General features: G+C 67.3%; 56 protein-coding genes and 1 tRNA gene (1 of these 57 running past the window's edge). 33 read left to right on the top strand and 24 right to left on the bottom strand.

Features of this window, described 5'->3' with window-relative positions:
* Window positions 1-1608, bottom strand: the 5' portion of a protein-coding gene (locus tag FHS98_RS17120) for an ATP-binding protein (protein ID WP_167108083.1). The gene continues 363 nt to the left of window position 1, outside the view; 1608 of the gene's 1971 nt are visible here — the first part of the coding sequence; it begins with the start codon at window positions 1606-1608; its stop codon lies off the left edge, out of view.
* 3 nt (window positions 1609-1611) lie between these two features.
* Window positions 1612-2832, bottom strand: a complete 1221-nt coding sequence (locus FHS98_RS17115) for a Pvc16 family protein (protein WP_425057360.1) — start codon at window positions 2830-2832, stop codon at window positions 1612-1614.
* A gap of 579 nt (window positions 2833-3411) precedes the next feature.
* Between FHS98_RS17115 and FHS98_RS17110 the strand changes: the two genes are divergently transcribed.
* On the top strand, window positions 3412-3765 hold the full coding sequence (locus FHS98_RS17110; protein WP_167108077.1) for a hypothetical protein: 354 nt from the start codon (window positions 3412-3414) through the stop codon (window positions 3763-3765).
* Between the two features lie 24 nt (window positions 3766-3789).
* Entirely contained in the window at window positions 3790-4287 is a 498-nt protein-coding gene (locus FHS98_RS18700) for a hypothetical protein (RefSeq protein WP_208402345.1), read from the top strand.
* Window positions 4288-4381: 94 nt separating this feature from the next.
* On the opposite strand, the gene FHS98_RS17105 is transcribed toward FHS98_RS18700, so the two are convergent.
* The 3 genes from FHS98_RS17105 to FHS98_RS17095 form a co-directional block, all read right to left on the bottom strand.
* Entirely contained in the window at window positions 4382-4807 is a 426-nt protein-coding gene (locus tag FHS98_RS17105) for a hypothetical protein (RefSeq protein ID WP_167108074.1), read from the bottom strand.
* Between the two features lie 305 nt (window positions 4808-5112).
* Window positions 5113-5625, bottom strand: coding sequence for a phage tail protein (locus FHS98_RS17100; protein ID WP_167108072.1), 513 nt, complete (start codon window positions 5623-5625; stop codon window positions 5113-5115).
* A gap of 11 nt (window positions 5626-5636) precedes the next feature.
* Window positions 5637-7661, bottom strand: coding sequence for a phage tail sheath family protein (locus FHS98_RS17095; RefSeq protein WP_167108069.1), 2025 nt, complete (start codon window positions 7659-7661; stop codon window positions 5637-5639).
* Window positions 7662-7863: 202 nt separating this feature from the next.
* Between FHS98_RS17095 and FHS98_RS17090 the strand changes: the two genes are divergently transcribed.
* From FHS98_RS17090 to FHS98_RS17075, 4 genes are all read left to right on the top strand, one after another.
* Entirely contained in the window at window positions 7864-8418 is a 555-nt protein-coding gene (locus FHS98_RS17090; protein ID WP_167108066.1) for a hypothetical protein, read from the top strand.
* A 103-nt stretch (window positions 8419-8521) separates the two neighbouring features.
* On the top strand, window positions 8522-8881 hold the full coding sequence (locus FHS98_RS17085) for a hypothetical protein (protein ID WP_167108064.1): 360 nt from the start codon (window positions 8522-8524) through the stop codon (window positions 8879-8881).
* A gap of 33 nt (window positions 8882-8914) precedes the next feature.
* The gene (locus FHS98_RS17080; protein WP_167108061.1) at window positions 8915-9286 is read left to right on the top strand and encodes a hypothetical protein; all 372 of its coding nucleotides are present in this window, start codon (window positions 8915-8917) and stop codon (window positions 9284-9286) included.
* A 13-nt stretch (window positions 9287-9299) separates the two neighbouring features.
* Complete coding sequence (locus FHS98_RS17075; RefSeq protein WP_167108058.1) at window positions 9300-9692, top strand: DUF4280 domain-containing protein; 393 nt, start codon at window positions 9300-9302, stop codon at window positions 9690-9692.
* A 91-nt stretch (window positions 9693-9783) separates the two neighbouring features.
* Here FHS98_RS17075 and FHS98_RS17070 read toward each other — a convergent pair whose 3' ends face one another.
* Window positions 9784-10332, bottom strand: coding sequence for an ester cyclase (locus FHS98_RS17070; protein ID WP_167108055.1), 549 nt, complete (start codon window positions 10330-10332; stop codon window positions 9784-9786).
* Window positions 10333-10343: 11 nt separating this feature from the next.
* Window positions 10344-11042 carry an SDR family oxidoreductase gene (locus tag FHS98_RS17065; protein ID WP_167108052.1) on the bottom strand — a complete coding sequence of 233 codons (699 nt, stop codon included), beginning with the start codon at window positions 11040-11042 and terminating at the stop codon, window positions 10344-10346.
* Between the two features lie 171 nt (window positions 11043-11213).
* On the opposite strand from FHS98_RS17065, the gene FHS98_RS17060 reads away from it, so the two are divergent.
* Window positions 11214-12110 (top strand): LysR family transcriptional regulator, encoded by an 897-nt coding sequence (locus tag FHS98_RS17060; RefSeq protein ID WP_167108049.1) that lies wholly within the window; start codon window positions 11214-11216, stop codon window positions 12108-12110.
* A gap of 21 nt (window positions 12111-12131) precedes the next feature.
* On the opposite strand, the gene FHS98_RS17055 is transcribed toward FHS98_RS17060, so the two are convergent.
* A complete protein-coding gene (locus FHS98_RS17055; RefSeq protein WP_167108046.1) occupies window positions 12132-13244 on the bottom strand; it encodes a Gfo/Idh/MocA family protein in 1113 nt (370 codons plus the stop codon).
* Between the two features lie 116 nt (window positions 13245-13360).
* On the opposite strand from FHS98_RS17055, the gene FHS98_RS17050 reads away from it, so the two are divergent.
* Complete coding sequence (locus FHS98_RS17050) at window positions 13361-13732, top strand: winged helix-turn-helix transcriptional regulator (RefSeq protein ID WP_167108043.1); 372 nt, start codon at window positions 13361-13363, stop codon at window positions 13730-13732.
* A 137-nt stretch (window positions 13733-13869) separates the two neighbouring features.
* The gene (locus FHS98_RS17045; protein WP_167108040.1) at window positions 13870-15381 is read left to right on the top strand and encodes an acetyl-CoA hydrolase/transferase family protein; all 1512 of its coding nucleotides are present in this window, start codon (window positions 13870-13872) and stop codon (window positions 15379-15381) included.
* Here FHS98_RS17045 and FHS98_RS17040 read toward each other — a convergent pair.
* Window positions 15376-16599 (bottom strand): ROK family transcriptional regulator, encoded by a 1224-nt coding sequence (locus FHS98_RS17040; RefSeq protein ID WP_341786094.1) that lies wholly within the window; start codon window positions 16597-16599, stop codon window positions 15376-15378. The genes FHS98_RS17045 and FHS98_RS17040 overlap by 6 nt on opposite strands.
* A gap of 295 nt (window positions 16600-16894) precedes the next feature.
* Here FHS98_RS17040 and FHS98_RS17035 point away from each other — a divergent pair, with 295 nt between their 5' ends.
* Both FHS98_RS17035 and FHS98_RS17030 read left to right on the top strand, forming a co-directional pair.
* A complete protein-coding gene (locus FHS98_RS17035; RefSeq protein ID WP_167108034.1) occupies window positions 16895-17149 on the top strand; it encodes a hypothetical protein in 255 nt (84 codons plus the stop codon).
* 145 nt (window positions 17150-17294) lie between these two features.
* Window positions 17295-17438 (top strand): hypothetical protein, encoded by a 144-nt coding sequence (locus FHS98_RS17030; RefSeq protein ID WP_167108031.1) that lies wholly within the window; start codon window positions 17295-17297, stop codon window positions 17436-17438.
* An 11-nt stretch (window positions 17439-17449) separates the two neighbouring features.
* Here the strand turns inward: FHS98_RS17030 and FHS98_RS17025 are convergent, their stop codons facing one another.
* Window positions 17450-18538, bottom strand: a complete 1089-nt coding sequence (locus tag FHS98_RS17025) for a helix-turn-helix transcriptional regulator (RefSeq protein WP_167108028.1) — start codon at window positions 18536-18538, stop codon at window positions 17450-17452.
* 592 nt (window positions 18539-19130) lie between these two features.
* On the opposite strand from FHS98_RS17025, the gene FHS98_RS17020 reads away from it, so the two are divergent.
* The 7 genes from FHS98_RS17020 to FHS98_RS16990 all read left to right on the top strand — a co-directional run bounded on the left by FHS98_RS17020 (window position 19131) and on the right by FHS98_RS16990 (window position 24783).
* Window positions 19131-19970 carry a hypothetical protein gene (locus FHS98_RS17020; protein ID WP_167108025.1) on the top strand — a complete coding sequence of 280 codons (840 nt, stop codon included), beginning with the start codon at window positions 19131-19133 and terminating at the stop codon, window positions 19968-19970.
* Window positions 19971-20049: 79 nt separating this feature from the next.
* Window positions 20050-20403, top strand: coding sequence for a hypothetical protein (locus FHS98_RS17015; RefSeq protein WP_167108021.1), 354 nt, complete (start codon window positions 20050-20052; stop codon window positions 20401-20403).
* Window positions 20404-20418: 15 nt separating this feature from the next.
* Window positions 20419-21123: a C39 family peptidase gene (locus FHS98_RS17010; protein WP_167108017.1), complete on the top strand. Its 705-nt coding sequence runs from the start codon at window positions 20419-20421 to the stop codon at window positions 21121-21123.
* Between the two features lie 13 nt (window positions 21124-21136).
* Window positions 21137-21844, top strand: a complete 708-nt coding sequence (locus FHS98_RS17005) for a hypothetical protein (RefSeq protein WP_167108014.1) — start codon at window positions 21137-21139, stop codon at window positions 21842-21844.
* Between the two features lie 46 nt (window positions 21845-21890).
* The gene (locus FHS98_RS17000) at window positions 21891-23222 is read left to right on the top strand and encodes a transporter (protein WP_167108010.1); all 1332 of its coding nucleotides are present in this window, start codon (window positions 21891-21893) and stop codon (window positions 23220-23222) included.
* A gap of 305 nt (window positions 23223-23527) precedes the next feature.
* Window positions 23528-23983 carry a hypothetical protein gene (locus FHS98_RS16995; RefSeq protein ID WP_167108007.1) on the top strand — a complete coding sequence of 152 codons (456 nt, stop codon included), beginning with the start codon at window positions 23528-23530 and terminating at the stop codon, window positions 23981-23983.
* Window positions 23980-24783 (top strand): ferredoxin--NADP reductase, encoded by an 804-nt coding sequence (locus tag FHS98_RS16990; RefSeq protein ID WP_167108004.1) that lies wholly within the window; start codon window positions 23980-23982, stop codon window positions 24781-24783. Before FHS98_RS16995 ends, FHS98_RS16990 begins: the two co-directional genes overlap by 4 nt.
* Before the next feature lie 54 nt (window positions 24784-24837).
* Here FHS98_RS16990 and FHS98_RS16985 read toward each other — a convergent pair whose 3' ends face one another.
* The 3 genes from FHS98_RS16985 to modA are packed head-to-tail and all read right to left on the bottom strand — an operon-like array spanning window position 24838 to window position 26935.
* Window positions 24838-25464 (bottom strand): molybdenum ABC transporter ATP-binding protein, encoded by a 627-nt coding sequence (locus FHS98_RS16985; RefSeq protein WP_167108001.1) that lies wholly within the window; start codon window positions 25462-25464, stop codon window positions 24838-24840.
* Window positions 25454-26152, bottom strand: a complete 699-nt coding sequence (modB, locus tag FHS98_RS16980; protein ID WP_167107998.1) for a molybdate ABC transporter permease subunit — start codon at window positions 26150-26152, stop codon at window positions 25454-25456. The genes FHS98_RS16985 and modB overlap by 11 nt, the downstream gene beginning before the upstream one ends.
* A gap of 3 nt (window positions 26153-26155) precedes the next feature.
* Window positions 26156-26935 carry a molybdate ABC transporter substrate-binding protein gene (gene modA / locus FHS98_RS16975; protein ID WP_167107995.1) on the bottom strand — a complete coding sequence of 260 codons (780 nt, stop codon included), beginning with the start codon at window positions 26933-26935 and terminating at the stop codon, window positions 26156-26158.
* A gap of 149 nt (window positions 26936-27084) precedes the next feature.
* Here modA and FHS98_RS16970 point away from each other — a divergent pair.
* Window positions 27085-27158: transfer RNA gene (locus FHS98_RS16970), tRNA-Gly, on the top strand.
* Window positions 27159-27174: 16 nt separating this feature from the next.
* Here FHS98_RS16970 and FHS98_RS16965 read toward each other — a convergent pair.
* The 8 genes from FHS98_RS16965 to FHS98_RS16930 all read right to left on the bottom strand — a co-directional run bounded on the left by FHS98_RS16965 (window position 27175) and on the right by FHS98_RS16930 (window position 37196).
* Window positions 27175-27615 carry a hypothetical protein gene (locus FHS98_RS16965; protein ID WP_167107992.1) on the bottom strand — a complete coding sequence of 147 codons (441 nt, stop codon included), beginning with the start codon at window positions 27613-27615 and terminating at the stop codon, window positions 27175-27177.
* A gap of 44 nt (window positions 27616-27659) precedes the next feature.
* A complete protein-coding gene (locus FHS98_RS16960) occupies window positions 27660-28988 on the bottom strand; it encodes a lipopolysaccharide biosynthesis protein (protein ID WP_167107989.1) in 1329 nt (442 codons plus the stop codon).
* Window positions 28989-28998: 10 nt separating this feature from the next.
* Window positions 28999-29937: a thymidylate synthase gene (gene thyA, locus FHS98_RS16955; RefSeq protein ID WP_167107986.1), complete on the bottom strand. Its 939-nt coding sequence runs from the start codon at window positions 29935-29937 to the stop codon at window positions 28999-29001.
* 67 nt (window positions 29938-30004) lie between these two features.
* Window positions 30005-30742 carry a class I SAM-dependent methyltransferase gene (locus tag FHS98_RS16950; protein ID WP_167107983.1) on the bottom strand — a complete coding sequence of 246 codons (738 nt, stop codon included), beginning with the start codon at window positions 30740-30742 and terminating at the stop codon, window positions 30005-30007.
* A complete protein-coding gene (gene prfB / locus FHS98_RS16945) occupies window positions 30739-31866 on the bottom strand; it encodes a peptide chain release factor 2 (protein ID WP_167107980.1) in 1128 nt (375 codons plus the stop codon). Before prfB ends, FHS98_RS16950 begins: the two co-directional genes overlap by 4 nt.
* A 106-nt stretch (window positions 31867-31972) precedes the next feature.
* Window positions 31973-34456 carry a penicillin-binding protein 1A gene (locus FHS98_RS16940; RefSeq protein ID WP_167107977.1) on the bottom strand — a complete coding sequence of 828 codons (2484 nt, stop codon included), beginning with the start codon at window positions 34454-34456 and terminating at the stop codon, window positions 31973-31975.
* 85 nt (window positions 34457-34541) lie between these two features.
* Entirely contained in the window at window positions 34542-35807 is a 1266-nt protein-coding gene (locus tag FHS98_RS16935; protein ID WP_167107974.1) for an N-acetylmuramoyl-L-alanine amidase, read from the bottom strand.
* 141 nt (window positions 35808-35948) lie between these two features.
* Window positions 35949-37196 carry an NAD(P)/FAD-dependent oxidoreductase gene (locus tag FHS98_RS16930; protein ID WP_167107971.1) on the bottom strand — a complete coding sequence of 416 codons (1248 nt, stop codon included), beginning with the start codon at window positions 37194-37196 and terminating at the stop codon, window positions 35949-35951.
* 181 nt (window positions 37197-37377) lie between these two features.
* On the opposite strand from FHS98_RS16930, the gene FHS98_RS16925 reads away from it, so the two are divergent.
* Together FHS98_RS16925 and FHS98_RS16920 are read left to right on the top strand one after the other, a co-directional pair.
* On the top strand, window positions 37378-38307 hold the full coding sequence (locus FHS98_RS16925) for an ABC transporter ATP-binding protein (protein ID WP_167107968.1): 930 nt from the start codon (window positions 37378-37380) through the stop codon (window positions 38305-38307).
* Entirely contained in the window at window positions 38304-39503 is a 1200-nt protein-coding gene (locus FHS98_RS16920) for an ABC transporter permease (protein WP_167107965.1), read from the top strand. The genes FHS98_RS16925 and FHS98_RS16920 overlap by 4 nt, the downstream gene beginning before the upstream one ends.
* 3 nt (window positions 39504-39506) lie before the next feature.
* Here the strand turns inward: FHS98_RS16920 and FHS98_RS16915 are convergent, their stop codons facing one another.
* Window positions 39507-40274, bottom strand: coding sequence for an IclR family transcriptional regulator (locus FHS98_RS16915; protein ID WP_341786092.1), 768 nt, complete (start codon window positions 40272-40274; stop codon window positions 39507-39509).
* Between the two features lie 315 nt (window positions 40275-40589).
* On the opposite strand from FHS98_RS16915, the gene FHS98_RS16910 reads away from it, so the two are divergent.
* The 8 genes from FHS98_RS16910 to FHS98_RS16875 all read left to right on the top strand — a co-directional run bounded on the left by FHS98_RS16910 (window position 40590) and on the right by FHS98_RS16875 (window position 49184).
* The gene (locus tag FHS98_RS16910; protein ID WP_167107962.1) at window positions 40590-43433 is read left to right on the top strand and encodes a TonB-dependent receptor; all 2844 of its coding nucleotides are present in this window, start codon (window positions 40590-40592) and stop codon (window positions 43431-43433) included.
* A gap of 128 nt (window positions 43434-43561) precedes the next feature.
* The gene (gene fucP, locus FHS98_RS16905; protein WP_243848090.1) at window positions 43562-44794 is read left to right on the top strand and encodes an L-fucose:H+ symporter permease; all 1233 of its coding nucleotides are present in this window, start codon (window positions 43562-43564) and stop codon (window positions 44792-44794) included.
* Window positions 44791-45756 carry an aldo/keto reductase gene (locus FHS98_RS16900; protein WP_167107960.1) on the top strand — a complete coding sequence of 322 codons (966 nt, stop codon included), beginning with the start codon at window positions 44791-44793 and terminating at the stop codon, window positions 45754-45756. The genes fucP and FHS98_RS16900 overlap by 4 nt, the downstream gene beginning before the upstream one ends.
* Complete coding sequence (locus FHS98_RS16895) at window positions 45753-46049, top strand: UxaA family hydrolase (RefSeq protein ID WP_167107957.1); 297 nt, start codon at window positions 45753-45755, stop codon at window positions 46047-46049. The genes FHS98_RS16900 and FHS98_RS16895 overlap by 4 nt, the downstream gene beginning before the upstream one ends.
* Entirely contained in the window at window positions 46046-47257 is a 1212-nt protein-coding gene (locus FHS98_RS16890) for a UxaA family hydrolase (protein ID WP_167107953.1), read from the top strand. Before FHS98_RS16895 ends, FHS98_RS16890 begins: the two co-directional genes overlap by 4 nt.
* Window positions 47254-47985, top strand: coding sequence for an SDR family oxidoreductase (locus FHS98_RS16885; protein ID WP_167107950.1), 732 nt, complete (start codon window positions 47254-47256; stop codon window positions 47983-47985). The genes FHS98_RS16890 and FHS98_RS16885 overlap by 4 nt, the downstream gene beginning before the upstream one ends.
* 10 nt (window positions 47986-47995) lie before the next feature.
* On the top strand, window positions 47996-48841 hold the full coding sequence (locus FHS98_RS16880) for a fumarylacetoacetate hydrolase family protein (RefSeq protein WP_167107947.1): 846 nt from the start codon (window positions 47996-47998) through the stop codon (window positions 48839-48841).
* Window positions 48834-49184, top strand: a complete 351-nt coding sequence (locus FHS98_RS16875) for an L-rhamnose mutarotase (protein WP_167107945.1) — start codon at window positions 48834-48836, stop codon at window positions 49182-49184. Before FHS98_RS16880 ends, FHS98_RS16875 begins: the two co-directional genes overlap by 8 nt.
* Before the next feature lie 35 nt (window positions 49185-49219).
* Here the strand turns inward: FHS98_RS16875 and FHS98_RS16870 are convergent, their stop codons facing one another.
* On the bottom strand, window positions 49220-49609 hold the full coding sequence (locus tag FHS98_RS16870) for a hypothetical protein (RefSeq protein WP_167107942.1): 390 nt from the start codon (window positions 49607-49609) through the stop codon (window positions 49220-49222).
* 195 nt (window positions 49610-49804) lie between these two features.
* Here FHS98_RS16870 and FHS98_RS16865 point away from each other — a divergent pair, with 195 nt between their 5' ends.
* The 3 genes from FHS98_RS16865 (at window position 49805) to FHS98_RS16855 (ending at window position 53236) form a co-directional block, all read left to right on the top strand.
* Window positions 49805-50113, top strand: a complete 309-nt coding sequence (locus FHS98_RS16865) for a hypothetical protein (protein WP_167107939.1) — start codon at window positions 49805-49807, stop codon at window positions 50111-50113.
* 137 nt (window positions 50114-50250) lie between these two features.
* Window positions 50251-51537 (top strand): hypothetical protein, encoded by a 1287-nt coding sequence (locus FHS98_RS16860; protein WP_167107936.1) that lies wholly within the window; start codon window positions 50251-50253, stop codon window positions 51535-51537.
* 58 nt (window positions 51538-51595) lie between these two features.
* On the top strand, window positions 51596-53236 hold the full coding sequence (locus FHS98_RS16855) for a ShlB/FhaC/HecB family hemolysin secretion/activation protein (protein WP_167107933.1): 1641 nt from the start codon (window positions 51596-51598) through the stop codon (window positions 53234-53236).
* On the opposite strand, the gene FHS98_RS16850 is transcribed toward FHS98_RS16855, so the two are convergent.
* The gene (locus FHS98_RS16850; RefSeq protein WP_167107930.1) at window positions 53202-53960 is read right to left on the bottom strand and encodes a winged helix-turn-helix domain-containing protein; all 759 of its coding nucleotides are present in this window, start codon (window positions 53958-53960) and stop codon (window positions 53202-53204) included. The genes FHS98_RS16855 and FHS98_RS16850 overlap by 35 nt on opposite strands.
* Window positions 53961-54328: 368 nt before the next feature.
* Here FHS98_RS16850 and FHS98_RS16845 point away from each other — a divergent pair, with 368 nt between their 5' ends.
* Window positions 54329-54943 (top strand): flavin reductase family protein, encoded by a 615-nt coding sequence (locus FHS98_RS16845; protein ID WP_167107927.1) that lies wholly within the window; start codon window positions 54329-54331, stop codon window positions 54941-54943.
* Window positions 54944-55169: the final 226 nt, after the last annotated feature.

The raw sequence follows: 55169 nt of genomic DNA, 5'->3' as shown, positions 1-55169 counted from the left end.
CCGCTGGAGCAGATAGCCCACTTCGAGATTGGCATAATGGTCGTGGGAATCGCGCACCTCGGTGCGCCGGCCAAAGAGCACATCGGCCTCGTCGAACAGCAGGATCGCGTCGGTGGCATCCGCCGCGTCAAACAGCGCCGCGAGCCGTTTTTCGGTCTCGCCGATATATTTGTCGACGATCCGCGACAGGTCGACACGGAACAGGTCGAGCGAGAGCGCATGGGCAAGCGCTTCCGCCGCGAGCGTCTTTCCCGTGCCGCTTGGCCCCGCGAAGAGTACGCTCATCCCGCGGGCTCCGCCGCCTGCGCGCGCAAATCCCCATTCATCCATGACTCGACCGCGGTTGCGCTGGCGGGCGATGATCTGATCGAGGACGGCGCGCGCGCTCTGCGGAACCACGAGATCGTCCAGCGTCATTCGGACGGGAACCCGATCGGCAAGGCCACCCATCGCTTCGCGCACCTGATCGCGCAGCAACGGCAACATTTCGGCAAGCAGGGTCTCGGATGGCACCGAGGGGCCTGCTTCCCCCGTCTTCGCGCGGGCCACGGTCGCGCAGCTCTCCAGGGTCGGCAAGGGCAGCCGAAAGCGCGCCGCGATGTCGCGCAGTTCGGGCGTGGTCTCCTGGCCGAGCCGGGCGGCGAGATGCTCGGCGACCTCGCCCGGGTCCGTCCTCGGGAGCGACATGCGGATCACCGCTCCCGGCGCGCGTTCGGCGATCGACTGCCCGGCCGCTCCCACAAGGAAAAGCGGCCCACGTCCTTCGGCGAGTAGCCGTGAAATGGCATTGAGCTGAAATTCGCCCGGTGGTTCCTCGAAGGAGACGACCAGCGCGCCACCGAGCGCGAGCCGGTCCCGCTGCCAGAGACGAAACACGCCGTCGCGCTCGGCATCGATCGTGAGGCGAACGAGTGGCAGGTGAAAGGGCAGAAAGCCGAGCAGCTTCGCGGCCCCCGCTGCGACGCCGAGCGCACGCCGGCTTGGCTCTGTTGCCAGATGGAGAGCGGCATCGGCGCCGGACAGGCGCGCCGTCCGGGCGACATGACCCGCGAGAGTCTCGTCGGAGGGCAATTGCGGGACGGCCTCAAGGGGACGGATGATGTCCGCGAGCGCGTCGTCGATCACCGGTTGCCCCACGAGGAATGACAGAACGGCATCCGGGACGCCGAAGCGAAACTGAAGCCGGCTGCCCGGGCGCGTCGTTTCGACCGTGATGAGGTGCCAGAAGCGTAACGGAGCGCTAGGCGCGAAGACCGCTTGCGAGGCGCCGTCGAGATCCGCGAACACCGCGAGCGCCAGCAGGGTGGTGGGGGTGTTCGCGGTGGGATCGCCTTGGGCGAGAGCGCATAAACTGGCCATGTCGGGTGAGATTTCGAAGCCGGCGGCCAGTGCGATGACAGCCAGCTCGAACGGCGTCAGCGCGTACCAGCCCGCCAGTGCGTCCAGCGCCGATCCATCGATGGATGGGCCAAGATCGACGCCGCGTGCGGTGCCGGGCGGATGATGCCCACCGGGGCGTGATCGTGCCCGCGCATAATCCTCCATCATCCGCTCGACCGCGCTGACCGCAGCCTGCAAGCGCGCGACATGGATGCTGGGCTCGGCCATCGCTCAGGCTCCGGGGACCATGACGCGCGGTCCGGTGTAGGTGCCGTCGCTCCAGTCGAGCAGGCTCGCGACGCCGTCGATTTCGATGCTCACGAGATAGTTGCCCGCGATCACGCCCGTGAGCGGCGCGGCCAGCATCGTCGCGGCCGTCGTCCGCGGCAGGCACGGGATCCGATATGATGTCGATTTTGTGCCCGCGGCAAAAAGCAGCACGACGGGGGTCTTTTCCGCCGGCACCGGCAGCGCCATTGGGAGGTCCAACTGTTTGCCGTCGCCGCTCAGGGCCGGAGCGCCTGCGAACGCCGGGACGATGCTTGTGGTGAAAACGGGAGATTCCGCGACGATCGACTGCGCGTCCGGGCCGCGCTTCACGATCTTGACCGTGAGGGCGCCTGCCATCAGCGGAGCAGGCTGCCCGACCGTGAGATCCACCAGCAGGGCGGAATAGCCCTGCGCGTCGTAGCCGATCCGAACGCCCTCGGCCGGAATCCCGTTCATCAGCACCGAAAGCCCGGGCTGCCCTGGATCGGGAATACGCACCGCCATGGTGCCCCCGCCGCTGATCGGGAGTTCGGGATCGGACGCGTTGACAACATCCGTGATGGCGATCGACCGAGACGGTATGGCGCGCAATCCGATACGGCGGACAGGCAGCACGGGTTCGACCGGCAGCTTATATTCGATCGCGATCGGGGTGGCCGTGTAGAGCTGGGTGAGCTGATAGGGCACGTCGACGAACTCGGACCACAACCGCGCCATCGCATCGGGCAGCATGTTGAGCGGCGTGATGAGGATTTCATCGCTTGGCAGTTGCGGATCGCCGCCGCCGAGCCACGGCGTGGTCGCTATCGCCGAACGCAGCATATCGCGCGGGATATAGGGTTCTGCGTTGAGCCCACCTGCGACCATGCCGAGGAGGCGCTGGGGATCGAGGCGCGCGTCGTCGCCGAAGAAGGTTATCATGTAGTCGAGGTTGAGCTTGAGGACGGGAGACTGCTTCGCCGCCCCGAGAGGGCCGCGCGTCGGCAGGTCATCGTTCGAGACGAAGCCGTTCCGCGCGGTACGGAACAGATACAGATTGACGAAAGGGTCGCCCGTGCGAAGGGCGTCCGATCCCGGATTGAGGGTGGTCACCCGCGCCCCCGGTATCGCATCGCCGATGAACATGTGAAGCCGATCGGCGATGGCGACGGTGCAGGCCGCGATCGAGAAGCCGGAATTCATGCGTCAGGCCCCCCGCGCGTCCTGGTTTTCAGGGGCGGTGGCTGCGGGCGTCTGGCGGACGAGCGCGAACGCGGCATTTCGATATCGATCCGACCGATGTCTATGCGCAGCTCGCCTGCGGGCGCGGGAGGGCGCCGGGAAGCCTGCCGCGATCCGGGGGCCGCTCCTTCCGCGTCCAGGGCTTGCAATGCGGGCGGATAGGCGCGCACGCGTGGCTGCTCGGGGCCGGTCGCCGACGGTCGGTCAGGAGTCGGCGGTATCGGAGCGGGCACGGAAAGGCCGTTTCCGGGATTTTCACCGCGATGAGCAGGCATGGGCGCTGTGGCGCGTGCGGACGAGACGGACACAGCCTTATGGTCCGGGACAGGCGGATCGCCGCTTTCCTTGCCTGCCAAGGCTGCCCTCGTTTCGTGCGGCTCCCGGTGAGTGCGCGTCCGGGCCGCGATCGTCTGGCGCTGCGCCGGCATGTTCCCGTCTGGCGCTACCGGGTTCGCTGCCTGCCGGTGGCGCAAGGGCAGGGGAGCGGGCGCCCCATCGGGTCTTGCGACGGGATTTCGTTGGGAGTGCGAAGGAGCGGGCGTGTCGTCGAAGGATAAGGGAGAGCCGGCGCGGGCTTGCGCCGCACTTTCGGCAGGCGGCGTGGTAGACGCCATCGAGCCGGCATCATGGGTTTGCGGGCGCGGCACCGCATTGCCGCGCCGCTGGTCGATGGATGTGGACGGCGTCCCGGCCGGCGAATGGGGTGCCGTGGGCAAGACGCGCGCGCGCCTCGTCGGGGCCTCGGCCGAGGACAGGATGCCGGTCGGAGCGGCCGACGCTGTTGTGCTGTGGGCCTCGGCGATCGCGTGCCCCGGAGGCACGGCGTCCTGCTTCGCGGGATCAACCGGAGCTCGAATGTCCGTGGGTTCCAAGCGCGGCGCGTCGAGCTTTTGAGGAGATCGCAAGCCGGCATTCGGCATGTCGGCCGAGGGCGGGGAAGCGGGGCGCATCTCTCCCCGCGAGGTGGCGCGCCTATCCTGTGTGGAAGCCGCCGATCCCGCGACTGGCATGGCGGCCGCCTTGCGCTGCACGACAGGCGCGGTCGCCGGTCTGGACGATGGGATGGCCTGCGGTGCCGATGCTTGTCTTGCCGGGGCGGTCGCAACCTCGGTCCTTGGTGACGATCCCGTGTCCGGGCCAATATCGGGATCGGGATTCCTCGAGGCCGGCCGGAATAGCGCGTCGGTGCTCCCGGTTGCCGATGGCGGCGTTATTGCGTCGGCCGGGGGTGTCGCTCCACCCGGTCCCGCAAATTGCGTCCGGGACAGGCTGGTCGGCGAAGGCGGGTTCGCGACCGTCGGCAGCATCGCGGATGCGTCATGCGTGCTGGCAGGTGGTGTCGCCGTCGTGCGCGTGGCCCGATGCGCCGATATTTGCTCGGGCGACTGCGCCTCGGCATCCGGCCATGCTTCCTGATAGTCCGCGGCCGGCGCAAATCGATAGCCGATCCGGCGGTCCAGCACGACAGGACTGGCTTGCGCGCGCGCCGTCAGGCGAGAAAGCATGTCGCTCATTGCTGGAGCCGCGCGAGATAGGCGCGTCGCCGGTCCTGGCCGAGGGCAAGGATCGCGCCTTCGCTCCAATGATAGGCCTGAGCGAGCAGATGGATTTCGTCGAGAAGCGCCTCCGCGGCACCCTCGATCTCGCGTGCCAGAACATTGGCGATATCGATCGGGGCGTCCCATTCGCACGCGCATTCCGCGCAACGCAGCATGGCATAAGGGTCTCCAGCCGGATCGATCCGCGCGATCACGGCGCCGATCGCATCGACGTCCGCCGCTTCCAGCAGGATTGGGGGTTCTTCGCCTTCAGGGGGGACGAGGCAGCGTCGGGCGAGCTCGATGCGCGCCTCCTCCGCGTCGGGGATCTGGCCGATGGCGGCGAGGTCGATGCTGTTGATCGGTCGAACATCGAAGCGACGGCCATCGATCGTCACGTCGCATGAAGGAGAGTCCGTGGCCCGCTCGATCGCAAGCAGAGCCGTGGCCGTTGTCGCGACGTCGAGCCGGGCAGCGCATTGCGGGCATGTCGCCGAAAGCTCAATCCGATCGCCGAACATGGCCTGCCTCAGCGCGAGGATCGATGCGTCGCGTGTTCCGATCGGGAGCGCGGCGCACGCCTCGAACGACTGTTCCGTCATCCCGAGCGTAGCCAGATAGATGCCTTTATCGGGCACCCCGCTGCCGCGGCATATCGATGCGGCATCCAGCAGCTCGGTGGCGCTTAGCGGAAGCACGAACATCAGTAGCTGGGCGGGGGCGGAACCTTGACGCTGGCATCGCGCTCCCAGCCCTCATTCTGCAGCACGAGCGTCTGGATCGCCACGGCATTCGAACTCGAATCGAGCTCGGGCATGGCGGTATATTCGGAAGGCCAGCAATTGTAGATGTTGTATGCGTATACCAACTGGCCGGCCGCATTGTAGAATTCGAGGGTGATATTGCGGCGGAAATTGGCAAGCGAGCTCTCCATTCCCTGGCCGGCTCGATAGTTCCAGACCTGGCTCGCCCATGTTTCGAATTCGAGATCCTGCGTCATTCCACGTTCGAGTGTGATGGGCTCGAACTTGGTCTGACCAGGAAGCACGCGATTCGTGCTGGGGTCGCCGCCTTCACGGAAGGGTGTCGCCTCGGTGCTTCGGCGCAGCGCGCTGCACTTGCTGAGGCCGGCGACATATTTGCCCTGCCATTTGATGCGGAATTTGAAGTTCAGATACGGATCGGGCGACTGGCTGGTCGACGAGACGCTCGGCATGGGTTGCTATCCTAGCTCGAAGACTGTCCGGCCATCTGCTGCAAGCTGATGACGACGAATTCCGCGGGTTTGACCGGCGCGAACAGGATCAGGATGTTGACGATGCCGTTGTCCATATCCTCCGGCGTCGTGGTCGATTCATCGCAGACCACCTGATAAGCCTGTGAGGGGGTCGCACCGACGAACGCGCCCTGCAGGTAGAGCGGATGCAGGAACGCATTCACGCTCAGCCGGATCTGCGCCCACAGCGCTGCATCGTTGGGCTCGAATACGACCCATTGCAGGCCCTGGATCAGGCTCTGCTCGAGATAGAGGGTCAGCCGGCGGACCGAGATATATTTCCAGTCGTCATCGGCCACATTCGCCGCCGCCAGAGTGCGCGCACCCCATGCGATATTGTCATAGGTCGGGAAGGTGCGCAGCGCGTTGATCCCGAGCGGGTTGATCTGCCCGTTCTCCTGGTCGTTCATGACGTAGGCGAGCTGCTGGACACCCGCCAGCGGGGCGGTGATCCCCGCCGGCGCCTTCCAGACGCCGCGGTTGACGTCGGTCAGCGCGTAGATGCCCGCGAGCGTGCCGCTCCCGCCGAGGGCCAGGAGCTGCGTGGAAAACGGTGTCGGAATCTGGATCTGTGGCCAATAGGTCGCGCCACTGATGATGCCCGACCCAAAAGTTCCCGGCGTGCTCGTCGCCCAGGCGACAGCGCCAGAGGGCGTCGTGACCGTCTGCGGCATGTCGAGGATGGCGAAAGCCTTGCGCTGGATCGCATAGTTGAGCGTCGCCGTTGCCGATGTGAGATAGTCCGATGTGCCCATCGACGCCATGTCGGCGACCACCAGGATATTCACGACGCGCATCGCATCGAGCGAGTAGATGCCGGTGCGATTGGTCGAATTGCCGGCGATGTCGAACCCGGTGGGCGGCAGCCCGTCGGGATTGGCAGGCAAGGGAGCTGGCGGGTTCAGTTGCTGCGCCTGATAATTGATCGACTGGACGGTGAACAGCGAGGTCGGGTTGGATGTGATGCCCAGCAGATAGTTCGCGAAGCCCGGATCGGGAATCCATATCTGAACAAGCTGCGCCTGCGTTCCGTTCGACGACACGAACGGAGACAGGCAACTGCGCACCTGCGCTCCGGCCAGGCTGGGATAGCCGAGCGCGCCTGCGGCATTCGAGATCGCGCTCTGGATTGCGGCGATCAGATCGGCGACCGTGGTGATCGTGAAGGTCACGTTGAGCGTCGACTGGACCGAGGGCGGCGGCTTGGTCGGATCGGAACCCGGCGGTTGCACGGTCACGGTGAAGGTGGCCGTCACCGGATTTTTGGGCGGCGTGAAGTTGAGGATCGTGCCGCTCGCGAAAGGCACCAGCACCGATGGCGTGGACGTGAGGGCGGGCACGGCCAACAGGGCGCTATTCTGATAGCCCGACTGCATCACCTCGACGATCGAGTTGGTCTGGCTCACATCGAGCGTGACCGCCGGTACGCTCTGCGTCTGCACGACACTATAGCTGCTGCTCGACGAATTGCTGTTGCTCGTGATCGAATAGAGCGTCGCGGTCATGTTGAACGTGTTGGGCTTGTTGGTCATGTAATCGACCACGACGAACACGTTCTGACCCCATGTCCCTGGATTCTGGGAGTCGATTTCAACCAGATTGGTTCCAGTTGTGGGCGTCAGGCCCTTGCCGCCTCCACCCCCGCCGCCCGTACTCGAAGGCGGTGGCGCGCCCGTCAACTGGGTCTTGGGTTGTACCGGTGGTGCCGAACTCGCGCATACGCGGCTGACCCAGGCCTCGGTTCCCCCGTTCAGGAAAAATTGCGATACTTGGAAACTCGTGGTGCTGTTGGGGTCCAATCCACCGAAAACACGCTGGAAATCGCCGAAATTCAGGCATTGCACGGGCGTGTTCATCGGACCTCTGGTCAGATATCCCACAAACGCCGTGATCGAGGTCGCAACCCCCGAGATCGTGTGCGTGCCGCTCGGCAGCTCCTGCACATATACGCCCGGATACGTTAGCTGAAGCGCCATTTGACTCCCCAATACCCGGATGAGAATCGGTATTCCACCGCATTGCAATCTAAACGGTGCTAACTCCGGCTCCGTTGTGGTTGACGAGATGCGGGCTCGTCAATAGTCTAATTCATATCGACTCCATTTACGCTCCGCCTTTATTTCGGGTGGTGGCGATTGCACCTGGCCATTCAATATAGACGGCGAGAGGGCGTTGCATATGTCGGCCGATAGCACCGCATTATTGCATCATGCGCTCGACATCACATTTTATGATTTACCATCGAACGCTGTGATCCGGCTCGATTTTCCTGGCAGTGCCGGCGCCATGATCCCCATGACGCTCGCCACGCCGGCCGTGCGCCTCGGCGCGAGCTATGGGAGCGGGGGCATGGCTGTCAGCGGCTTCGCCCTGACGCCGCGCAGGCTGGAGTTCGAACTCGACAATGCGCCGGCTTCGCTGCCCCTGCTCGTCCATGTCCTTAGCAGAAGCAGCTTCGTCTACGGCTGGTTGCAAGTGCCCGGCGGCGTGCAGGTGTCGATCGCCACATCCGTTGAGAGAATCCGGTTCGTTGGTCCGGGATATTGGGCTTTGCCACTGGTCCAGTCCGATGGTCGCGAAAGCTCCGTCGTCAAGCCGACGCCGACGGCCAAGCTGGAGCCCGCGCCCTCCACGGCGATGCCCGCACCTGCGGAGGCATCCGGGGCGAAGCAAAAATCGACGCCGGCTTCGGTGTCCGACGCCAAATCCGCGGGATCCGCTGTTGCGAGCTGATCCTGTCCAATCGAGATCATGGATCAACAAATCCGCGCTAAGGCGATCGCGGGGTTATATGCAGTAAACATCGCCTCCGTTTGTGTAGAGAAAGGAATGTCTGATGGCTATGAGCGAAATCACGATCAGCTTTCAAAATGCCACGCTGACGTCTGACACGTCGCAGATCATCATTAAGGCTGGTAATTTTGCGCTTGATGCGACCAGCGCCTTGACAATGTCGGGGACGATCAGCTTTTCTTCGCTCTACGTCACGTCCGGCGCGATCAATTTCAACGTCCAGTCGGGCACCTCGTTCAACGCGAACGTTGTAACGCCGGTGAACGCCCCGGGTGGAGCGCCGGTGCTCGAGGTGACGAACTTCGCGGGCACCGTGACCGTGACCTGGCCGACCTCGTCGGGGCTCCAGACCCAGTCCGTCCGATCGGGCGATCCGATCACGCTGAACGACTTTGCGAACTAAGCCGTAGACGAACCCGCAATAAGGAATCTCCCGGTGAATCCATTGGTGACGATCGACTTCGCCGGGGGCGTTGCGGCGACCAGCCTGGTTCAGATTATTCTGGATCAGGCGGTCATCGCGCCTGGTGTCAACCAGGGGGTGACGACCGCCGTCGGTGCATTTACGAACCTGGCGGTCTGGCCCGATCAGGTGGCGTTTGCGACATCTGTCGGCGGGATGTTTGACGGTACGCTGTCGCTGGCTCTTAGCTTGGGGGCGGAGGATCCAACGGTCACGCTGAACAATCTGGTGCCGTCGGCGAAGGGCGAAGCCGCAACGATCACCTGGCCTACCGCATCCGGGCCGGAGATACAGATACTGACGCCCGGCAACCCGCTGACGCTCAGCGGGATCATAGCCAGCTAGGCAGGCGTCTCCGATGCCTCAGTTGGTCAGCCTCGGCTCGGTGCTTTCCTGCAGTTTCGGTGCCGCCCCGATGCCGATGATCGTTCCGCCTGAGGTTCCCGTGCTCGCGGACATGCTTCCCGCCGCGACCATTTTCGATTTTGTGCCGCTCGAGAATATTCCGTCATTCGGCATGTGCTCGAGTCTGGCCAACCCGGAAGTCGCCACGGCGACCGCGCTTGCCGAAGGCGTATTGACGCCGATGCCCTGCATTCCCGTGACAACCTCGCCCTGGTTCCCCGGCGCGCCCGGAGTTCTGCTCGAGGGTATGCCTGCATTATGTACCGGATCCATGTGTCTATGCGATTGGCTCGGCGAGATCACGATCGATGAACCGGGGCAGGAGAGCGCGGCGACCAATTTCTGAAGTTGTCGACAACGCAAAAAGCGATGAACCGCCATTTCGGTTTTGATCGTGAATCCCGCGAACGAATAATGCGGGAGAGAGAAAAAATCGGTCAGGATTTGGGCAGCACGCCGATCTGCTGGAGGAAGGTGAGATTATCCTCCAGGTGCCAGTTGTCGGTGATTTTGCCGCCCTGCACGCGCAGGATGTCGGTGGCGATGAAGTCGATCGGCTGGCCCTTGCCCCGCACGTCCTTGAAGAATCCGGTGAAATGCCCGGTGAAGCGCAGGTGCGAGACGATGCGATCACCGACGACGAGGCGCTGCACCACCTCCATCTTCAGGTCCGGCACCGCGGTGAGAAAGCCTCTGGACGCCGTTGCCGGGCCGCTTGGCCCCTGCGGCCGGCCGGCGGGAAGCGTGTGGTCGATGAACTTCGGCGACAGCGCCTCGCCGAGCAGCTTCGGGCTGCCGTTGATCCAGAAACCGTAGAAGGCGTCCACCGGCTTCAGCAGCGCGGCCCGACGCGCGGCGGAGATGTCGGGGGCGACGATCAGTTCGCGCGGCTTCGCCATGGCGAGCGCGGTCGCGTCGTTCACCTGCGCCGCGATGGCGGGCGTGGCGACGGCCAGGGCAAGGGCGGAGAAAAGAAGGATGCGCATGATCCGGCTCCTCAGGCGATGGTGCCGCCGCCGTCGACCGTGACGGTCGAACCGGTGGCGAAGCGATTGGTGGCGACGAACAGGATGGCGTCGGCGATATCCTCCGGCTGGCCGACGCGCCGCGCCGGGAGCTTCGCCGCGGTGCGCTCGAACATGCCCTCGCGATCGATGGCGACCATGCCGGACCAGAGCGGCGTATCGATCAGCCCGGGCGAGACCGTGTTGACGCGGACCGGCGCCTTCTCCAGCGCGAGGCCACGCGCCAGCGCATCCAGTGCCGCGTTGATGGCGCCCTGCAACACCGACATCGGGCTCGGGCGGTGGGAGAGGAAGCCCGAGACGAAGGTGAGCGAGCCGCCTTCGTTGATCTTCGCGGCGCGGGCGATGCGATAGGCGCCCCAGAACTTGCTCTCCATCGATGCCTTGGCGGCATCCAGGGCCAGTCCCCCGACCGGGCCGGATTTGGTCGCGGCGGCCGTCACGACGACATGATCGAAGGGGGCGGTGTCGGCGAAGAAGGCCTCCACCGCGTCATTGTCGAGGAAGTCGAGCGTGGCGATCTCGCTGCCCACGCCTTCCAGCTTCGTCGTATCGCGGCCGGTCGCCACCACATAGGCGCCGGCGGCCCTGAACGCCTCCGCCGTCGCCCGGCCGATGCCGCCGCCGGCGCCGACGATCAGAACACGCTGTCCGCTGAGATGGGTCTTCATGGTCATCACTCCTGAAATCAGGCTGCCGATCCGGGCAGGGCGGTGAGGCTGGGCGAGACGCGGTGATAGACCGGCGTCGTCCCACCCTGATGACCGGAATATCCTCTCTTGCTGAGGAAACGATAAGCCATCAAAGGATCGACATACTGTTGAACGGCAGTGGAGAGTGGGATGTTGGACGATCTCAACGAACTGAAGACGTTCCGTGAAATCCTCCACCGTGGCAGCCTGTCCGCCGCTGCGCGCAGCCTTGGCGTGGCGCTCACCGTCGTGAGCAAGCGGCTGGCGACCCTGGAGCGGCGGACGGGCACGCGACTCATCAACCGTACCACGCGCGCCCTCTCTCCGACCGAGGAGGGCGCGAGACTGCTGGTCGATATCGAGCGCGCGCTCGATGCGATCGCGGTCGGCGAGGAGCGGCTGGCCAGCGGGCGTGACGAGCCGGTCGGCAGGTTGCGCATCAGCGCGCCTGTCGCGTTCGGGCGCCGGCATGTCGCGCCAGCGCTGGCCACGCTGGTGACGCGCTATCCCCGGCTTTCGGCGTCGCTGCTGCTCGATGATCGGCTGGTCGATCTGGTGGGCGAGGGGATCGACGCGACGATCCGTATCGGCCTTCCGGCGGACAGCTCGGCGATGATGCGCAAGCTGGCCGACAATCGCCGCATTCTGGTCGCCTCGCCGGCGTATCTCGATCGCGCCGGGCGCCCTTCCACCCCCATGGAGATGCAGGGCCATGCTTTTCTGCGCTATGGCGACGCCACGCTGCCATGGCGGCTGACCGGCCTGGACGGCGAACAGGTGGACATCGAGGCGATGGCACGCCTCCACGCCGATAATGGCGACGTGGTCCATGACTGGGCCCTTGCCGGCATGGGGATCATGCTGAAATCCGAGCTCGATGTGGTGGGAGACATGCAGGCGGGGCTTCTCGAACGCCTGCTGCCCCAATGGGATGGAGGCCAAAGCCCGGTGGTGGCGCTCTACCCCTCCGCACGGCATCTTCCGTTGAAAACGCGGGTTTTCCTGGATGAAATGGCCACGAGACTGGCGGGATTGCCACGGGGGTGAACCGGGCGCCGCCCATCACGGTCAGCCCTCGTCGCCGAGCATTTGCGTGCCGCCGCTGACGGCGGCTCGGCCGATGCGATCGAGCGTTTTGTGGAGGCGCAACGCATGTGCGAAATCCGGCGCCGTCATGGCGGGCGCACCGCGCCGGATGTCTTGCGCGAAGGCCGCGTAAAGGCGGGCCACGTTCGCGGCCGGTCCGTCTATCGGCGTGGTGAATGGCGCATGGGCGGTCGGGATCGGAAGAGGCGTGACGTCGGTGTCCTCGCCGCGCCCGCCGAACAGGCTCGGTGCCAGAACCTGCATGTTCCCGATCGGCGAGGTCAGCAGCAGATCGCCCTCGCTGCCGTTGATCTCCCATCGGAAATTCTCGCCGCGCGACGTGCCGCCCCGATAGAAGATCGACGCCACGGCTCCGCTCTCCAGCCTTCCGGCGATGGCGAGATGATCCGGCGTGGTGGAGGCGATCTCTTCGCCGGTATCGACAAGCCGGATCGTGGGATTGCGAACCGCGCTCACCGCCCGGACATCGGCCAGATCGCCCAGCACGAATTGCAGCGCGTCGAGCGCGTGCATGACGGGGACGGACAGCAGGGACGCATTGCTCGCCGCGTCGAACATATAGGCGTGCGCGCTGTCGCTCTTGGCCGTCCATGCGATGCCGGAACCGACGATCGTCGTGCCCAGCACCTTGCCGACATAGCCTTGCCGGACGAGATCGCGGGCATGGCGGATCGAGGGCGCCATCCGCCCCTGCAGGCCGATCAGGTTGCCGAGGCCGGTCCGCGCGGCCTGCCCGGCCAGATCGGTCGCCTCCGCGATATCGACGCCGAGCGGCCATTCGGACATGACCATCTTGCCCGCCGCGAACGCCTCCGAGACGAGCGTGTGGTGGTGGGCGAGCTTCACCGTCACCACCACCAGATCGACGTCCGGCCTGGCGATCAGCGCGGATGCTTCGCTGGTTGCCGGCGCGCCATAGGCCTCTCCGGCGGCCTTCGCCGATGCCTCGCTGGAGGTCGCGACCGCGCGCAATTCATAATCCGGCAAATGGGCCAGCGCCGGAAGATGAGCCGCCACCGCCCAGCCCGGACGCAAGGGGCTCGCCCCGATGATGCCGACACCGATTTTCCGCATGGAACCACCTTCTGCTTGATCGGCAGCCCAAATATCCTTTCGTTACCCGGCGTAAAGAATGCACTTTGGCGTAACCAGGTATCCTGAAGGCAACCTCCCGAGAGTGGCATGGCGCGATGAAACCCGATGGCAGCGATTTCGATCGTCTCCTGCTCGATCAGATCGCCGATCGCTGGAGCATCCTCGTACTGGGGGCGATCTGCGCCGCCGGCGGCTCGCTCCGCTTCAACCAGCTCAGGCGCACGGTGTCGAACATCGCGCAGAAGACGCTGACCCAGTGCCTTCGGCGTCTGGAGCGTAACGGGATCGTCGAACGCCGGCTCATCGACAGCTCGCCGCCCGGCGTGGAATATGTGGTGACGCCCTTGGGGCGATCGCTGGATAAGCCGTTTGCGGCGCTCAATGCCTGGACGGCCGAGCACGCGCAGGATGTCCGCAGGGCGCAGGCGATATTCGATGAGCGATACGGCTTGGGGAGCGAGCCTTGAGCGGTTTGCGCCATGCCGGTCATTTGAACGATCCACGCACGACTATTGTCCTCATTTTCTTCATTATCCCACAAAGCCGCTCTGGCTAAGCAACGCGCAGACACCCGCGCAGCAGGGCGGGAGCAGGAGATTGCGAGATGACCGACCGGATCGCCCATCAGGGGCTGGCCGCCCGCCGCATGGATGCCGGGTCCGCCGCCGCGCTCATCGCACATGGCATGACCGTGGGGATGAGCGGTTTCACCGGCTCGGGCTATCCCAAGGCGGTTCCGACCGCGCTCGCCGAGCGGATCGAGGCCGAGCACGCAGCCGGCCGTCCGATGCGCGTGAAGGTGTGGACCGGCGCCTCCACCGGCCCCGAGCTGGACGGCGCGCTCGCCAGGGCAGACGGCATCGAGCTGCGCCTGCCCTACAACTCCGATCCCATCGCCCGCGAGCGGATCAACCGCGGCGAGATGGACTATCTCGACATGCATCTGAGCCAGGTCGCGCCGATGGCGTGGCAGGGCTTCCTCGGGCCGCTCGACGTGGCGGTGATCGAGGTGACGGCGATCCTGCCGGATGGCTCGCTGGTGCCGTCCTCATCGGTCGGCAACAACAAGACGTGGCTGGATCGCGCCAGGGCCGTGATCCTCGAGGTGAATAGCTGGCAGAATCCGGCGCTCGAAGGGATGCACGACATCTATTACGGCACCGCGCTGCCGCCGCATCGCGTGCCGATCCCGCTCATCCGGCCGGACGACCGCATCGGCCAGCCGACGCTGCGCTGCGATCCCGACAAGGTGATCGCCGTCGTCGAGACCGATGCGCCGGATCGCAACGCCCCCTTCACCCCGCCCGACGCGACGGCGAAGGCGATCGCGGGCCATCTGCTCGATTTCCTCGGCCATGAGGTGAAGATCGGGCGGCTACCGCCCACGCTGCTGCCGCTCCAGTCGGGTGTCGGCAACATCGCCAACGCGGTGCTGACGGGCCTCATCGACGGGCCGTTCCACGACCTCACCGCCTATACCGAGGTGATCCAGGACGGAATGCTGGACCTGCTCGACAGCGGCCGGCTGCGCATGGCGTCGGCGACGGCCTTCTCGCTCAGCCCGGATGCCGCGCACCGCATCAACGCCGACATGGCGCGCTATCGCGAGCGGATGATCCTGCGCCCGCAGGAGATCAGCAACCATCCCGAGATCGTCCGGCGGCTGGGCTGCATCGCGATGAACGGGCTGATCGAGGCCGACATCTACGGCAACGTCAACTCCACCTGCATCATGGGATCGCGTATCCAGAACGGCATCGGCGGATCGGGTGATTTCGCGCGCAACGCCTACGTCTCGGTGTTCATGACGCCGTCGACCGCCAAGGGCGGCGCCATCTCGGCGATCGTGCCGCAGGCCTCGCATGTCGATCACATCATGCAGGACGTGCAGGTGATCGTGACCGAGCAGGGCCTCGCCGACCTGCGCGGCCTGAGCCCCAAGCAGCGCGCCAGCCTCATCATCGAGCGCTGCGCCCACCCGGACTATCGCCCGATGCTGCGCGATTATCAGGCGCGGGCCGCGAAGGGCTCGTTCGGCCAGCACGCGCCGTCGCTGCCGTCCGAGGCGCTGTCCTGGCACCAGCGCTTCATGGACGCCGGCACGATGAAGCTATGAGCGGCCGGCCTGGATGAGGATGGCGTCCGACGGCAGGAGCTGATCGAGCACCGGGATGATCGCCGCCCCGATCGCCGGCGCGTCGCCCGCCATCGTCGCCGGGCGGACATTGGCATGGGTGGGAATAAGCAGGCCCGCGAGCGCCTCGTTGAGGCTCGCCGACAGCCGCTCGATCAGCGGCATCGGCAGCCGCCCGCCGATCAGCACCAGCCCCGGATCGATCAGGCAGTTCACCGCCACCAGCGGCGACACCAGCGAGCGGGTCGCGTCCGCGATCCATTGCGACACGATCGGCGCGGCCGGCCCCGCCTCGTCGGTCAGGTCGCTGTCGGGCGCGAGGCCCGCTGCCTCCAGCCGAGCGCCGAGCGCGGAGAGCGAGACGATGTCCTGCACGATCGCGCCGGGGAGGGCGGAGGTCGCATCCGGCATCAGCCCGATCTCGCCGCTGCGCCGGGTGGCGCCGCGATAATAGCTGCCCTCGATCACCGGCCCGCCGCCGAGGCCCGCGCTGATGAGCAGGTAGAAGAAGCTCGGATGGCCGAAGCCGGTGACGCACTGTGCCTCGCCCAGCGCCGCCGCCGCCGCGTCATTGTCGACATGCACCGTCCACGGCAGCACGTCGCGCAGCAACTCGGGAATATCGAGCTGGCTCCAGCGTTCATATCCCCTGGGCCGACGGGGCAGGGTGATGGCGCCGAGATCGTCGGGCAGCGCCACGCCGACGCCGAGGATGCGCTCGCGGTCCACGCCGCCCGCCGCGATCAGCCCGCCGATCTCGCGCGAAACATAGGCGATCACGTCCTCCGGCATGGCGAAGGGGATCTCGGTGCTCACGCGGCTGCGCACTTCGCCGGCGAGGTCGAGGGTCACCAGCGTGATATGGTCGCGGTCGATGTTGAGGCCGATGGTGAAGGCGCCGTCCGGGTTCACCGCCAGCCGCAGCGCCGGTTGCCCCCGCCCGCCATGCAGCCGCCCGACCTGCCGGACGAGGCCGAGTTCGGCGAGCCGTCCGGTGATGTTGGCGATGGTCGGGGCGGTGAGCCCCGTCTGGCGGGCCAGCTCCACCCGCGTCGTCTCGCCGCTCAGCCGGATCGCCTGGAGCACCGTGCGCTGATTATAGTCGCCGGCCCGCGCGAGGTTGGTGCCCGACAGCGAAACCGAGAGCCGCGTCCCGCGACTTTCCCCTGCGCTCTGGTCGTTCCTGCCCTTGTTCCGCACCCTTCGCCTTTCGCCCTGCATCCATCCGGGATTTCAGACTGACAATGCCTGCGCTCTCCGGCAAGCGGACTTGAACCATCGCCGGAACAAGTCCCCGAAAGGAGACATCCGGCGAAACTGTCCGAGCCTTGGCGATCCATGCCAATCCTCGGTGAAATCCGCCAGAGGCAAACAGGCCTCGTGGCGCCGAAACCGCGCAATCCGGGCCTTCCGGCAGACTGGCACACCCCGTGCAAAGGATGGGACGCGCGCCGATCCACGGCCCGCTCACACGGTTTCTCGAAGGGATGACGCCATGAAAGCTTCCGCTCGCCTTGCCGCCTGTGCCGCGTTCGAACTGCTGTTCGCCACCGCCGCCGCGGCGCCCGCCCTCGCGCACGCCTCCACGCAGCACCGCGTCGAACTCAGCGACGGCAGCACCATCACCTATAATGCCGAAACCGGCCAATATTGCTGGACGCATAGCCTGACCGGCTCGAACGTCCCGCGCCACGAATGCCACTCGCAGCAGGAATGGGCGAAGCTGGGGCTGAACATCAGCGGCAAGTGACGCTCCGTCCGGGAGCCTTGCCAGCGGGGCCGTCGGTTCGGTGCGGAATTGCTTCAAGGGAGGGGCGGGCCGTTCAAGACGGCCCGGCCCGGTCGCACCTATGACGGCCCCGAAGGCGGGGAAGCCTGTCGGTGAAGGACGGATCATGCGGTATCGGGACGATGTCGAAATGGACCTGTGGCGCAGCATCGAGGTCGAGCGCGTCGAGGTGGTGACGGTCGTCAGCCTCGCAGCCATCGCGGTGATGGTCGGGCTGATCCTGCTGACCGTGGCGATGATGATGAGCTGAGCCGCGCGGGCTCAGACGATCGCCTCGACCTTGGTGCGCCCGAAGAAGGGCAGCAGATTGCTCATCATCATCCGCACGAGATCCGCCTGCCGGTTGGTGCCGGTCTTCTGGAAGATCTGGCGGAGATAGGCACGGGCGGTCTGCTGCTTGATCCGCATCATCCGCGCCGTCTCGGCGAGCGTCTTGCCCATGGTGAGGCAGCAGGCGAGCCGGGTCTCCACCGGCGAGAGCCCGTTCAGCCGGCAGATCGGCGCCAGCGCGCCGGAAAGATCGCCCTCCGGCCGGATCGCGAACAGAATGGCGGAGGCCTCGCCATCGCCGTCCATGCCCGACGGGAGGACCGCCGCCATCAGCGGAGGCCGGCCCGGCTGGCGGGGCAGCGCGAGCATCAGCGCGTGATCGGCCCCGTCCGCGTCGTGCGTGGCGAGGATATGGTCGAGGCTCACCTGAAGGCGCACCGCGTCCCTGAGCGAGGTGGCGGTGACGGACTCGCCGCTCGCGCGCAGGCCGTCATGCTCGTCGATGATCTCGCGCAAGGCGAGGTTGGCGAACGCGACATGCTTGGACGGAGAGATGATGCCGATGCCGGCATTCACATGATCCAGCGCGTTGCGGAGCCCGTGGGCGAGCCGATGCTCGCGCGCCAGCGCATCGCGCATCGCGGCGAAGCGGGCGACGCAGGGAAGCAGCAGCTTCCCCAGCGCCAGCGTCCGCCGCATCGCCGATCCCTTGGGCGGCACCGGGAAGCCGAGGACGAGGCTGATCGCGCAATCCGGCTGCTGGGTGATGTGAAAGAGGCGGGCGATGTCGGGCACGCCGGGATCGAGCCAGCTTTCCTCGACGGATTGCGGGCGGGCGGAGGGAGTGGGCAGCCGGTCTGCGATGTCGTCGAGCAGCGCCGCCGCGCGCGCGACCGGCAGGCCATCGAGCGCGAGCAGCCGGTGCGTGTCATGGCCGGCCCCCCGTGCGAGGATCAGCGCGAAACCGGCGCCGCTGCCGGACCGGAGGGCCTGTATCGCCCAGTCGAAATCGTCGTCCATCCCCGTTTCGGCAGAGGGGGCTTCGGGCAGCCGGAACGGCCTGGCCGGGGGGATCGCCATCCGTCGCGCCGGGGCGCTGATGTTCGGCACCTGCATGTGGCCCCACCTCTCCTGTGTGCATGGTCGAACCCATGCATCTGAACGCCCGCGGTGACGTGGGCGCGACCGGCGCCGGAATTTCCACACCCGCCTTCACCGCATTGGCACGGAACGTGGCGATTCGGTGAGCCAGAGCGTGTAAGAAGCCGGATCATCGGATCGATATCGCGATGCCCGTGGGGAGTAGGGCTTTATCCGATCGGGCTACGAAGCGGGGCGGAGCGATATGCGTTCGGTTTGCCCACGGTCGCGCGGACTCCTCCCCTTCGGGCATGGGCACCCCGTGGCGAAGGGTGAGGGCGCTCCGATAAATCCCATCGTTCCCGTGTGTTGCGCGGTGCTTTCCCCCCAAATGGGGGGAGGCCGCCCTGATCGTCCGATCAGTGGCTATTCCGTCGTCTGAGGGCTCATCCTGCCCGGCTGGTCGGGGCGATAAGGCGTCTGGCGGCGGGATCTCCCTCGGGGCTTTCCACCGTCGCGCTTGGGCCGTCCTCGGCACATGTCCTGCAATCGGGGGCAGGTCGGAAAGAAAGCGAACAGGAGGATCGTTTCCATGAAGACCCATCTTCTGCTGACCGCATCATTCGCCGCCATCATGATTTCGGGCACCGCGCTTGCGGATCCGGGGCCGGGCGGCGGCGGGACACCGACGACGGCGACGACCACCACCAACTGGGCCGGCCTCGGCAGCGCCGCGGCGACCGGGGATGCCAGCACGACCAACACGTCCACCACCACGGTGAACAAGACGAGTACGCTCGGCGTCACGGACAGCGGCAACACCGCCGACAGCAACAACAGCACGTCGACCAGCACCGACAGTTCGGACAATTCGAAGAATTTCGCCTGGACGTCGAACAAGGCCTGGACGTCGAACGATACCGACACCCGGACGAACACCGCGACCGTCACGGACAGCGGCAACTCGACCAAGACCAACACGCTGACCAAGACGGACACGAAGACCAACACCTCGACCAACACGGCCGGCACGGTGGCGGCGAACAATGGCGGGTCGGCGACCGACAACTCGCAGCATGACAGCAACAACCGCACCAAGACCTGGACCGCGACGACCACCACCTCGATCGCCGACAGCGGCAATGACAATTCCGATCATTCCCGCACGACCACCGACAGCTATAACGACAGCTCGGTGAACACCTCGGTCGTCTCCTCGTCCGATCTGGCGAGCAACGTGACGGGCGCGTGGGTCTCCTACGCGGCCAATCGCGGCACGGACAACGGCCCGAACAACAGCCTGACCGTCGACAACGGCGCGTTCCAGAACTTCGCCGGCCTGCAAGCGCTCAACATGAACACCGGCGTGGGCGCCTCGCAGAACAGCTCGGTCAACGTCAGCGTCTCGGCCGGGACGATCAATCTGCAATAAGCCGAAGGGAGGCGCGGGGCAGACCGGTTCCGCGCCTTCCGTCTTTCAGGGCGCGCTTCCTTTCGCAGGGGACGGAACGATGAACAGGGCGTTCCTTATCGCCGGGGCCTTGGCCCTCGGGTCGATCGCCGCGCCGGGCATGGCGCAGACCGCCGCCGCCGCGCCCTCCTTGCCCTTTGGGCAGGCGGGTGCCGTGGGTGACGGGCAGTTGAGCACGATCACCGGCATGGCCAATGTCGATCAATATATCATGGCGCAAAATACCAACACAGTTTCCGGCAATCATGTCGATGGAAATTCGGTGACCGGTACGATAAACTTCGACCCGACATCCTTTCAGAACATGAACGGACTGTCCGTGCTGAGTGCCAATACGGGCAACAATGTTGCGATCAATTCGTCGTTGAACGTGAACGTCGCAATCCGGCCCTGAAACAGGGAGAGTGTCATGAGATCGGGGGCGATCATGGCATGGATGGGGGTGCTGCTCCCACTCGGCGCCTGCTCCGGCGCGCTGCTCCCGGAGGGCGACAACCGGGTCAATTATGGTGGAACGATGGAGTTCCGCCTCCCCGTCAACAGCATGATCGGCCGCCGTTTCGACACGGTGGTGCGCCAGCAATATGATTTTAGCTGCGGCTCGGCCGCGCTCGCGACGCTGCTGCGCTATCATTACGACGATCCCCAGACCGAGCAGAGCGTCTTCCTCGGCATGTGGCGCGACGGCGATCAGGCGCAGATCCGCAAGGTCGGCTTCTCGATGCTCGACATGAAGCGCTATCTCGCCGCGCGCGGCCTGTCGGCGGATGGCTATCGGGTGACGCTGGGGCAGATCATGAAGGCCCGCACGCCGGGCATCGCGCTCATCAATTTCAACGGATACCGGCATTTCGTGGTGGTGGTGGGCTTCGAGGGGCGGACGCTGATCCTCGGCGATCCCTCGCTCGGCCTGCGGCGCGAAGATCGCTCGGTGTTCCAGAAGCAGTGGAACAACGTCTATTTCGTCCTGAACGGGCGCACGTCGGTCGCCAACGCGCATTTCAACCAGGCGGCGGACCTCGCGCGTGCCCCGAGCTACCGCTTCTATCCCGGAGCCGAACCGCTCAGCCTGTCCGGGCTGGCGTTGACGAGGCCCGGCCTGAACTCCTTCTAGGGAGGGCGACGCCATGCTGCTGTCACTTCTGGCTCTCGCGCTTTCGGTGGTGCAGCCCATCGTCGTGAAGGCGCCCCCGCCCTCGCTGTTCGACAGCCCGCGCGTTCCCGATGCCGAACTGGGCGAGATGCGGGGCGGCTTCGATCTTCCGAACGGGCTCGACATCGCGATCGGGATCGACGTGCAGACGCGCATCGACGGCGCGCTGGCGCTTCACACCGTCTACAGCAGCGAAGGGCCTGATGCGGGCGTCCACGTCTATTCGGGCGACGGCGGCCCGGCGAGCGGCAGCGGCGGCACCAGCGTGGCGGGCGCCGCGGACGGCACCGGCGTCAGCGTTTCGCGGTCGGCGAACGGAGCCACCGTCGTCTCCACGCCAAGCACCCCGGCCGTGACCATCGTGTCGAACGCATCTCCGGCCTCGACCGGCGGCAACGCCCTCCCGCTCACCGCCAACGGCGCGCCGGTGCAGACCGCGTCGGGCAGCTACAGCCTCACCAGCACCGATCGCGGCGACGTCGTCACCTATGCCGGCCCCTCGATCGAGGTGCAGCACCTGATCGGGCAGGCGACCGGCGTGGTGATCGCCAACACCGCCAACAACCGTACCATCGACACCACCAGCACTATCAACATCGACATGCAGAACGTGCCGGTCGCCGCGATCAGCAGCGCCTTCCTCGCGGCGCGGGCGGCATTCGATTCGGCACGCGCGCATTAGGGGTTCGTAGGCCGCCGATGGGGATCGGCGAACATTGGGGGATGCCATGATCGCAGCAATGCTCGCCCTGTTGCTCGCCGGCACATCTTCGCCCGCGCCGGCGGAGGCTGCCGCCGCGCCCGCCGCCGTCAGCAGCGCGCCCGACGACATCGCCGCGCTCAGGCAGGAGATCGCGGCCGAGCGCGCCGCGCTGGAGGAGCAGCAGCGCTCGCTCGATGCCGAGCGCCGCCGGCTGGAATCGCTGGAGGCGCGCTTCTACGCCAAGGTGGGCGGCGCGCCGGCGGTGGCGAGCGCCGGCCAGCCCGGCGAGGTGCCGCTCCCCGTCTCGCCCCCGCCGGCCCCGCCGGAGCGCGCGCCGGGCAGCGGCGCGGGCGGCGTCCAGACCGTCGGCGAGGCGCCGACCGATCAGCGCCAGGTGCAGGTCGCGGTGCTCGACGCGCAGGGCGGCATCATCACCAAGAAGGGCCGGCTGACGCTGGAGAGCGATCTCGAATATGCCCGCGCCGACAACAACAGCGTGATCTTCCGCGGTGTCGAGGTGCCGGCGTCGGTGCTGATCGGCGTGTTCGACATCAACCAGAGCCGGGACGACTTCATAACGGCGGCGGGCGTGGCGCGTTTCGGCGTCACCAACCGGTTCGAGATCAACGCCCGCATCCCCTATGTCTATCGTTCCAGCAAATCGGTGCTGGCGCCGGTGGCGGACCCCAACAACCCCAATGCCGGGCAGATCGACAAGCCGGTGAACAACGGCCATCTCGGCGATATCGATTTCGGCGCCCGCTATCAGCTCACCGACGGGCATAACGGTTCGCCCTATCTGATCGCCGGCGTGCAGGCGATCGCGCCGACCGGCACCAATCCCTTCACCGTCCCCCGCGATTCGCTCGGCAACGCCCTGAAGGCGGCGACCGGTGCGGGCTTCTGGGGTGTGCAGCCCAATCTGACCGCGATCCTGCCGACCGATCCGGCCGTGCTGTTCGGGACGATCGGCTATACCTACAACTTCCCCAACTCGCCCAACACGGTGATCGGGCCGGCGCTGATCGAGCGGGTGTGGCCGGGCGGCGAGCCCAGCGCGAGCGCGGGCATCGCCATCTCGCTCAATCCGCGCACCTCGATCAGCCTCGGCTATGCCCATACCTGGGTGCTGGGGACGAAGAGCCGGCTGCGGACCTTCAACAGCCAGAGAGGGGCCTATAACGATCCCACCACGCAGAGGACGCGCGATCTGCAACTGGGCCGCTTCCTGTTCGGCGTCAGCTATCGCGTGAACCAGCGCACCACGATCAACTGGAGCATCGAGGCCGGGGTGACCGACGATGCGACCGATCTGCGCACGACGCTGCGTATTCCGCTCACCTTCGACCTGTTCTGACCGGTCGCCGTCCACCGCGCGAGGCCTCGTCCCGCGCGGTGGATTTGCCCCGGAGCGGGGCATGGCGAAGCCCGCGCTCGGGCCTCCCAAGAAAGCCTACATTGACTCCGGCGCCACATTGCTCTTGAGGGGGCCGCATGGGCCGACCAGCCCTTTTTGTTAGCGCGACGCGACCAGTCGCCCATCGTTCATCGGCTTCGGCCGCGATCGATCGGGAGAAAGGGAGAGCGGCCAGTCGACGCGCCCGGCATTGATATTGCGATCGGTTCGCAATATGTGCGCTCGACTGTTTGGAGACTTCGTTCATGTACCTTCTCATCGACCAGCCGGTTCACCGGCTCAACCAGGGCAGCCGATTCCTGCTCTGGGCGATGCGGAGCTGGGCCACGGCGGCGAGCGCGGGCACCGGCCCGTTCGCGGCGCTGGAGCCCGCCTTCGAGGGCATGGGCGTGGCCACCGCGCTGCCGGCGTTCAACACCGTGATGGCCATGCTCGACAGCGACGGGCTGGAGAAGCTCGGCCTCGCCCCGATCGGCAGCACGCGGATCGGCGAGGACGAGGCGATCCTGCTGACGCTGTGGAGCGCGAGCCTTGATCCCGCGAGCCATGGTCGTCGCGACGGCACGCTTGCTCTGCTGGTCGCCGAAGAGGCCGTTTCTCCGATCGCGTGCGCGCTGGACGAAGCGACCCCCATCCTCGCCGAGATCGGGCTCGCCCCGGCCGGCATCGCAACCCACGACAATCAGGAGGCCGGCCGTTGAGCGAGCTTCACACCCTTACGCCCACCACTGCGCTCAGCGTCGAGACGGTTACGCGCGTCCATCACTGGAACGAGCATCTCTTCAGCTTCTCGATCACGCGCCCGTCGAGCTTCCGCTTCCGCTCGGGCGAGTTCGTCATGCTCGGCCTGCCCGACGGGCAGCGCCCGCTGCTGCGCGCATACTCGATCGCCAGCCCGGCCTATGCGGAGGAGCTGGACTTCCTCTCGATCAAGGTGCCGGACGGCCCGCTGACCTCGCGTCTCCAGACGATCAAGGAGGGCGATCCCGTCTTCCTCGGCCGCAAGCCGACCGGCACGCTGGTGGCCGACGCGCTGCTGCCCGGCCGTCGCCTGTTCCTGCTCTCGACCGGCACCGGCCTCGCGCCCTTCCTGTCGATCATCCGCGATCCCGACATCTATGATCGCTTCTCGCAGATCATCCTGGTCCACTCGGTGCGCCGGGTGAGCGACCTCGCCTTCCGGGGCGAGCTGGAGGCGCAGCTCGCCGACGATCCGCTCGTCTCGGATCAGGCGCTGCTCCAGTTCCATTACATCCCGACCGTGACGCGCGAGCCGTTCCACACCAGCAAGCGCATCGGCGGGCTGGTCGAGGACGGCACGCTGTTCGGCCCGACCGTGCTCGGCGAGCGCGCCTTCGATCCCGAGCATGATCGCGTGATGATGTGCGGCAGCATGGCGATGATTAAGGATCTGGCCCACACCTTCGATGGCCTCGGTTTCTCCGAAGGCTCGAACGCGGCGCCGGGCCATTATGTGATCGAGCGCGCCTTCGTCGGATAAAGGTATCTAAGACGACTTTTGAAGGGGCGGTTCCGTTGCGGAGCCGCCCTTTTTCTATATGCCGAGCGTGATCCGCTGGGTGGCGAGGCGTTCGGCCTCGGCGCCATCATGGGTGACGTAGAGGATCGGCACGGCGAGCTCGTCGCGCACCCGCTCGATCAGCGTCATGATCTCGGCGCGGCGGGGCGGATCGAGCGAGGAGAGCGGCTCGTCCATCAACAGCGAGCGCGGGCCGGACAGCAGCGCCCGCCCGATCGCCACGCGCTGCGCCTCGCCGCCCGAGAGCGAGCGCGGCCAGCGATCGAGCAGAGGAGCGATGCCGAGAAACGAGACGACGTCCTCCAGCCCGATCCAGCGATCCTCGGGTGTGGCGAGCCTGTGGCCGTAAAGCAGGTTGGCGCGCACCCGGCGATGCGGGAAGAGCCGCGCGTCCTGAAAGACATATCCGATGCGGCGCCTGTTTGGCGGCAGATCGATGCCCTCCGCCTTGTCGAACAGCGTCACGCCGTCGACCCGGACATGGCCGCGATCGGGCTTGAGCAACCCCGCCACCATCGCCAGCAGCGAGGTCTTGCCCGCGCCCGACGGCCCGGTGAGCGCGGTCAGGCCCGGCCCGACCGAGAAGGCAGCGGCGATTTCGATGTCGCCGAGCCGCTTCGCGACGTCGATGTCAAAGGACATGGCCACCCCGCCCGAAGGCATGGCGGCGGTTGAGCCATTCGGATGCCACCAGCGCCCCCAGCGACAGCGCCACCGAGATCATCGCGAGCCGCGCCACGGTGGCGTCGTTGCCCGGCATCTGGAGCGCGGCGTAGATGGCGAGCGGCAGCGTGCGCGTCTCGCCGGGGATGTTGGAGACGAAGGTGATGGTCGCGCCGAACTCGCCGATCGATCGCGCGAAGCCCAGCACCAGCGCCGCCAGCACGCCGGGCCTCGACAGCGGCAGCGTGACGGTGCGGAAGGCGTGCCACGGGCTCGCGCCGAGCGTGCGGGCCGCGCCCTCCAGCCGCCGGTCGACGGCCTCGATCGACAGGCGGATGGCACGCACCATCAGCGGCAGCGCCATGATCGCGGCGGCGAACGCCGCGCCCGTCCAGCGGAAGATCAGCGTGATGCCGAACCAGTCGTGCAGCGGCCCGCCGATCGGCCCCCGCAGGCCGAAGCCGATCAGCAGCAGCCAGCCCGTCACCACCGGCGGCAGCACCAGCGGCAGGTGGACGAGTCCGTCCAGCACCGCCTTGCCCGGAAACCGCCCGCGCGCCAGCAGATAGGCGAGCGCGAACGATACCGGCAGCGCCAGCCCCACCGCCACGCCGCTCACCTTCAGCGACAGGCGGATGATCTCCCAGTCGTCGGCGCTGAGCGTCACGCCTCAGGGTCGGTGCGTCAGGAAGCCGTAGCGCTGGAAGATCGCCCGGCCCGCGCTTGAGAGCAGGAAGCGGCGAAAGCCCTCGGCTTCCGGGCTGGCCGATCCGGTCAGCCGCGCGATCGGATAGGTGACGGCCGGGTGCGTGTTCTCGGGGAAGATGCCGGCGATCCGCACCGCCCTGGACGCCTTGGCGTCGGTTTCATAGACGATGCCATAGGGCGCCTCGCCGCGCTCGACGAAGGCCAGCGCCGCCCGCACGCTGTCGCCGCGCGCCACCTTGGGCTCCACCTGCGGCCAGACGCCCAATGCGGTGAGCGCGGCCTTGCCATATTTGCCGGCGGGCACCGAATCCGGGTCCGCCATGGCGAGGCGTCCGTCCCCCAGTGCCTGCGCCAGCGGGAAGCCCTTGCGGATCGCGATCGACCCCTTGCTCGTGGCCGGCGCGATCAGCACCAGCCGGTTGGCGAGGAAGGAGACGCGCGTGCCCGGCGCGACATGGCCGTTCTTCTGCACATCGTCCATCCACGGCTCGTCGGCCGAGATGAAGATGTCGGCGGGCGCCCCCGCATCGATCTGACGGGCAAGGGCGGAGGAGGCGGCGAAGGAGATGGTGGGCCTGGCGTGGCCCTTCGCGGCCCAGGCGTCCGCGGCGGCGGTGAGCGACTCCTGAAGGCTGGCGGCGGCGAGCACCAGCGGCGCCCTGGCGTCCCGCGCCATGGCCGGCGTCAGCGCGGTCAGCGCCATGGCCAGCCCCATCAGCACGCGCGCCCAGATTCCCCGCATTCTTCGTCCCCCGATCCGTTCCGGCCGTCACGATACAGGAGCATGGCGGGCGGCGTCACCGCTTTTGCGGCATCCGCGAAGAAATGCGACGGCGCATCAGCTCCGCGTTGACCGCGCCCTCACCCTTGTGGCAAGCGGCAGGCGGCCGGGCGGGTGTAGCTCAATGGTAGAGCAGAAGCCTTCCAAGCTTACGACGAGGGTTCGATTCCCTTCACCCGCTCCAGCCCCTCAAGCGCCCCTTAGCGGCGCAGATCTTCGGTCAGCGACATTTCGGAGATCGGCTCGAACCGGCCGAGCTTGCAACTGATCTCACGCGTGGGGCCGCCCGCGCCGATCGCGCCGAGCAGTGAGCCGTCATGATGGACGATCTGCACCGCGTCGCCCTCGCACAGCTCGACATCGCCCACCGCGCTGAGCTTCAGCTTGTCGACATTGTTGATGCGCAGCAGATCCTCGCACGGCTCGGGCAGGCGGTTGCGGAAGGCGGCGCCGCCGCTGACGTGGAAGATCAGCCGCGAATCGGATTCCGCCGTCTCGTCGCGGATCGAGTGGAGCGGGATGCATTGGCGCGTGCTGGCGATGCGCTCGCGCCGCGCGCCGGCCGGGCTGGTCGACGACAGCGCCAGGATTAACGCCAGCGGCACGAGGGTCAGGGGAGCGAAGTGGTGGGCTCGCATCATGTCATCCTTTCGTAATGGCGCCGCCTGTCCCTCGCGGAGGAGTGTTACGGTTTGGCGTCAGCCGCAGGCGCATAGCGGTGCCGGCCATGATAGCTCGCCATCACCGGGATCAGCATGAACAGCGCGAGGGCGGCATTGCCGAGCACATAGGCGCTGCCCGATCCGGTCAGCCCGAACAGGTGCGACAGCATGGCGAGCGCGGCGAGATACACCACCGTCGCCGCCGCCTGCGCCACCAGCGCCGCGCGCTGCCGCCCGACCATGTAGAGCAGCGATTGCAGCGGCGCGCTCGCCATCGACACCATCAGCGCGAACATCATCAGGCTGAGCAAACCATAGGCCGGCAGATATTTATGCCCGAACAGCCCGATCAGCGGCTTGCCGCCGAGGAAGATCAGCCCGACCACGACGATGCCGAGCCCGCCCGCCAGCGCGCCGGTGCGCAGCGCCAGTTTCCACGGATGCTTGCTGGACGGATCGAGCCGCATGATCTCGGGATAGAAGCCCTTGGTCAAAAGATCGGCGGGCTTGCTGGCGGAATCGAGCAGCGTGGCGGCGATGCCGTAGAGGCCGGCCGCCGCCGGGCCGAGCACGCCGCCGACGATCAGGTTGCTGACAGGCCCCCAGGCGGAGCTGAGCGAGGTGGCGATGTTGGTCGACCACACGAAGCTCCACGCATCCGGCAAGCGCCGCGCCGCGCCGCGCAGGCCGGGGCGCAGCGCATCGAGCATGTCGTGCCGCCTCAACTCGCGGACGGCGAGGCCCCACAGGATCAGGTCGCCGGCGATGTCCGCGATGTACCAGGCGACGACGAAGCCCGGAAAGCCGAGGTGGAAGACATAGGAGATCGCGGCCCCCGCCGCGCGCAGCACCGGCGTAGCCAGCCCCTGCTTGGCGATCAGGTCGAACCGGTCGAGCAGGCGCATCACGCCGGTGGGCGTGGCCGCCGCCATGGTCGGCACCAGCGTGCAGTAGAAGAGGGTGAGGCCGAAATGGCCGGCGTCGATATGGAGCGCCGGCGCGAGCCAGAACAGCGCCGTCATCGCCGCCGCCATGCCGAGCAGCCCGCTCACGATGTCGAGGCCGAACGCCAGGCGGATGGCATCCCGCGCGGGCTTCCGGTCGCCCTGTTTCAGCGCCGGGGCGCCATAGCGGATGATGACCTGCCAGCTCTGGAACTTGGCGATGCCGTTGGCGCCCACCGCATAGGCGTGGACGATCATCAGCATCCCGAACACGGCCGGATCGAGCGCATGGCTGGCGCAGGCGAGCGAGACGAGGCCGAACAGCGCGCCGATGAGCTTGGTCGAACCCAGATAGCCGGCGTTGCGCAGCACCGCGCGGAACACGCCGTCCTTGAACCAATGCTTCATGCGAAAAGGCTCACACCGCGACCGGGGCGGCGATGTGCGGGTGGGGATCATAATCCACCACCTCGAAATCCTCGATTGTGTAGTCGAAGATCGACTCCGGCTTACGCAGGATGCGGAGCTTGGGCGTGCCGCGGGGCTCGCGGGAAAGCTGCTCGGTCACCAGATGCTCGTGGTTCAGATAGACATGCGCGTCGCCGCCGCTCCACACCAACTCGCCGGGCTCCAGATCGCATTGCTGCGCGAGCATCCGAATGAGCAGCGCCGCCGAGAAGGCATTGAACGCGAAGCCCAGCCCGAGATCGCAGGAGCGCTGCCACAGCATCCCCGACAGACGATCGCCCGAGACATGATATTGATAGGTCATGTGGCAGGGCGGCAGCGCCATCTCCTCCAACTCGGCGACATTCCATCCGGTGAAGATGTGCCGGCGCGAGGCCGGGTTGTGGCGCAGGCCGTGGACCAGCATGGCGATCTGGTTGATGCCGGTCGAGGCACGGCGGAACAGCTCGGGATGCACGGCGTCGGGCTCGAAGCGCGGCCAGTCGACCCATTGCTTGCCATAGACCGGGCCGAGATCGCCCCATTCCGCCGCGAAGGCGTCGTCGTCGAGGATGCGCTGCTCGAACGTGTCGCGGTCGATCGCCTCGCCCGAATGCGCGCGGTAGCGGGCGAGCGGCCAGTCGGTCCAGATATGCACCTTCTGCTCGACCAGCGGGCGGATGTTGGTGGAGCCGCTCAGGAACCACAGCATCTCGCGTGCCGCCACCTTCCAGGCAACGCGCTTGGTCGTGAGCAGCGGAATCGCGTCGTCGGCCAGCGGGAAGCGCAGCGTCGCCCCGAACAGCGAGCGCGTGCCGACGCCCGTGCGATCGCGGCGCTCGTCGCCTTGCGTCCACACCTGCCGCAGCAGATCGAGATATTGATGCTCGGGATGGCGGGGAGAGGGCATTCAGGCGCTCCGGGACGGGAAGAGCCGCACCATAGCGGCTTTGGCGGGGCCGGCCAGTGGCCGGGGATCAGAGCGCGCGGCCGCTGGCGTCGCAGGGGCGGATCGCGCTCGGCTCGGGGCGAGGCCCCCGCGCCACGAACAGCGAGAGATAGCCGCCGATCGAGGGCATGGGCACCTGCTTCACGCGTTCGAAGCCCACTGCCTTCAGCTCGCACAGCAGCAGGCCGGCCGGCGTGCCGTGGGCCGAGGTCGGCCGGTCGGCATCGACCACCACGAGCTGCCCGTCGGGCTTGAGCGCGGGCCGCACGTTCCACAGGAACTCATAGGGCTGCTCGATCTCGTGATACATGTGGACCATCATCACACGATCGAAGCTGCCCGTCGGCAGGCGCGGATTGGCCGGATCGCCGAGCCGGACGCTGACATTGTCCAGCCGCTCGCGGGCGACGCGCTCGGCGAGCTCGTCATGCACCTCGGGTACGATGTCCTCGGCCAGCACGCGGCCCTTGTCGCCGACGCGGGCGGCGAGGCGGATGGTGTAATAGCCCTCGCCCGCGCCGATGTCCGCGACGGTCATCCCCGGCCGGATGCCCGCCTTGTTCATCACCGCGCGGGCCTCGTTGACCTTGTCGCGCGATTTCTCGGTGGTGATGCTGTCCTGCTCCAGCGCCGCCACGGGGCGGGCGGGGAGGGGGAAGCCGTCCTTGTTGCGCGCCGGCCGGCTTTGCTCATCCGAGCCCCGCGCGCAGCCGGCGAGCGGGGCCAGGAGGATCAGAAGGCCGATCAGAGCGCGGGCCGACGTCAATCGACGTCCTCCACCTCCACCGTCTCGCCGGTCACACGCTGCGAGAGGGCGGCCGCCATGAATGGATCGAGCGCGCCGTCCAGCACGTCCGACGGCGCCGTGGAGGTGACGCCGGTGCGCAGATCCTTCACGAGCTGATAGGGCTGGAGCACATAGGAGCGAATTTGATGCCCCCAGCCGATGTCGGTCTTGCTGGCGTTGGTGGCGTTGGCCACGGCCTCGCGCTCGGCCAGCTCGCGCTCGTAGAGACGGGCGCGGAGCTGGTTATAGGCTTCGGCCTTGTTCTTGTGCTGCGAACGCTGGTTCTGGCACTGCACCACGATGCCGGTGGGCAGGTGGGTGATGCGCACCGCCGAGTCCGTGGTGTTGATGTGCTGACCGCCCGCGCCGGACGCGCGATAGGTGTCGATGCGCAGCTCGCTCTCGTTGATGACGATATCGATATTGTCATCGACTTCCGGGTACACCCACACCGATGCGAAGCTGGTGTGGCGGCGCGCGGAGCTGTCATAGGGCGAGATGCGGACGAGGCGGTGGACGCCGCTCTCGGTCTTGGCCCAGCCATAGGCATTCTCGCCCTTGAGCATCATCGTCGCGGACTTGATGCCCGCCTGCTCGCCGGCGTGATAGTCGATCAGCTCGACCTTCATGCCGTGCCGCTCTGCCCAGCGCTGGTACATGCGCTGGAGCATCGAGGCCCAGTCCTGGCTCTCGGTGCCGCCGGCGCCGGCGTTGACCTCGATATAGGTGTTGTTGGCATCGGCCTCGCCGGCGAGCAGTGCCTTCACCTTGTCGGTCTCGGCCCGCTCGGCGAGCGCCGCGAGCGAGGCGTTGGCCTCGGCTTCCATGTCGGTGTCGCCCTCGGCCTCGGCCATCTCGATCAGCTCGACGGTGTCGTCGCGGTCCGTCTCGATCGCCTTCACCGCCGCGATCGATTCATCGAGGCGGCGGCGTTCCTGCATGATCGCCTGCGCCTGCTTGGGATCGTTCCACAACGCCGGGTCTTCGACGCGCGCGTTCAGCTCGTCGAGACGGCGCAGCGCGCGGTCCCACTCGATGAAGCGGCGGACGAGCGCCATCGCGGCATTGATCTTCTCGACATGAGCTTGCGCTTCGGCGCGCATCGTCTGTTTTCCTTCGTCTCAACAACCCACCCGGAACATCCGGCGTGCCGAGACACGGTGCGGCGGGCGAAATGGCCCCGACGGGGGCACGCTATGAACGCGGGATTTAGTAAATCCCACCCTCTCTCTGCAAGAAGTCGCTGTCGCGGGGCGCCGCCTGCGCCTTGGGCGCTTCCTTGACCGCGGTTTCGCGCTTGATGGTGCGGCGCGGTTCGGTCTCGGGCTTGAAGGCTTCCCAGATGATCGGCGAGAGCGGATCGGGCGACGGCCAGCCACCATAGACGCGGCGGCCCGAATGACGATCGATCCTGACCATGCGGATGCCCGGCGCGTGGCGGAAGGGCACGACCGGATCCTTCGCCATCGTCGCCAGCGCGAACTGCTTGAAGATCGGCGCCGCGATCGTGCCGCCCTGCGCATAGCCGCCGAGCGGGCGCGGCTGGTCGTAGCCGAGATAGACGCCGCCGACGAGATCGGCCGATCCGCCGACGAACCAGACGTTGGTGGGGCCGGAGGTCGTGCCCGTCTTGCCGAACATCGGCCGGCCGAGATCGCGCAGGAGCGTGGCGGTGCCGCGCTGGACGACGCCTTCCATCATGTGGACGATCTGCGTCGCGGTGAGCGGATCGATCACCTGCCGGCCACGGACCGGCGGGCGCGGCATGGCCTTGCCGTCCCAGTCGGGCGCGTTGCAGCCGTCGCAGGGGCGGGTGTCGGCGCGCCAGATCACCTTGCCGTGGCGATCCTGCACATAATCGATCAGCGTCGGCGGCATCTGGCGGCCGAGATTGTCGAGCGCCGAATAGGCGTTGACCATCTTGAGTACGGTGGTGTCGCCGGCGCCCAGCGCGAAGGCGAGCTGGTTCGGATAATCGCCGACGCCGAGCTTCCTCGCCTGCGCCGTCACCTTGTCCATGCCGATCTGGCTGGCGATCCGCACCGTCATCAGGTTGCGGGACTGTTCGAGGCCCCAGCGCATCGTCTGCGGCCCGGCATAGTCCCGCCCGAAATTGCGGAAGCATTTGGTGCCGAGCCGCGCCGTCTGGAACACGCAGAAGGGGCCGTCGACCACGATCGAGGCCGGGGTCATGCCATTGTCGAGCGCGGCCGAATAGACGATCGGCTTGAAGGTCGAGCCGGGCTGGCGCTTCGCCTGGGTGGCGCGGTTGAAGCTCGCGCCCTTGAAGTCCCATCCGCCCTGCATGGCGAGCACCTGGCCGGTGTGCGGGTTCTCGATCACCATGCCGCCCGAGATCGCCGGGATCGAGCGGAGCGACCAGGTGCCGCCCTCATTCTTCACCACGATCACGTCGCCGGCGCGCAGGAAGTCGAAGGCGCGCCCGCCGATGCCGCGCTTGGGCATGATCGCTGCGCCTGCCGGGAGGACACCGGTCGAGCCGTCCTCGAAGCCGATCTGGGCGCGGCCGTCGCTCTTGGAGAGGACGACGGCCGCCTTCCAGTCGGCATAGCCGGTGCCGACATTGAGCGCGAGCAGGCGCCCCTGCCAGCCCTCGCCCACCTCGATATGACGGATCGGGCCGCTCCAGCCCTTGCCGGTGTCGTAGCGGACGAGGCCGTCGCGCAGCGCCTTCTCGGCCGCCACCTGCTTCTGCGGATCGAAGGAGGTGCGGACCCACAGGCCGCCGGCATAGACGGAATAGCCGCCGTCCTGTTCATTCTCGCCATATTTGTCGATCAGCTCGCGGCGGACCTCCTCGACGAAATAGCCCGGAGGCATGTCCTGCCTGACGGAGGCGCGGCGGATCGTGCCGAGCGGGGCGGCGTCGGCGGCCTCGCGCTGGGCCTCGGTGATATAGCCGTTCTTCTGAAGCTCGCGCAGCACATAAGCGCGGCGGGCGAGAGCGCGGTCTGCATCATGTTCGGGCGTATAGTTGCTCGGCGCCTTGGGCAGGATGGCGAGATAGGCCATCTCGGGCAGCGTCAGATCCTTCACGTCCTTGCCGAAATAGGCCTGCGCCGCCGCCTCGACGCCATAGGCGTTCCGGCCGAGGAAGATCTGGTTGAGATACAGCTCCATGATCTGCTGCTTCGAGAGCGTGTTCTCGATGCGGACCGCGAGGATCGCCTCGCGCACCTTGCGCTTCACGGAATATTCGTTGCCGGTCAGCAGGTTCTTGGCGACCTGCTGGGTGATGGTTGAGCCGCCGCGGGCACGTTCGCCCGAGCCATATTTGCGCGCATAATCGAACACCGCGCTGGCGAGGCCGCCGACATCGATGCCGTGGTGCGAGAAGAAGGTCTTGTCTTCGGCCGAGACGAAGGAATCGACCAGCAGCGGCGGAAATTCCGCATAGGAGAGCTGGATTCGCCGCTCGCGCGCGAAGGTGTAGATCGGCTGGCCGTCGATCCCGCGCAGATTGGTGGGCAGCGGCGGCTCGTAGCTGAGCAGCTTGTCGGTGGACGGCAGATCGCGCGCGAAGATCAGCCAGATCGCCAGCCACGCGACGAGGATCAGGGCGACGAACGCCCCGCCGATTTTCGCCCATCGCGACGTCAGCAAGCGGCGCCACCGCTCGCCGTCGCTGCGCTTGATTCTGATGGGGCCGCTGCTGTCCGCCTGATCGTCCATGTCGGTCTGCGGTCTAGCAGCTTGTGTGCGCTTTGGAAGCCGGCGCGGGGCGAAGGGCGGCGCGATCGCCGCCCCTCAGGCACGCTCAGTCCTTCATCGCGATGTCGGTGCGGCCCAGCCGGCGGGCGAAATGCGCCTCGACCGCGTGGGTGACGCCGACGGCGAGGCGGTGCTGATAATCCTTCGAGAAGAGGAGGCGGAGATCCTCCGGGCTCGACATATAGCCGGTTTCGAGCAGCACGGCCGGCACGTCGGGCGCCTTCAGCACGGCGAGGCCGGCGAAGCGGTGATAGGTCGTCTTGAAGTCCACCCGCTGGTCGGTCAGCTCGCGCTGGAGCAGATCGGCGAAGCGCGACGAGGTGTTCATCGTCTCGCGCTGGGTGAGGTCGATCAGGATCGACGACACGTCGTTCGACTGCTTGTCGAGATTCACGCCGTTCAGGATATCGGCCTTGTTCTCCTTGGCGGCGAGCTTGGCGGCCACCCGGTCGGACGACACCTCGGACAATGTGTAGACCGTCGCGCCGCTGGCATTGGAGCCGGGCGCGCTGTCGCAATGGATCGAGATGAACAGGTCGGCGTGCAGCCGCCGCGCGATCTCGCGCCGCTCGGAGAGGACGAGGAAGCGATCGTCGGATCGTGTCATCGCCACGCGCACGCGGCCGCTCGCGAGCAGCGCGTTGCGCACCGCCTTGGCGATGGCGAGCGAGGCATCCTTCTCGCGATATTTCCCGTCGATCGAGAGCGAGCCCGGATCATGGCCGCCATGGCCGGCGTCGATCACCACCAGCGGCTTGTCGGCGCGGCCAGCGACGGGCGGGATGGCAAGCTGATAGGGCTTCGGCTCGTCGAGCGGCACGGTGAGCCCGGTGCGCACCAGCGTGGCCCCGCCGGCCGAGGAGGAGCCGCCGCCATAGACGGTGCGTCCGGCGCGGGTGGCCGCCGCAAAGGCGCGCGGGCTCGCATCGGCGAGGCGCAGCACGAGCGATTTGCGATCGTCGGAAAGGCTGGCGGACCGGACCACCGTCGGCCCGGACAGATCGAACACGACCCGGCCGATCCCCGGCTTCACCTGGCCCACGCGCGTCTGGATGATCGGCCCGCCCGAGGCGCTGGCCGCGCCCGGCACGAGGCCGGCCACGTCCACCGCCAGACGGCGCGGCGCATCGAGCAGGAAGCCGGACGCGCCATCCACCGCCGTATCGAAGGCGAGCGTGATCGCGTTCCCGTCCACCGACACGGAACCGAGCGCCGCGGCGGCGGCGGGATTCAGCGGCGCGAAGATCGCACCAAGAAGAAGCAGCAACACGCTGCCCGCCTTGCGGCGGGCGTGTGACCGCGTCGAGTCCATTCGCATGAGCCCGTTGGTCCCCAACAGCGCTCCCCCGGCTCCCTGACTAGGGTGAGCACCTGTCGGCACGGTGAATGGCTGCGGTTAGTTTGTCATTAACCAATGGGGAAGTAATACGGGAGTGGAACGATGGGCTGTGTTTCAGTCGGGGGAAGTCGTTTCCGCGACCAGCGATTTCAACGGAACGGCGGCATCGGCAAGGCGCCGCGAATCGGCGACGATCCGGCCGTTCACCAGGGCGCGACCCTGGACATAGTCCTTGACGCTATTCACGCAGTCGAGCGCGATCACGCGATTCTGCTTGAGGTAAACGATGGAGAAGGCCCGCGAGGCGGGATCGCCGCGCAGGATTTCCTGATCGTGCCCCACCGACAGGCCCACGGTCTGGAGGCGCAGGTCATACTGGTTGGACCAGAACCACGGCACCGCATGATAGGGTTCCGGCTCGCCGGTGATCGCGCGAGCGACGACCGTGGCCATGTCATTGGCGTTCTGCACCGATTCCAGGCGGATCGGCATCCCTTCCGCGAACGGGTTGGCGTGGAGCGCGCAATCCCCCACCGCGAAGATGTCGGGCAGCGAGGTGCGGCCATGCTCGTCGACCGCGACGCCGTTGCCGCCCTCGGCGCCCGCCACGCGCAGCGGCTCCACCGCGGGCACGATGCCGATGCCGACGATCACCATCCCGGCCGGGACGATCTCGCCACCCGCCAGCCGCACGCCGGTGACGCGCCCATCCTCGCCCTCGATATGCTCCACGCGCGCGCCCAGCCGGACGTCGACGCCATGCGCGCGATGTTCCGCCTCGTAGAAGCGCGACAGCGCCTCGCCGGCGACGCGGGCCAGCACGCGGTCGAGCGCCTCCAGCACCGTCACCGTCTTGCCGAGCCTGGCCAGCACGGCCGCCGCCTCCAGCCCGATATAGCCACCGCCGATCACCGCGACGCGGGTGGTGGTCGCCAGTTCCTCCACCATCCGGTCGACGTCGGCGCGGGTGCGCACCGAATGGACGCCGCCAAGGTCGTGGCCCTCGCAGGCGATGCGCCGGGCGTGGCCGCCGGTCGCCCAGATCAACTGGCCATAGCCGATCGTCTCGCCATCCGCCGTGGTGACGCCATGGCCTTCGGGGTCGACCGAGACGACGCGGCGCCCGGTCAGCATCGCCACCTCGCGCTCGACCCAGAAGGATTCGGGGCGGATCAGGATTCGCTCGAACGGCTTTTCCTGTGCGAGATAATCCTTGCTGAGCGGCGGGCGCTCATAGGGAAGTTCCGGCTCCTCGCCGATGATCGCGATCGTGCCCGCGAACTTGCGCTGCCGGAGTGCGATCGCCGCCTGCGCGCCGCCATGGCCCGCGCCCACGATCAACACATCATATCGCGTCGCCATGTCCATGCCCTCCGTCCTTCTCCAGACCGCATTATGCGTGGCGGAGGGGTGGGAACAGCCTCTTTCCTTGGAGCAGGGCGGCTGGCATCGTGGCGAGAAGGGGCGGAAGAATGTCTGGAACCGTAACAGCTTGTTGGCTTTTGCCATCGATGGTGCCGCCGATCGGGAACGGGACACGGGCATGAGCGATATCGCGGTGGAGGCGCACGGTCTCGTCAAGCTGTTCGAGGGCGCGCGGGCCGTCGACGGGGTGAGCCTGTCGGTGCCGACCGGCAGCATCCACGGCGTGCTCGGCCCCAACGGCGCGGGCAAGACGACGACGCTGCGCATGTTGCTGGGCATCATCGACCCGGACGAGGGCTGGCGCGCGCTGTTCGGCGAGCGCGATCCGCTCCGCGCCGCCTCGCTGATCGGCTATCTGCCCGAGGAGCGCGGCCTCTACCCCAGCATGACGCCCCGTGACGCGATCGGCTTCCTTGGCGCGCTGCGCGGCCTGTCGCAGGCTGAGGGGCGCCGCCGCGCGATGGAACTGCTGGAAGGGGCGGGGCTCGGCGAGGTCGCGATGCGGCCGATCCGCACCCTCTCGAAGGGGCAGGCGCAGACGGTGCAGCTTCTCGGCACCATCGTCCACAAGCCGCGCCTTCTGGTGCTCGACGAGCCTTTCTCCGGCCTCGACGCGATCAACCAGCAGCGGCTGGAGGGGCTGATCCGCGCGGAGGTGGCGGAAGGGGCGACGGTGCTTTTCTCCACCCATGTCATCGCCCATGCCGAGCGGCTGTGCGAGCGGATCACCGTCATCGCCAGGGGCGGGGTCCGCTTCGACGGCAGCGTGGCGGAGGCGCGGGACCGGCTGCCCTCGCGCGTCCAGCTCCGTACCCGCCGTGACGACGGGCCATGGCGCGCGAGCCTTCCCGCCGACACCACGGGGCGCGATCGCGAATGGCGCTTCACGCTGCCCCTCACCGGCATCGAGCCGGTGCTGGAGGCGCTGATCGCGGGTGGGGCGGGGATCGAGGCGCTCCAGATCGAGCGGCCGAGCCTGCACGAGGCGTTCGTCGATCTCGTCGGCGAGCCGGTCGATCCGTCCGACGATGAGGAACTGGCGGCATGAGGCGGCTGATCGCCTCCGCCTGGGTGATCGCGCGGCGCGATTATACCGCGACGGTTTTCTCGCGCATCTTCCTGCTGTTCCTGCTGGGGCCGCTCTTCCCGATCCTGTTCGGCATCGTCTTCGGCGCCATCGGCAGCAATTCGGAGGGGCCGCCGCCACGCCCCGTCGTGGCCGTCGCCACCGATCCGGCATCGACGGGCGCGCTGCTGGCCGCGCGCGCGAAGCTCGCGAGCCGGCTCGGCGACGATGCCTTGCCCGATCTCGTGGCGGCATCGGGCGGGGATGCTCCGCGCCTCCTGCAAGGGCAGGTCTCCTATGCCGCGGTGCTCACCGGCTCGCTCGCGGACCCGCATATCACCCTGTCGGGCCGCGCGCCGGGGTCGACCGTCGACGATCTGTCGCTGCTGCTTGATACCGCGCGGGCCACGGCGGCGCTCGGCCGGTCTGCGCCGCCGCCGGTGGCCTTGCCCGAACGTCGCGTCGCCGCTTCGCCCGCCGACGAGACGCATGACCGGGTCGCGCTGGCGCGCGCCGGGCAGACGGCGCTGTTCTTCCTGATCGTGCTGCTGGCCGGCATGTCGCTCTCCACCTTCATCGAGGAGAAGTCGAACAAGGTGATCGAGGTGCTGGCGGCGGCGGTGCCGGTGGACGCCATCTTCCTCGGCAAGCTGGCGGGGATGCTCGCGATCTCGCTCACCGGCGTGGCGGTGTGGGGGGTGATGGGGGTGGGCGTGGTGCTGACGCTCTTCCCCACGCTGTTCGCCCACGCGGCCGTGCCGGCGGTCGGCTGGCCGGCGTTCGTGGCGCTGGCGCTGCTCTATTTCGTGGCGAGCTATCTGCTGCTCGGCGCCGTCTTCCTCGGGCTGGGTTCGCAGGCGGGCTCGCCGCGCGAGATCCAGGTGCTGGCGATGCCGGCGACGATGATCCAGCTCCTGCTCTTCGGCTTCGCCTCGGCCGGGGTCGCGCATCCCGAGGGCTGGGTGGCGAAGGCGGCGGCGATCTTCCCGTGGAGTTCTCCGCTGGCGATGCTGGCGCGCGCGGCGGAGCGGCCGGCGCTCTGGCCGCATCTGCTGGCGCTGGGCTGGCAGATCGTGTGGCTGGTGCTGGCGCTGCGCGCCGCGGCCGGGCTGTTCCGCCGCGCCGTGCTGAAATCCGGTGGCGGGCGGCGCTGGTGGAGGAGCGCCGCCCGCGCCTGACGATCAGGCGGTCCGATCGGCCGGGCCGCCCAGCTCGAGCGCCTGCGAGATCCGTTCCGCCGCCGCGATCAGCGCCGCCGTGGTGCCCGCCCGATCGACCTGCGCGCCCGCGCCGTCGACGAAGGGCACGGTCAGCGCCGCCTGCGCCGCGCCGTGCAGCAGCACCGGCGCCGACAGATCGGTGATGGCCGTGAGCATCGGGCTCGCCATGGCGACATGACCCGCCGCCTCGACCCTGGAGAGCCGGGCGGGCAGATCAGCCGATTCGATTCCAGCCGCCGCGATATCGCGCAGCATGGCGGCGCGGGCGGCCTCGGGCTGGAAGGCCAGCAGCACATGCCCCGAGGCCGACAGCGTCAGCGGGCGGCGATAGCCCATCCGCACCGCGAACCCGAGCAGACCCGGCGCCTCGACGTTCGCGACCACCACCATCTCCGCGCCGGAGACGATCGCGAGATGGCAGCTCTGCCCCGTCGCCGCGGCGAAATCATGCATTTCGGGTAGCGCGCACGTCAGCAGTTCCCGAACCGGCGGCTGCTGCATCCCGAGCGCGAAAAGGCGGTTGGTGAGCCGATAGCCCTCGCCGCTGCGCGCGATGTAGCCATGCTCTTCGAGCACTTGCAGCATACGGAAAATCTCGCTGACCGATCGCCCCAGTGCGGCCGAGATGTCCGACATCGGCATGGCGACCGTCGTGGCGGCCAGAAATTCAAGGATTTCAAGGCCTTTTTGCAATGCTGGCGCGCGATACTTCCCCTTTACCGTGGCCACTCCGCCTCCCTTTCTGTGTCCCGCACGGCCGGCGGATTTCCACGCAATTCTTGTAGGCGGCGGCGGCGCATCCCGCAATGAAATCACATCTGAAATACGATTTTATATTTCATATCGAGAAAACTGCTGCTACCGGGAGGCCAAGGCCCCGGCAGAACGACTGCGAGGAGAGGCCGTTGGGGAGGACATGCGACGGGCCAGGCCCGCACATCCCGCCTCCTAACTTTCACTGCGAGGGCTTCCTCGCGCATTCGATTGTTAGCGCTAACGGCCCGCGCCCAGAGCGTGGTGGCCCCGTAAGGAGGGGTTTGAATCATGAAGTTCCGTCCCATGCAGCATGAGTCCGCCCGCGCCGTGCGCGCCTTGCTGGCCGGCTCGTCCTTCGCCGTGCTGGCGGTTGCTGCACCGGGCGTTGCCTTTGCGCAGGATGCCGCCGCTCCGACGCAGGTCGCCGCCAACGCCGCCGCCACTGCCGCTCCGGCCGCCGCCGATCAGGGCCAGTCGTCCGTCGAGGGAGGTGCTCCGGGCGATGGCGCCATCGTCGTCACCGGCGTGCGCGCCAGCCTTCGTTCGGCCGAATCGATCAAGCGTAACTCGCCGCAGATCGTCGACTCGATCGTCGCCGAGGACATCGGCAAGCTGCCGGATCGCAACATCGCCGAAGCGCTCCAGCGCATCTCCGGTATCCAGATCCAGCGGACCTATGGCGAGGGCAGCGCGGTCCAGATCCGTGGCCTCACCCAGGTCCGCACCGAGCTCAACGGGCGCGACATCTTCACGGCCGGCGCGCCGGGCGACGATGCCAAGAGCCCTCCCGGAACCCTGAGCCTCCAGGACGTGCCCTCGGAACTGCTCGCCGGCATCGACGTGTACAAGAATCCGTCGTCGGATCTGATCGAGGATCAGCTCGGCGGCACGATCAACCTGCGCACCCGCAAACCGTTCGATTTCGACGGCTTCAAGATCGCGGCCGCGGCCAGCAACACCTATTATGATCTGGTCAAGGAAAGCCGTCCGTCGGGCTCGTTGCTGGTGAGCGATCGCTGGGATACGGGCATCGGCGAGATCGGCGTCCTCGTCAGCGCCTCCTATCAGAAGACCGCCTTCCGTCAGGACACGATCTCGACCGAGCCGTTCAACACGCTCGACACCAGCCTGAAGGCGGACGGCACGCCGACCAATCAGGCCGACTATGACGCGGCGAAGACGCTCGGCCGTCTTGACCAGACGACGACGCTGGCGCACGGCACCGGCATCGGCGAAGTCTACGGCAATCGTCGCCGCTTCGGCCTGGATACGTCGGTTCAGTGGCGGCCCAGCAGCACGCTGGAGTTCACCGGCGAGGTGTTCCGCAGCGATTACAAGTTCCGGTTCGACGACTACAGCTATTTCGCCGAGCCTTTCGGCGCCCAGATGTCGCCGACGCCGGGTGCGGCCTTCACCTTCGCGCCGAACGGCGATGTCCAGAGCGGCACCTACCAGAATATCGCGCTTGCCGCGAACACCAGCCTCGAGACCCGGCATTCCGTCACCACCGACTATTCGCTGAATGCGAAGTGGAAGCCCACGGATCGCCTGACGATCACGGCCGATGGCCAGTATGTCGATTCGACGACCCACGACACGCGTTCGATCATCGGCCTGAACGGTTCGGGCGACGGCACGCTGGTGCAGGACATCACGGGCTCGGTTCCGGCCTTCTCGATCACCACGCCGGAGGGCACGAACAATCGTTCGAGCTATAATGCCGCTTTCTATCTCGACGACCTGAATCACTCGCGGGCCAAGGACAAGTCCGGCCGGATCGACGCCGAGTACCGGGTCGGCGGCCTCCTGCAATCGGTCAAGCTGGGCTTCCGTTACTCCGATCGCACCAGCTCCACGAGCGATACGGGTTATCGCTATACCCAGCTCTCCACCGTGCCGACCGATCTCGAGGACGTCAGCCTCAGCGACTTCTTCCGTGGCGATGCGGACGTGCCGGGCAGCGCCCTGTTCTTCTCGCGCGGCACGACGCTCAATTATGCCGATACGCTTTCCACGCTCGGCATCTCGTCGCCGGCGACCTATCTGCCGAGCGGAACCAGCGCCCAGTCCCAGAAGACCTATGCCGGCTATATCTCGGCCTATTTCAAGGCGGACCAGCTCCCGATCCCGATCGACGGTAATATCGGCGTTCGCTTCGTGCGGACGCAGGAGTCCAGCATGGGCTATTACCAGCAGACCGATCTCGTCACTCAGCCGGACGGGCAGCAGAGCACCGGCAACACGACGTCGACCCTGGTCGATTTCTCGAAGAGCTACAGCAACTGGCTGCCGAGCCTGAACCTGCGCGCGCACCTGACCGACAATCTGCAGCTCCGCTTCGCGGCGTCGAAGAACGTCTCGCGTCCGACGCTCACGCAGCTCAACCCGGCGCTGACGATCACCGAGCCGGGCAGCGCGCAGATCAATCAGGAGCATGATACGACCGGCGGCAATCCGTTCCTGAAGCCGATGAAGTCGAACAACCTGGACGTTTCGGCGGAATGGTACTTCTCGCACACCGGCTCGCTGACCGCCGCGGCTTTCTACAAGGATATCAAGAACTACATCCAGACCGGCATCTCGAATCGCGACGTCACCTTCACCGACGGCGTAACCGCGACCTACAACGTGACGTCCTACGACAACGTCGCCGATGCCAAGGTGAAGGGCGTCGAGGTTGCCTATCAGCAGTTCTTCGATTTCCTGCCGGGCGCGCTGAAGGGCCTCGGGATGCAGGCCAACTTCACCTATGTCGACTCGAAGGCGCCGAGCCCGGCGACCGAAGGGCCGGTCCACAACGTGTCGGTGGAGGGCCTGTCCAAGTACAACTACAACTTGGTCGGCATCTACGAGCGCGGCAAGATTTCGGCGCGCGTCGCCTATAACTGGCGCAGCAAGTTCCTGCTGACCACGTCCGGCAACGGCTCGGGCAACCTGCCGGTGTTCGAGAAGGCCTTTGGTCAGCTCGATGCGTCGATCACCTATGACGTGACCCCGCATTTCTCGCTGACGTTGCAGGGCGTGAACCTCACCAGCACGAGAACCTCGACCTATTACGGCATCGAGACCCGTCCGCGTGACTCGATCATCAACGATCGCCAGCTCAGCGGCGTCGCCCGGATCACCTTCTGAGGACGGTGTGATCGGATTAACCTTCCCCCTCGACTGCGGCCGGAGCCTTCGGGTTCCGGCCGAATTTTTCTGTCGTGCGATGGAAGGCTGTGGCGGGCACAGTGCCGGCCGGAGCGGGGAGGGGATCGATGACTGAATATGGAGCGCGCGCCGGTGCGGGGCGAGCGGCGATGGTCCTGACCGTCGGGCTGTTCTTCCTGTGGGGCGTCGCCAACAATCTCAACGACGTGCTGATCGCGCATTTCCGCGCGCTGTTCACGCTGGGCGATCTGCAATCGGGTCTGGTCCAGTCGGCCTTCTATCTGGGCTATTTCTGCTTCGCGATTCCCGCGTCGCTGGTGATGCGGCGCTTCGGCTACAAGAATGCGGTGGTGCTGGGCCTGCTGCTGTTCGGGGCGGGCGCGCTGCTGTTCTGGCCGGCGTCGGCGACGCTGAGCTACGGCTTCTTCCTCTTCGCGCTGTTCGTGATCGCGAGCGGCCTCGCCTTCCTCGAGACGGCGGCCAACCCGATGGTGGCGGCGCTCGGCCCGGCCGAGAGCGCCGAGCGGCGGCTCAATCTGGCGCAGGCGTTCAATCCGCTGGGCTCGATCACCGGCGTGGCGCTGGGCGCGCATCTGATCCTGTCGGACAGCGTGCGCGATCAGGCGGCCGGTGCGGCGGCGGTGCGGCTGCCTTATCTCATCATCGCGGCCGTGGTGCTGGGCTGGGCGGCGCTGATCGTGGCGACACGCTTCCCGGCGGTCGCGACGCGCGGGCAGGAAGCGGACGAAAGCACCCCCGGCGCCTTCCGCGCGCTGTTCCGGCGGCCGCGCTATCTGTCCGGCGTCGTGGCGCAATTCTTCTATGTCGGCGCGCAGGTCGGCGTGTGGAGCTTCCTCATCCGCTACACCGCCGTCGCGCTGCCCTCGCTCGGCACGAAGGAGGCGGCCTGGCTGCTCACGGCCTCGCTGGGCCTGTTCATGGCGGGGCGCTTCGTTGGTTCGGCGCTGATGGCGCGGGTGTCGGGCGCGCGGCTGATGCTGGCGTTCGGGCTGATCGACGCGACGCTGTGCCTCGTCGCGGTGACGGTCGGCGGGTGGATCGGCGTCGTGGCGCTGGTCGCGTCGAGCGCCTTCATGTCGATCATGTATCCGACGATCTTCGTCCTCTCGCTGCGCGGCCTCGGGCCGCTCACCAAGCCGGGTGCCTCGCTGATCGTGATGGCCATCATCGGCGGCGCGGCGCTGACCGCGCTGATGGGGCTGCTGTCGGACCTGACCGGCACGATCCGCGCCGCGATGCTGGTGCCGGCCTTCTGCTTCGCGGTGGTGGCGCTGTTCGCCCGCCTGCATCTTTCCGATCGGACGGAGGCGACGGCATGACTTTCGACCTCCCCACGCTCGGCATGGGCACGGCCGCGATCGGCAACCTCTATCGGGCGATGCCCGATGCCGAGGCGCACGCCGCCGTGCAGGCCGCGCTCGATGCCGGCATCCGCTATTTCGACACCGCGCCGCATTATGGCTTCGGCCTCGCCGAGGAGCGGCTGGGCGCGGTGATCGAGGGGCGCGGGGACGTCATCGTCTCCACCAAGGTCGGCCGCCTGCTCGTGCCGACCGGGGCGACCGGCGAGCGCCACGGCTTCGTCGATGCACGCCCGTTCGAGCCGGTGTTCGACTATTCGCACGACGCCATCCTGCGCAGCCATGAGGAGAGCCTGCGCCGCCTCCGTCGCGACCGGGTGGAGATCCTCTTCGCCCACGACATCGGCCGGCTTACTCATGGCGATGCCCATGAGGCGATGCTCGCCCGGTTCCTCGACGGCGGATATCGCGCGATGCGCCGGCTGCGCGACGAGGGCGCGATCGATGCGATCGGCATCGGCGTCAACGAGGTGGCGATCTGCCTCGATCTGCTGGAGCGGGTCGAGCTGGATATGATCCTGCTCGCCGGCCGCCACACGCTGCTCGACCGCAGCGCCGCCGAGACGCTGCTTCCGCTCTGCGAGGCGAAGGGCGTGCGCGTGATCGTCGGCGGGCCGTATAACAGCGGCATCCTCGCCCGTCCGCTCGCCGAGGCGACGAACCTCCATTACGACTATGCCGCGCCGCCGCCCGCGATGGTGGCGAAGGCCCGCGCGATCGAGGCCGAGGCGCAGCGCTTCGGCGTCTCGCTGCCGGTCGCGGCGCTCCATTTCCCGCTCCGCCACCCGGCGGTCGCCAGCGTGATCCCCGGCATGGCGAACGCCGCCGAGGTGGCCGACACCGTCGCCCGCCTCGCGGTGCCCGTGCCCGAGGCGATGTGGGCGGCGATCGACGGCCTTTCCGTGGACCCTGCCCTATGACCCAGCTCATCCTGCTTCATGAGGACGACAATGTCCTCGTCGTCGTCGCGCCCGTCGAGGTGGGCGACATGCTCACCGTCGCCGGCGGCACCGTGCCCGCGCGCGAGGGGATCACCGTCGGCCACAAGGTGGCGCGCCACGCGCTCGCGGCCGGCGACAAGGTCATCAAATATGGCGCGCCGATCGGGTCCATGATCGCGCCCGCCGAGCCCGGGGAGTGGGTCCACATGCACAATATGAAGAGCGACTATATCGCCAGCCACACCCGCGCGGTGGTCGGGGGCGCGGCGTGATCGAGGGGTATCTGCGCAGCGATGGCCGCAAGGGCATCCGCAACGTCACGATCGTCGCCTATCTCGTCGAGTGCGCGCACCATGTCGCGCGCCGCATCGTCGACAAGGCGGACGATCCCGACGTGCATCTGGTCGGCTTCCCCGGCTGTTATCCGAACGCCTATGCCGCCAAGGTGATGGAGGCGATCGCCACCCATCCGAATGTCGGGGGCGTGGTGCTGGTGTCGCTGGGCTGCGAGAGCTTCAACCGCGAGCGCCTGCGCGCCGTGGTCGAGGCGAGCGGCCGTCCGGTCGAGCTGCTGGTGATCCAGGAGGTCGGCGGCACGGCGGCGACCACCAAGGCCGGCCTCGAAGCGGTCGAGCGCGTCCGTGCCGGAGCGGCGAAGACGCCGCGCGTGCCGATGGCCGTCGAGGAACTGGTCGTCGCCACGATCTGCGGCGGCTCGGACGGGACGAGCGGCATCACCGCTAACCCCGCCGTCGGCCGCGCCTTCGATCGCTTCGTGGCGGATGGCGCGACCTGCATCTTCGAGGAGACGGGCGAGCTGGTCGGCTGCGAGACGATCATGGCGACCCGCGCGATCACGCCCGAACTCGGCCGCGAGATCGAGGCCTGCGTGGAAAAGGCCGAGCGTTACTACACGACGATGGGCTTCGGCAGCTTCGCGCCGGGCAACGCCGAGGGCGGGCTCACGACGCAGGAAGAAAAGTCGATGGGGGCCTATTCCAAATCGGGCTCCTCGCCGATTAGCGGCATCATCAAGCCGGGCGATCTCGCGCCGACCGGCGGCCTCTATCTGCTCGACGTCGTGCCCGACGGCGAGCCGCGCTTCGGCTTCCCCAACATCTCGGACAATGCCGAGATCGTCGAGCTGATCGCGTGCGGCGCGCATGTCACCCTGTTCACCACGGGGCGCGGCTCGGTGGTGGGCTCGGCGATCTCGCCGGTCATCAAGATCTGCGCCAACCCCGAGACGGGCCGCCGCCTCGCCGCCGACATGGACGTCAATGCCGGCCGCATCCTCGAAGGGCAGGCGACGCTGGCGCAGGTGGGCGACGAAATCTACGACCGCGTGATCGCGGTGGCTTCAGGAGAACGCAGCGTGTCCGAAGAGCTTGGCCATCGGGAATTCATCCTCACCTACAAGGCGTTCGAGCCGGTCGGCCCGGCCTGCCTGCCGACCCGCGCCCAATCGGTGCTGGCATGAGCGGCCGTCTCGCCGGCAAGACTGCGCTGGTGACGGCGGCGGCGCAGGGCATCGGCCGCTCGACCGCCGAGCTGTTCGCGGCACAGGGTGCGCGCGTGATTGCGACCGACATCCGCGAGGATTTGCTCGAAGGGCTTATCGGCTGCGAAACGCGCCGCCTCGATGTGACCGACGCGGACGCCATCAAGGCGCTGGCCGCCGAGATCGGCACCATCGACGTGCTCGCCAACTGCGCGGGCTTCGTCCACGCCGGCTCGATCCTTGAGTGCGACGAGGATGCGTGGGACTTCTCGGTCGGCCTCAACATGACGGCCATGTATCGGATGATCCGGGCCTTCCTGCCGGGCATGGTGGAGAAGGGCGCGGGCTCGATCGTCAACATCGCGTCGATCGCGAGTTCGGTGAAGGGCATCCCCAACCGCTTCGCCTATGGCGCGACCAAGGCGGGCGTGATCGGCCTCACCAAGGCGGTCGCGGCCGATTTCGTGGCGAAGGGCGTGCGTTGCAACGCGGTCTGCCCCGGCACGGTGGACTCGCCCTCGCTCCAGCAGCGCCTGCGCGACACGGGCGACTATGAGGCGGCGCGCGCGCAGTTCGTCGCGCGTCAGCCGATGGGGCGTCTGGGCGAGCCGGGCGAGATCGCCAACCTGATGCTCTATCTCGCCAGCGATGAGTCCGCCTTCACCACCGGCGCTGTTCACGTCATCGACGGCGGCTGGATCAACTGAGGAATTTGCGATGAAGCTCGTTCGCTATGGCGCGCCCGGCGCCGAACGCCCCGGCCTGATCGACGCCGATGGCCATATCCGCGATCTGTCCGCCCATGTCGCCGACATCGCAGGCAACGTGCTGACCCCGGAAGGCCTCGCCAGGCTCGCCGCGATCGATCCCGCCAGCCTGCCGCTGGTCGAGGGCGATGCCCGCTTCGGCCCGTGTGTGGGTCAGGTCGGCAAGTTCCTCTGCATCGGCCTCAACTACTCGGACCATGCCGCCGAATCCGGCATGACCGTGCCGCCCGAGCCCGTGCTCTTCACCAAGGCGACCAGCGCCATCGTCGGCCCCAACGATGATGTCGCCATCCCGCGCGGCTCGGTGAAGACCGACTGGGAAGTCGAACTCGGCATCGTCATCGGCAAGGCCGCCAAGTACGTCACCGAGGAAGAGGCCGAGGCGCATATCGCCGGCTACTGCCTCATCAACGACGTCTCCGAGCGCGAATATCAGCTCGAACGCCACGGCACCTGGGACAAGGGCAAGGGTTGCGACACCTTCGGCCCGATCGGGCCCTGGCTCGCCACCCGCGACGAGATCGCCGACCCGGACAATCTCAAGATGTGGCTGGAGGTGAACGGCCATCGCTATCAGGACGGCAATACGGCCACGATGGTCTACAAGCCGGCCTTCATCGTCCACTATCTGAGCCAGTTCATGACGCTGCACCCCGGCGACGTGATCTCCACCGGCACGCCGCCGGGCGTCGGCATGGGCCAGAAGCCGCCGGTCTATCTGAAGGCGGGCGACGTGATCGAACTCGGCATCGAAGGGCTCGGCACGCAGCGCCAGAACGTCGTGGCCGATGCCTGAGCGGCACGTCCTGTTGCTCGACCTCGTCGATGATGCGGCCGCTATCGCCCGCTACGAGGCGTGGCACGCGGCAGGCGCACTGCCGCTCGCGATCGGGCGCAGCATCCGCGGGGCGGGGATCGAGGCGATGGATATCTATCGCGCCGGCACCCGCCTCGTGATGGTCATGGAGACGGGGCCGGATTTCGATCCCGTCACCAAGGCCGCAGCGGACGCGTCCGATCCCGACGTTCAGGTGTGGGAGACGCTGATGGCGAGCGTCCAGCGCCCGATCCCGGCGGCGGGCGAGGGCGAGAAGTGGGTCGCGGCGACGCGCATCTTCTCGCTCGCCGAGCAGCCCTGACGAGAGCGTGGCCGGGGCTGCCCCCGGCCATCGCCTCAATAGCCGAGCGTCAGGCCCAGCGCGTAATATTTGGGGCCGGCATTGCCCTTGATCGCGAGCTTGGGGAGCAGCGGCAGCGCCACCGTGCCATAGGGCCGGGTATGATCGCCGCTGATCCTGACGCCGGCGCCGATCTTCGCGACCGCCGGGATCTGATAGGCGGCCTCGATCCGGCCATAGGCCCGCGTATAGTCGTTGGCGACCAGCACGCCGACGCCCGGCGTCAGGCTGAAGCCCGCCATGCCGAAGCTGTAGCCCGCGCCCAGCTCGCCGCCCCAATGGCCGTCGGCCCGCGTGCCATTGGCCTCGGCGCCGATTCCGGCCGATGCGGCGGTGGCGCCGCCCAGCGCCAGCAGCGCCGCCAGCGCGATGCTCGATCCCTTCATCCTCATTCCCCTTGTGCCTCAGGCCCCTGTCGCCTCGCGGGCTAGGTATCGGGCGATTACACCCGGATGAACGGCGGGATGGACCGAGTCCTCCCTGCGGTGGGTTGCGCGAGGGGCCGCGCGGCCGGGTGCTTTTGCTGCAATGCGACAAAAGAGGCTTGGACATTGCGCCCCGCGGCCCCAATGTAAGGCGGTATGGAAACCAACAAGATCCTGTTCGAGGCGATCGCCCTGCATAAATGCGTCGTCGCAACCTATAACCGCATGGTCGTGACCCTCGCCCCGCATATCCTCTACACCCGGCACGATGAGCTGTTCATCGACGCCGTCACCCTCGAGCGCGACGGCCAGCCGCCACGCGAGCTGAAGCTCGGCACCTTCAAGCTGGCCGGACTCAAGGATCTGGCCCTGTCGCCGGACCGCCAGTTCACCCGCAGCGAGCTGTTCGAGGCGCAGGATCCAAAATATCAGGGCGTCACCCTATTCGCGGTCGAAGCGGCCTGAACCAACGCCCTGCCGCCGCTCCGGCACGTCCGGGCGTGGCAGTAACAATCGCTAATATTCATTGAACTTGGGAAATCCGCGCATATCGCGGTTCCCGCCCGCGTTGGCAGCTTCCTACGGTGAGGGAGGTTGTCATCATGAGCAATCGCACGAAAATCTTGAGCAGTTCGCTTCTAGTGGCGACGCTGGTTGTAGTGAGCGCATGTGAATCGTCCGGCGGCACGCATCTCGCGGGCATTGGTGCTGGCGACGGAGGAGGCGGCAGCAGCAGCAGTGGCGGTTCGAGCAGCTCGGGCGGCAGTTCGAGTGGCGGCAGCTCCTCCAGCGGTGGCAGCAGCAGCTCTGGCGGCAGCAGCTCTTCCGGTGGCAGCAGCAGCTCGGGTGGCAGCAGTTCCTCCAGTGGCGGCAGCAGCAGTTCAGGCGGCAGCAGCAGTTCGGGGGGGCTTGGCGATCTTAGCGGGCTGCCGCTCGGCTATATCACCGGCAATGGCGGCGTCGGCGGAACCGGGGTTCTCTCCAATGTCGGAACGCCGGGGCAGCCTTCCCCGCTCGCTCCTGTCCTGGTGACGGCCGGCAACGCTGCGCTTGGGCTCGACCAGCCGCTGACGGGTGTCACGCAGACCGTGAACGGCCTGGTGCCGACTCTGGCGCCGGTCACGAATTCGATCACCCAGACGGTCGACAATCTCGGCACAGCGCTGAATGGCGCGGCCACCGGCAAGGTCGCGCTGGTTGATGGCGTGACCCAGTCCGTTTCCCCGGTGGTGACTGTGGGGTTGGGCGGCGCCAATTTGCTGGGCGGCAAAGGCAGCTCGCTCATCAATCTGGGGGTCGGCCAGGGAGCCAGTTCGAATGGCTCGCTCGTGAACCTCAATCTCGCGAGCACGACGCCGGTGCCGACCGTGGGGAGCCTGCTTGGCGGCAGCAGTGTTGGTGGTCTCGTCAATAACGTGACCGGCGCGCTGCCGGTTACGGGCGCGGTGCAAACGGTCGTGAACTCGGTCGTTCCGACGTTGACGGATACCGTGTCGGCCGTTCTGCCATCGGCCACGTCGGGCGGCCTTACCGGATCGCTGCCCGTGGTGGGCGCGGTGCTCGGCGGCCTGTCGGGGACGTCGGCGACGGCGTCTGGCAGCGTGACGGGGAGCCTGCCCGTGGTGAGCACGGTGCTCGGCGGTCTGTCCGGAACATCGGCGACGGCGTCCGGTAGCGTGACGGGCAGCCTGCCTGTAGTAGGCGCGGTGCTCGGCGGCACGGCCTCGGCCAGCGGCTCGGTGGCGGGTCTCGGCGGTGCGACGAATGCTCTTTCGGGGGTGACCTCGACGGTAGCTTCCACCGTGAACTCCGTGACGGCTGCGGCCCCGCTTAGCGGTGTCACCGGCGCGGTGAGCGGGCTTCTCGGCGGCCTGACAGGCCATCACTGAGCCTTCCTGTTGCGGGCGGGCAGGGGGCCCGCCCGCATCCTCTTCTCGCGATGGTGCCATGCTGAAATATCTCTATGCCGCACTGCTGGTGGGGGGAGCTGGTTCTGCTTACGCGCAGACCACGCCCGGCAGCCCGGCTGGTCTTCTGATTGACCAGGGGCGGATCGACCGCCTCCCGTCGCAGACGCCGCCTCCCATGGTTCAGCCTTCGAACGCGGTGCCGGATCATGTCACTTCGGTCGACAAGGGCGTGGGCGACCATGCCGTGACGATCCGCGGCGTGCGCTTCGACGGCAGCGAGGTGCCCGAGCGGGTGGGCGACGCGGCGCGGCCGTTCCTCGGCCGCCCGGCGACCACCGAGACGCTGAGCCTGCTCGCCAATGCGATGTCGACTGCCTACGGCAAGTCGGCCGTCGCCCTCTACACGTTGGCCATCCCGGCGCAGAGCTTCGCGGGAGGGGTGGTCCATGTCCGCGTGGCGGAGGGCTATGTCGAGCAAGCGATCGTCACGGGCGACGTGACCCACAGCTCGGTGAAGCTGGTGCAGCAATATGCGGCGACGCTCGCCGCCGAGCGGCCGCTGCGTCGCGCCTCGCTGCAACGCTGCCTGTCGCTGATCCGCGATATTCCGGGGTTGACGGTCGACGTGAAGCTGCTGCGCGGCAGCCGGCCGGGGGCGGTGAAGCTGGTGCTGATCCTCAAGCAGAAGACGCACGCCGTCTCGCTGAGCTTCGACAACCGCACGCAGGAGGGGCTGGCCCAGGGCGAGTTCAACGCCACGGGCAAGCTCTACGGCGCGCTCCGGCCCGGCGACGAGACGGACCTCAACCTCGCGACCGCCGCCAATTTCCGCAATTACGGTTATGCGGGGCTCACCCATTCCACGCCGATCGGACACAACGGCACGCGCGCCAGCGTCTCGATTGCCCATCTCAACACCCGTGCGCGCCATTCCCATGTGAAGGGCAATGCGGACATCCTGTCCTTCTCGATCAGCCATCCGCTGATCCGCTCCTACACGCGCAACCTGTTGCTGAGCCTGTCGATCGACGGCGTGAACAGCGACAATGCGGTGCTGGGCTCGCTGCTCTCACGCGAGCGGACGCGGGCGGTGCGTGGTGCGGCGAGCTTCACCGACGCGGGCGCGAAGCACAGCCTCGCCGCTTCGCTGACGGTCAGCCGCGGGCTGGATATCGCCAATGCGGATACCAACCTCACCTTCGCCGATCCGCGCTTCATCAAGGTGAACGGGCGCGTCTCGCTGGATCGCGCGCTCGGCAAGCGCTTCGTGGCGCGGCTGGCGGGGGCGGGGCAGTGGGCGGACGACGCCTTGCCGGCGGTCGAGCGCTTCATCGTTGGCGGTGCCGATTTCGGCCGCGCCTATCCGGTGGCGCTGCTCGCCGGAGACCGAGGGGCAGCCGGCAGCGCGGAACTGGCCTGGCGCCCGCCGCTTCCCAAGGCGTTCGAACAGAGCGAGCTCTACATTTTCGGCGACAAGGCCACGGCGCATTATCTGGAGCGCGGGCCATTCCCCGCCGCCGACTATGATATCGCATCGGCCGGTGTCGGGGTGCGCGTGGCGTGGCTCCAGAAGGCGCAGCTCGACCTGGAGGGCGCGCGGCGTCTCGAGCGGCCCTATGCGGGCTATGAGAAGGGGTGGCAGCTCAATGTTGCGTGGCGGCTGTCGCTGGGACGCTAGGATCGGCCACCCGGCCGACCCGCCCTGCGAAGACATATCCCGCGTTGCGCGCGGATCTGAGCGGCAGCTCCATCTGCGCGCAATCCCACACCTTGCGCCTGAGCTTGGAGATCAGCACGTCGAGCACGCGTTCCCGCTCGGCGCGGCCGTTGATGCCGGCGAGCAGCTCCGCCCGGCTGCGGATGGCGCCGGCATTGCCGATCAGCAGCCCCAGCACCGTATATTCGCTGCGGGTCAGGCGCACTTCGCGCAGATTGGGGGCGACCAGCACCCAGCGATCCGCCTCCAGCCGCCAGCGCCACGGTGTCTCGCCCGCGCGCGGCATGGTGAGGCGCGAGGGCGCGGTGCGCGTCGCGTTGCGCAGCACGGCGGTCAGCTCCCGCTCGTCGACCTGCGCGTCGAACACATGATCCGCCCCCAGCGTGAGCGCGAGGATGCGCTGTTCGGCCGGCACGTCCGCCGCGATCACGATCAATTGGCCTGCCACGCGCTTGCGGATATCGGCCAGCATCAGCATCGCCGCCGGATCGATCGCCTCGACCGCCACGATCACCACCTCGCCGACCAGGCGCACGCCGACGGCGGCCTCGGGCCGCTCGATCGCATGATGGCGCAGGAAGAGGCGTGCCCGCGCCGCGGCCGGCGCGATGACGTCCGGCGAAGCGAGGCTTGCGATATGGACGAGGTCCGCCGGCCGCTCCTCGCGTGGCATGATCGCGTTCATGACGGACTTTTCCGTCCGGCTATCGGGGCCGCCCCACGCGGCCCGCCTGTTTCGCTCTGGTCGCCCATCCCACGTCCCGTCCCTTGCGTGACCGTACCACGCCGAGTGTCCCGGTCGATGGCACGACACGAATAGCCCTAGCCAAATGCGGTAAAGGAGCGATTAAACCGCAGAAGACTTCGGATTCCCGGTGATAATAACACAGTATATGTCGAGAAATTCGACTTTAGTATAAGGAGAGAATGCCGAATTTTTCGGCGTGATGGGCTGCTCGGGGTCGATGCGGCCCGCCAATGCCGGATAGTCGCGCCGGGCGACGTCTCTCGCTATCTCTGCGTGCGAGAGCGGTCTCCACGAAGGCGCATGTGATGTCCGACGATGTGTATTTCTATGATCCCGACGAGGGGCATGGTCTTGCTCATGATCCCTTCAAGGCGATCGTGGCCCCGAGGCTGATCGGCTGGATTTCCAGCCTGGACGGGAAGGGGAGGCCCAATCTCGCGCCCTACAGCTTCTTCGGCGCCTTCGCGAGCAAGCCCGCGGTGATCGGCTTTTGCAGCGAAGGCTATAAGGACAGCATCCGCAATATCGAGGAGACCGGGGAGTTCGCCTGGAATCTGCCGAGCCATGTGCTGGCGGAGCGGATGAACCGCAGCTCCGCGAGCGTCCCGCCCGATGTCGACGAATTCGCGCTCGCCGGGCTGACGGCCGCGCCCGGCCGCAACGTCAGCGCGCCTCATGTGGCGGAGGCGCCCGCGGCGCTGGAATGCAAGCTGACGCAGATCGTGCGCCTGACCGATCGGGACGGAGGTGTCATGGGCAACTGGCTGGCGCTGGGGCAGGTAGTCGGCGTGCATATCCGCCGCGAATTTCTCCGCGACGGCCGTTTCGACACCCGTGCGGCCCAGCCGGTCATGCGCGCGGGCTATCGCGGCGACTATGCGCGGATAGGCGAGATGTTCGAGATGCTCCGTCCGGCGTGATTCTATCGGTTGGGAAATCGGCTGAAGGAGCATTCTGGTGATCGCTGGCGGCCTGGATAGACACTAACCCATTCATCTACATGGATTTTCGAAAAAAGAGAGGCGGCCCTTAAAAAAGTTCATGACGAATCGTTGACGCCAGCGATGAGTGGGCATAGACAGCGCCTCGTCAACGGCGCTTCGCCACTTGGTGCGGCGCGGTTTACCGCGACATTGATGCCTGGTT

Source organism: Sphingomonas oligoaromativorans (genome assembly GCF_011762195.1).
GTDB lineage: Bacteria > Pseudomonadota > Alphaproteobacteria > Sphingomonadales > Sphingomonadaceae > Solisphingomonas > Solisphingomonas oligoaromativorans.
The sequence above is the reverse complement of the archived record's forward strand: the minus strand, read 5'-3'. Positions and strand labels throughout refer to the sequence as shown.

What these genes read in the sequence shown, in the direction of transcription:
- FHS98_RS17115 (WP_425057360.1), bottom strand. Translation starts at nt 2,832, where the DNA reads ATGAATTCCGGCTTCTCGATCGCGGCCTGCACCGTCGCCATCGCCGAT.
- FHS98_RS18700 (WP_208402345.1), top strand. Translation starts at nt 3,790, where the DNA reads ATGTCGGCCGAGGGCGGGGAAGCGGGGCGCATCTCTCCCCGCGAGGTG.
- FHS98_RS17100 (WP_167108072.1), bottom strand. Translation starts at nt 5,625, where the DNA reads ATGCCGAGCGTCTCGTCGACCAGCCAGTCGCCCGATCCGTATCTGAAC.
- FHS98_RS17095 (WP_167108069.1), bottom strand. Translation starts at nt 7,661, where the DNA reads ATGGCGCTTCAGCTAACGTATCCGGGCGTATATGTGCAGGAGCTGCCG.
- FHS98_RS17090 (WP_167108066.1), top strand. Translation starts at nt 7,864, where the DNA reads ATGTCGGCCGATAGCACCGCATTATTGCATCATGCGCTCGACATCACA.
- FHS98_RS17085 (WP_167108064.1), top strand. Translation starts at nt 8,522, where the DNA reads ATGGCTATGAGCGAAATCACGATCAGCTTTCAAAATGCCACGCTGACG.
- FHS98_RS17075 (WP_167108058.1), top strand. Translation starts at nt 9,300, where the DNA reads ATGCCTCAGTTGGTCAGCCTCGGCTCGGTGCTTTCCTGCAGTTTCGGT.
- FHS98_RS17070 (WP_167108055.1), bottom strand. Translation starts at nt 10,332, where the DNA reads ATGCGCATCCTTCTTTTCTCCGCCCTTGCCCTGGCCGTCGCCACGCCC.
- FHS98_RS17065 (WP_167108052.1), bottom strand. Translation starts at nt 11,042, where the DNA reads ATGAAGACCCATCTCAGCGGACAGCGTGTTCTGATCGTCGGCGCCGGC.
- FHS98_RS17060 (WP_167108049.1), top strand. Translation starts at nt 11,214, where the DNA reads ATGTTGGACGATCTCAACGAACTGAAGACGTTCCGTGAAATCCTCCAC.
- FHS98_RS17055 (WP_167108046.1), bottom strand. Translation starts at nt 13,244, where the DNA reads ATGCGGAAAATCGGTGTCGGCATCATCGGGGCGAGCCCCTTGCGTCCG.
- FHS98_RS17050 (WP_167108043.1), top strand. Translation starts at nt 13,361, where the DNA reads ATGAAACCCGATGGCAGCGATTTCGATCGTCTCCTGCTCGATCAGATC.
- FHS98_RS17045 (WP_167108040.1), top strand. Translation starts at nt 13,870, where the DNA reads ATGACCGACCGGATCGCCCATCAGGGGCTGGCCGCCCGCCGCATGGAT.
- FHS98_RS17035 (WP_167108034.1), top strand. Translation starts at nt 16,895, where the DNA reads ATGAAAGCTTCCGCTCGCCTTGCCGCCTGTGCCGCGTTCGAACTGCTG.
- FHS98_RS17030 (WP_167108031.1), top strand. Translation starts at nt 17,295, where the DNA reads ATGCGGTATCGGGACGATGTCGAAATGGACCTGTGGCGCAGCATCGAG.
- FHS98_RS17025 (WP_167108028.1), bottom strand. Translation starts at nt 18,538, where the DNA reads ATGGCGATCCCCCCGGCCAGGCCGTTCCGGCTGCCCGAAGCCCCCTCT.
- FHS98_RS17020 (WP_167108025.1), top strand. Translation starts at nt 19,131, where the DNA reads ATGAAGACCCATCTTCTGCTGACCGCATCATTCGCCGCCATCATGATT.
- FHS98_RS17015 (WP_167108021.1), top strand. Translation starts at nt 20,050, where the DNA reads ATGAACAGGGCGTTCCTTATCGCCGGGGCCTTGGCCCTCGGGTCGATC.
- FHS98_RS17010 (WP_167108017.1), top strand. Translation starts at nt 20,419, where the DNA reads ATGAGATCGGGGGCGATCATGGCATGGATGGGGGTGCTGCTCCCACTC.
- FHS98_RS17005 (WP_167108014.1), top strand. Translation starts at nt 21,137, where the DNA reads ATGCTGCTGTCACTTCTGGCTCTCGCGCTTTCGGTGGTGCAGCCCATC.
- FHS98_RS17000 (WP_167108010.1), top strand. Translation starts at nt 21,891, where the DNA reads ATGATCGCAGCAATGCTCGCCCTGTTGCTCGCCGGCACATCTTCGCCC.
- FHS98_RS16995 (WP_167108007.1), top strand. Translation starts at nt 23,528, where the DNA reads ATGTACCTTCTCATCGACCAGCCGGTTCACCGGCTCAACCAGGGCAGC.
- FHS98_RS16985 (WP_167108001.1), bottom strand. Translation starts at nt 25,464, where the DNA reads ATGTCCTTTGACATCGACGTCGCGAAGCGGCTCGGCGACATCGAAATC.
- modA (WP_167107995.1), bottom strand. Translation starts at nt 26,935, where the DNA reads ATGCGGGGAATCTGGGCGCGCGTGCTGATGGGGCTGGCCATGGCGCTG.
- FHS98_RS16965 (WP_167107992.1), bottom strand. Translation starts at nt 27,615, where the DNA reads ATGATGCGAGCCCACCACTTCGCTCCCCTGACCCTCGTGCCGCTGGCG.
- FHS98_RS16960 (WP_167107989.1), bottom strand. Translation starts at nt 28,988, where the DNA reads ATGAAGCATTGGTTCAAGGACGGCGTGTTCCGCGCGGTGCTGCGCAAC.
- thyA (WP_167107986.1), bottom strand. Translation starts at nt 29,937, where the DNA reads ATGCCCTCTCCCCGCCATCCCGAGCATCAATATCTCGATCTGCTGCGG.
- prfB (WP_167107980.1), bottom strand. Translation starts at nt 31,866, where the DNA reads ATGCGCGCCGAAGCGCAAGCTCATGTCGAGAAGATCAATGCCGCGATG.
- FHS98_RS16940 (WP_167107977.1), bottom strand. Translation starts at nt 34,456, where the DNA reads ATGGACGATCAGGCGGACAGCAGCGGCCCCATCAGAATCAAGCGCAGC.
- FHS98_RS16935 (WP_167107974.1), bottom strand. Translation starts at nt 35,807, where the DNA reads ATGGACTCGACGCGGTCACACGCCCGCCGCAAGGCGGGCAGCGTGTTG.
- FHS98_RS16930 (WP_167107971.1), bottom strand. Translation starts at nt 37,196, where the DNA reads ATGGCGACGCGATATGATGTGTTGATCGTGGGCGCGGGCCATGGCGGC.
- FHS98_RS16925 (WP_167107968.1), top strand. Translation starts at nt 37,378, where the DNA reads ATGAGCGATATCGCGGTGGAGGCGCACGGTCTCGTCAAGCTGTTCGAG.
- FHS98_RS16920 (WP_167107965.1), top strand. Translation starts at nt 38,304, where the DNA reads ATGAGGCGGCTGATCGCCTCCGCCTGGGTGATCGCGCGGCGCGATTAT.
- FHS98_RS16910 (WP_167107962.1), top strand. Translation starts at nt 40,590, where the DNA reads ATGAAGTTCCGTCCCATGCAGCATGAGTCCGCCCGCGCCGTGCGCGCC.
- fucP (WP_243848090.1), top strand. Translation starts at nt 43,562, where the DNA reads ATGACTGAATATGGAGCGCGCGCCGGTGCGGGGCGAGCGGCGATGGTC.
- FHS98_RS16900 (WP_167107960.1), top strand. Translation starts at nt 44,791, where the DNA reads ATGACTTTCGACCTCCCCACGCTCGGCATGGGCACGGCCGCGATCGGC.
- FHS98_RS16895 (WP_167107957.1), top strand. Translation starts at nt 45,753, where the DNA reads ATGACCCAGCTCATCCTGCTTCATGAGGACGACAATGTCCTCGTCGTC.
- FHS98_RS16885 (WP_167107950.1), top strand. Translation starts at nt 47,254, where the DNA reads ATGAGCGGCCGTCTCGCCGGCAAGACTGCGCTGGTGACGGCGGCGGCG.
- FHS98_RS16880 (WP_167107947.1), top strand. Translation starts at nt 47,996, where the DNA reads ATGAAGCTCGTTCGCTATGGCGCGCCCGGCGCCGAACGCCCCGGCCTG.
- FHS98_RS16875 (WP_167107945.1), top strand. Translation starts at nt 48,834, where the DNA reads ATGCCTGAGCGGCACGTCCTGTTGCTCGACCTCGTCGATGATGCGGCC.
- FHS98_RS16870 (WP_167107942.1), bottom strand. Translation starts at nt 49,609, where the DNA reads ATGAAGGGATCGAGCATCGCGCTGGCGGCGCTGCTGGCGCTGGGCGGC.
- FHS98_RS16865 (WP_167107939.1), top strand. Translation starts at nt 49,805, where the DNA reads ATGGAAACCAACAAGATCCTGTTCGAGGCGATCGCCCTGCATAAATGC.
- FHS98_RS16860 (WP_167107936.1), top strand. Translation starts at nt 50,251, where the DNA reads ATGAGCAATCGCACGAAAATCTTGAGCAGTTCGCTTCTAGTGGCGACG.
- FHS98_RS16855 (WP_167107933.1), top strand. Translation starts at nt 51,596, where the DNA reads ATGCTGAAATATCTCTATGCCGCACTGCTGGTGGGGGGAGCTGGTTCT.
- FHS98_RS16850 (WP_167107930.1), bottom strand. Translation starts at nt 53,960, where the DNA reads ATGAACGCGATCATGCCACGCGAGGAGCGGCCGGCGGACCTCGTCCAT.
- FHS98_RS16845 (WP_167107927.1), top strand. Translation starts at nt 54,329, where the DNA reads ATGTCCGACGATGTGTATTTCTATGATCCCGACGAGGGGCATGGTCTT.